Origin of the sequence: Microbispora sp. KK1-11 (assembly GCF_006874435.1) — a bacterium.
In the GTDB taxonomy this organism is placed as follows: Bacteria; Actinomycetota; Actinomycetes; order Streptosporangiales; family Streptosporangiaceae; genus Microbispora; species Microbispora catharanthi.
In genome coordinates, this window is record NZ_VIRJ01000024.1 from 55,614 (window position 1) to 111,054 (window position 55,441).

The window sequence follows — 55,441 nt, forward strand, 5'->3', positions numbered from 1 at the left end:
TCCTCGGGGTAGTGGACGCCCGAGACGCCGAGCGACAGCTCGAACCGCAGCGCGGCGTCGTCGCGCAGGTGCTGCATCACCTCGGGCAGCCGCTCGCGCCGCACGTGGAAGGTGATCTCGCCGCGGTCGACGACCACACGCTCGATGGCGTCGGCGAACGCCGGCTCCAGCGCGTCGGCCACCTCGTCGAAGTACGACCCGTACGGCCGGCTGCTGGACAGCTTCGGCGGCCGGCGGACGACCAGGCGGTTGTAGCCGGAGGTGTCGCCGCTGTCCTTGACGCCGAACATGCCCTTGCGGGCGACGGGCTCCTCGGGCAGCCCGGGCAGGTTCTCGGTGGTCACTTCCCGGCCCCCTGGTCGATCAGCGGCAGCGTGCGCAGCGCCTGGAGCTCCAGCTCTTCGATCTGCTTCTCGCGGTGCGCGCCGAACTTCATGTTCTGAATCTTGTCGTGCAGCTTCACGATGGCGTCGATCAGCATCTCCGGGCGCGGCGGGCAGCCGGGCAGGTAGATGTCGACCGGCACCACGTGGTCCACGCCCTGAACGATGGCGTAGTTGTTGAACATGCCGCCGCTGGACGCGCACACGCCCATCGCGATGACCCACTTGGGCTCGGCCATCTGGTCGTAGATCTGGCGGAGGACGGGCGCCATCTTCTGCGACAGCCGGCCGGCCACGATCATCAGGTCGGCCTGCCGCGGGGACGCGGAGGCGCGCTCCATGCCGAAGCGGGCCAGGTCGTGCTTCGGGCCGCCGGTGGCCATCAGCTCGATGGCGCAGCAGGCGAGACCGAAGGTCGCAGGCCAGACGGAGTTCTTCCGGGCCCAGCCGGCCACCTGCTCGACGGTGGTGAGGACGAACCCGCTCGGGAGTTTCTCTTCAAGACCCATGGCTAATCCCAATCGAGGCCGCGACGCCGCCAGACATAGGCGTACGCCACGAGAACGGTGACGATGAACAGCATCATCTCGACGAGCCCGAACACGCCGAGTTTGTCGAAGGCCACCGCCCACGGATAGAGGAAGATGATCTCAATGTCGAACACGATGAACAGCATCGCGGTGATCATGTACTTCAGCGGGAAGCGGCCGCCGCCGACCGGCTGCGGAGTGGGCTCGATGCCGCACTCGTAAGCGTCCAGTTTGGCGCGGTTCCAGCGCTTCGGCCCGGTGAAGGGCGCGATGCTCACGGAGAACACGGCGAATCCCGCCGCGAGGACCGCGAGCACCACGATCGGCACATACAGCTCCATGGCTACATGTCCTCGCTTACTCGGTGAATTTGGGCGATCACGAGAATGCCGGAGAGCGCGGCCGACCGGACGGCCGTCTGCGGGGCCGGCGGCGATGTGCGCGTCGTCTCGCGGGCTTCGGTCATACGGGTTCGCGTCATGCTGGCTTCGGTCATGATGGCGGAGCCACCTTCGACAGGGCGTTGATTATGCGGTCGGAGACGTCGCCCCGCCGGTCTGTGAGATTAGCGAGCAGCTTGAAGGCGAATCTCATCAGGGTGGGATGGGGCATCCCGTGCCGGGTGGCGAAGCTCATCACTCCCGGCCTCCCGATCGCCTCGACGAACAGGCGGCCGATGGTGAAGTATCCCCCATGGGCGTCTTTGAGGATACGCGGGTAGGCGAGTAACACGCGCTCACGCTGGGCGGGCGTCGGCCGGGACAGCGCCTGGACGATCACCTCGGCCGCGGTCCTGCCGGTCTCCATGGCGTACGCGATGCCCTCGCCGTTGAACGGGTTGATCGACCCGCCCGCGTCTCCCACGAGAACCAGCCCGCGGGTGTAGTGCGGCTGCCGGTTGAAGCCCATCGGCAGCGCGGCGCCCCTGATCGGGCCCGTCATGTTCTCTTCGGTGAAGCCCCACTCCGGCGGCGTGTTCTTCATCCAGCGCCGCAGCAGGTCGCGGTAGTCGATGTTCTTGAACGCCTCGCTGGTGTTCAGCAGGCCGAGGCCGACGTTGGAGGTGCCGTCGCCGACGGGGAAGATCCAGCCGTAGCCGGGGAGCAGGCGGTCGCCGTCCCACAGTTCGAGCCACGTCTCCAGGTAGTCGTCGTCGTGCCGGGGGCTCTTGTAGTAGGTGCGCACCGCCACGCCCATCGGGCGGTCCTCGCGCTTGTGCAGGCCCATCGCGAGCGACAGCCGGGTCGAGTTGCCGTCGGCCGCCACCACGAGCCGCGAGCGGTAGGACACCTCCTCGCCGTCCGCCTTGGCCGTCACGCCCACGACGTGACCGCTGCGCTCGTCGAGCACCGGGCCTGTAACGTTCACGCCCTCGCGCAGCCGGACGCCCGCGCGCTCGGCGTGCCTGGCGAGGATCTGGTCGAAGTCGGCGCGCGTGCGCACGAGACCGAAGTCGGGGTAGCTCGACAGCTCGGGCCAGTCGAGTTCGAGGCGCACGCCGCCGCCGTAGACGCGCAGCCCCTTGTTCCTGATCCAGCCGGGCGCGTCGATGTCGACGCCCATGGCGACGAGTTCCTTCACCGCGCGCGGGGTCAGCCCGTCACCGCAGACCTTCTCGCGTGGGAAGCGCGTCTTCTCCAGCAGCAGCACGTCGAGACCGGCGCGCGCGAGGTGGAAGGCCGTCGTCGCACCCGCGGGACCCGCACCGACGACGATGACGTCGGCGTCGACCTCTCTCCGCGTCACGCGGGCTTGCTCGCTCACGGGGGACCTATCCGTTCCAGGGAAGGAAGGCCTCGAATTGGTTTAGACCTTCGTGCCTTTGTGAACAACTTCACAAACTGTCGCGCCGCAGTCTAACCCCTATCCGGCGCGCAGTGTCAGAGGGGTATGGCCAAGCACGTCTCATCACGCTTTGACCGCCCGGTGCAGGGCCACGATGCCGAGTGTGAGGTTGCGCCAGGCCACCTTCCGCCAGCCGGCCTCCTGGATGATCCCCGCCAGCGCCTCCTGGTCGGGCCAGGCCCGGATCGACTCGGCGAGGTACTCGTAGGAGTCGGGGTTCGAGCTGACCATCCGGGCCACCGGCGGCAGCAGCTTCATCAGGTACTGCGAGTAGACGAGGTCGAACGACTTCGGCGTCGGCCGGGAGAACTCGCAGATCACCAGCTTCCCGCCCGAACGGGTCACCCGCAGCAACTCGCGCAGCGCCTGCCCGGTGTCGGCCACGTTGCGCAGGCCGAAGGAGATCGTCACCGCGTCGAACGTCCCGTCGCGGAACGGCAGGCGCAGCGCGTCGCCCGCGACGAACGTCACCCCGCGCACGCCCCCGCCGTACAGGCCGGAGCCGCCGCGCCGCTCGACGCCGGTGCGGAGCATGCCGAGTGAGAAGTCGCACGCGATCGCCCGGGCCCCGAACTCGGTGAACGCGTCGGTCGAGGTGCCGGTGCCCGCGGCGAGGTCGAGGACCAGCTCGCCGGGCCCCGCGTCGATCGCCGCCGCGGTGGCCTTGCGCCACAGGCGGTCCTGGCCGAGCGAGAGGACGTCGTTGACCAGGTCGTAGCGCCGGGCCGTGCGATCGAACATCGCGGCGACCTCGTGCGGCTGCTTGTCCAGCGATGCGCGCGTCATGCACGCAAGCCTAGGCCGCGACGGGCGTGCCCCCTCACCGCCGCCACCGGATGAGCGGAACGTAGTTCATCGATTACGCAGCGTCTGCTAGAAATTGGGGAATGCGCGTCACCACCGCACTGATCCCAGTCGCATCGCTCGTCACATGCGCCGCCGTCATCCCCGCCGTCCCGGCGTCCGCCGGGATGCCGCAGCCCCGCGTGGTCTCGGAGAACCCGGTGAACACCACTCCGCACGTGCTGGACGGCATCGTCACCGCGTTCGCGCTGGTCGGCCGCACCGTCGTCGTGGGCGGCGAGTTCAGCGCGGTCCGCGAGGCCCGGGGCGGGGAGGACCTGCCGCGGGCGAACGTCTTCGCCTTCGACCTCTACACCGGGCGCGTCCTGCGCGACTTCGCGCCGGACCTCGACGGGCCGGTGGCCGCGCTGGCCGCCGGTCCCGGCGGCACGGTCTACGTGGGCGGCGCGTTCGGCGCTCCCTATCGGGGCCTGGCCCGCCTCCGCGTGTCCGACGGCGCTCCCGTCGACGATTTCTCCGCCCCCGTCTACGGCGGGGAGGTCACCAGCCTGGTCCGGCTGGGCGGCGCGCTCTACGTCGGCGGCGACTTCAGCAGGATCGGCCGCAGCCCGCGCACCGCGCTGGCCCGCGTGGACGCCGAGACCGGCGCGGTGGACCCCCGGTTCACCGTCACGCCCGGCGACGGGCGGCGCGGCGATCCGCGGATCTACGCGATGGCGGCCGTCCGCGACCGCTTAGTCGTGGACGGCTCGTTCTCCACGCTCGACGGCCTGCGCCGCCCGCAGCTCGGTGTGATCGACCTGACGACCGGGCGGGTGGCCGACTGGCGCACCGAGGCGTACGCCCCGGCGTGCAAGCCGGACTTCCCGTCGTACGTGCGGGGGCTCGACCTGTCCCCCGACGGTCGCTACTTCGTGGTCGTCACGACCGGCGGGCCGGCGCCGCGCACGTCCAAGCTGTGCGACTCCGCCGCCAGGTTCGAGACGTACGCGAAGGGCGATGCGGTCCGTCCGACCTGGGTGAACCTGACCGGAGGCGACTCCCTGTACGCGGTCGCGGTCACGGGGTCCGCCGTCTACGTGGGCGGACACCAGCGCTGGCTGGACAACCCGCGGGGCGCCGACACGGCCGGTCCCGGAGCGGTCCGCCGGCCCGGCATCGGGGCGATCGACCCGGTCACGGGCAGGGCGTTGCGCTGGAACCCCACGCGGGAAAGGGGAATCGGGGTAAAGGCCTTCCTGACCGTAAAGACAGGTCTTTTGGTGGGAAGCGACACGACGGAGCTCGGGCATGAGTACCATGCCCGCGTCGGCATGTTCCCGACGACCTAGTTCTTCCCCGCCTCACGCCGTTTCCCGGCGATGCGCTCGCTCACCGCGTCGCGCTGTTTGGTCAGCAGTACGTAGCTGGCCAGGCCGCTGACCAGGACCGCGAGCAGGAGAAGCGGGAACGACCGCAGGCCGACGAGATACAGGACGCCGAGGGCCACGGCGAACAGACCGAGGCGCGAAAGGGTGTAAACGACAACCGGATGCACAGCGTCGAGGTTACGTCACTCTCCCGACGCGCCGGTCTCTCTTCGCATCTGCTGCGGGCACTGCTAGTGTTCACAACAAGGCGCTTTTGTAAAGAAACACCCATGAGCGCCCCAAAGAGGCTCTATCATATAACAATCGGGCACTGAGCCGGTAACAACCCGTGATCTTCTGCGAAAACCACGGATAAATCAGGCTTCGCTCGGCACACTGGTTACCTGTCCGCCCGCTGCAGGACGCGGGACGCGAGGGGGAGAGATTGTGGAGAGTAGCAGCGAGCGACTGCTGACTCCTGGAGAGGTTGCCGCTCTCTTCAGGGTCGACCCGAAGACCGTGACCCGTTGGGCCGCGGCCGGGCGTATCAGCAGCATCCGTACCCCCGGGGGGCACAGGCGGTTCCGTGAATCGGAAGTGCACGCCCTCCTTCGCGGTGAGGACGTCCTCACGGCCGAACGGCCGAACGGCGACTCCCCGCGAGTCTGACGCAGTACCAGCACCGGGTGATCCTGCGCGCTACCCGGACGCCGCAGGGTCACCGGAGTCAGCACCATGTTCGAGTCTGCGTCCCGGCCTGTCCTGCTCCCTTGCCGGGAACGTCAGTCCTGCTCCGCCTTGAAGGCCAAGAACGCCTGCTCCAGCGCGTCGTCGCCCTCACGCCAGCGGCGCCGCCGCTCGGCGTCCTCCTCCTCGGTGACCGACTCGGCCAGCCAGCGTTCGTAGTCGGGCTCGCCGGGCGCGACCTCCACGTACGCGTTGCCGATCAGGCGCCCGTCGTCCGTGGTGAGTGACCTGGGCACGCGCAGCGTGCCGTCGCCGAGCCGGATCACGTACATCCGAATCACCTAGATTCCGTAACGCCGGTTGAAGAAGAGCATGACGTTGAGGGCGGCCCGCGTGTCGCCGCCCAGCATGTCGACCAGGGCCGGACGCTGCCGGGACGCGATCGCCGCGAACGCGTCGGCGAAGAACTCCTTGCATCCCAGGCCGCCGGGCTGCCGGTGGAACGACGACGCGAACAGCGGCAGGCACTCCTCGTAGAGCGCCGCGAACTCGGGAGAGTCCGAGACCCACTCTCCCGGACCGGCGTCCACGTCGTCCAGCGCGTGTCCGACTTCGTGCATCATCACGTCGGGCGTGGGCGACGGCCGGTCCCCCACCACGATCTTGCGGTCGCCGTACGCGCCGGCGCAGATGTCCCAGGTGGCCCGTCCCGACGGCAGCGGCGCCCCGCGCAGGTAGCCCATGTCGTCCAGGTCGGGCACCCCGCCATGCCCGACGTAGATGCCTTCGAGCCCGATGGCGAGCTTGGTCTTGAGCTGCTCGGGCAGGCTCGCCAGGCTGTCCACCGCCCGTACGGCGTCGGCGGAGGGCGGCCCTTCCGCGGCGTCCCACTCGCGGTGCAGGATGCGCTCCAGCGGCCCGCAGTGCCGTCTGCCGTCCCGCAGGTCGGGCGCGTCGGGAGGGTGGGGCGCGGCCCGCGTCGGGAGGTCGTCGAGCTCGAAGTCCTGCCACGTGTAGTGCGGCCGGTCGTCCGCCACGGGCGCCGTCACGGTGTGGACCCGGTCCACCGGCTGCTCCGGCGGCCATCCGGTCCAGTCGGCGCCCCACTGCGCATCCCACTGTTGCGCATCCCACTGTGCGCGACGGCCCTGTGGCCGTTCCGCGGGCCGGTCCTGGGTCCGCTCCGCCGTACGGTCGGCGGCCCGGTCGGAAACACGGTCGATGGCACGATCGGGAGGGCGTTCGGGGAGGTCGCTACGGCGGTGGGAGGACCAGTAGGGCCCTCGCTGCCACCACCGCGACCCCCGCCGGTGGCGGCCCCTGTCGCCCGGCTCCGCCATCGCACCCCTCTGTCAGGCTCCGCGTTCCCGGCATGCCGTGTACCGGTCCACCGTACGATGCCGGGCTGCCTCCGTCACCCCGAAGGCCGACACGATCAGTCGCCGGTATGGCTTACCGTGTGGGCATGCCTAGCGTGATTATCGGCCTGGCGCTGCTTGCCCTCTGGCTTTACTGCCTGTTCGACGTGATCACGACCCCCGAGGAGGATGTGCGCAATCTCCCCAAGTTCATGTGGGTCCTCATCGTGATCTTCCTGGCGGACGTGGGCGCGCTGACCTGGCTCCTCGTGGGCCGCCCCCGTGCCCGGCACGCCATGTACGCGGCGGGCGGCGGCGGCCGCTTCGTCCAGAGCGCCGACGTGCCCCGCGGCCCCGACGACGACCCCGAGTTCCTGCGCAGCCTGGAGCGGCGCCTGCGCGACGAGGACTGATCCCCCCTCCGACGCCGCCCATCCCTCACCAGGCGCCCCTGTCCCCCAGGTGCCGCCCGTCTTACCGGGGCACGTCGGCGTAGGAGTGCAGTCCCGAGAAGAAGATGTTGACGCCGACGAGGTTGAACAGCAGGCAGGCGAAGGCGACCAGCGACACGATCATCGCGGCCTTTCCGCGCCATCCGGCCGTCGCCCGGGCGTGGAGATAGGCGGCGTAGACCACCCACGTGACGAACGCCCAGACCTCCTTGGGGTCCCAGCCCCAGTAGCGGCCCCACGCCCGGTCGGCCCACAGGGCGCCGGCGATGACGGCGAAGGTCCAGATCGGGAAGGAGATGACGATCGCGCGGTGCGCGACGCGCTCCAGGCTCTCCCTGCTCGGCAGCACCGACGGCCGTCCGTCCTTGCGGATCAGGTAGAGGATCGCGCAGACGCCCGCCAGGATGAACAGCCCGCTGGCCACGATCGCCGCCGTGACGTGGATCGCGATCCAGTACGAGTGCAGGGCGGGCATCACCGGGCCCGCCTGGACGTGCAGGAACAGCACGGCGAAGCCCAGCCCGAGCGCCGCGGTCACGGTCACGAACGCGCCGAGGAAACGGATCGGCTGGCGGATCAGCAGCGCGAGGAACGCGGTGACGGCGGCGAAGCAGATGGCCACCACGAACTCGTACATGTTGGCCCACGGCCACCGGTCGACGGCGATGCCGCGGGTGAGGATGCCGCCGAGGTTGCCGGCCCACGCGATCCAGGTGAGGACCACGCCGATCGTCCCCGCCCGGACCGCCCACGCGGCAGGCTGCGGGCCTGAATCCTCCGTCGTGTCCCCGGTCGTGTCCTCCGGCAGCGCGGGACCGCCCGCGCCGACCAGCTGCCGCCGGCGTACGGCCACGACCGTGCGAGCCCGGCCGAAGGCGAGATCCAGCGCGTAGCAGATCATCGCGGCGAGATACAGCAGGACGGTGGCCAGGATGAGCTGGTCGCTCAGCGTGGCGAGACTCTCATTGACCTCGGCGGGCATCACTCACTCCTCGTCCGGGCGGGCGCCCGGCGCAGCGTTTCCGGTGGGCGCGTCCGGCGCGACGTGCCCGGTCCTCCCGGGCTCGTCCGGCTCGCCGCCGCCCCGATCGCCACCCTGATCGCCGTCCTGGTCACCCGCGGGCGGGTCGCCGCGCAGGGCGGTGACGATCTGGGTGAACTCCTCGGCGAAGGCCGCGCCGCCGCCTTCGGTGCGGGTCAATCCTCCCACCGTGACCGTCCCGTCCTTCACCCGCACCCAAACGCGGCGGCGGCGGACCGTGAGGGACAGCACGAGCCCGATCACCGCGGCGGCCGCGGCCAGCAGGGCGGGCTCCCGGCCCGGGTCGTAGGTGATCTGGAGGCTGATCCACTCCTTGACGCCGGTGAACTGGATCTTCCCCGCGCCGTCGGCGAGCTCCTTGGTCCCGCCCACGTTGAGCGGGGTCGGCTGCGCCGACATCTTGCCGAGCGGCTTCAGGTTCGTGGTGTCGAGCTGGTACACCGACTGCGGCTGCCCCGACTTCAGGCCGAGGTCGCCGGCGAACGGGAAGACCTGCACGGTCGGGTTCGCGGCCCCCGGGAAGATCGAGACCCAGGCGTCGCCGTTCGGCACGGTGGTGGGCAGGAAGCGCGCCAGGAATCCGAGCTGGGTCGGCTGGGCGTCCGGCACCTTGATCACGCACTCGGACGTGTACGTGGCCTGGTCGTCGGCCAGGCACGGCACCGGGCCGTCGTAGGCCACCTGGCCCTTGCCGTCGGTCACCCGGAACGTGGGGGCGTAGCCGTGCCCGATCAGGTAGGTCAGCGTGCCGTTCACGTCCAGCGGGTCGTTGACCTTGAGGTCCACCTCGCGCGGCGCGGCCGTCGGCGAGTCCTGCACGGTCAGCTTGGCGAGGTAGTCGAGCGGCTGGCCCTGCTTCTCCCCCGCGGCGACGTAGCTGGCCTGGAAGTCCTTCAGGGTGAAGGAGAACGGCTCGAGCGACTCGGCGGTGACCCGGCTGCCGGGCATGAAGCGGTCGTATGCGGCCACGGCGTTGGAGAAGCCGTCGCCCTCCACCACCAGCACGTTGCCGCGGTAGCCGAACAGGCCCCCGGCGCCGACGGCGAACAGCAGCACGAGCAGCGCGACGTGGAACAGCAGGTTGCCCGTCTCGCGGAGGTAGCCCTTCTCGGCCGACACCCAGCCGTCGCCGGTGACCACCCGGAACCGCCTGCGCCTGAGCGTGGCGGCGGCCTGCTCCAGCGTGAGCCCGCCCTCGAACGCCTCGCTGTGCGGCAGGCGCAGGAGGTTGCGCGGCGCGGCCGGCGGGCGGCGCCGGATCTCCTTGACGTGCGTCAGCGCGCGCGGGAACACGCACCCGGCCAGCGAGATGAACAGCAGCAGGTAGATCGCGGCGAACCAGGGCGAGCTGAAGACGTCGAACAGCCAGAACCGGTCGAGCCACTTCGCCTGGGTCGGGTTGTCCTTGAAATACTGCGCGACCCTGCCCGGATCGACGCTCCGCTGCGGGTAGATGGACCCGGGGACCGAGCCGAGCGCGAACAGGAACAGCAGGATCAGGGCCGTGCGCATCGAGGTGAGCGTGCGCCAGGTCCAGCGCATCCATCCGACGGGGCCCAGGCCGACGGGCTTCGTCCGCTCCTGCGCCTGCCGCTCGGCCTGCTCCTGTGCCTGCTCCTCGGCCGCGGGCTCGTCGCGTACGGCGGAGGCGAGGTCGTCGGGGGCGCCCATCAGATCACCGGCCTGAAGCCGCCGACCCACACCTGCAGGTGGACGATGATCTCCGACCACTGCCCGGTCACGAGCAGCACGCCGACGGCCACGAGCATCGCGCCGCCGACCTTGGTGATCAGCGGGGTGTGGCGGCGCACGGCCTTGAACGTGTGGAGCGCCTTGCGGTAGGCCAGCCCCGCCAGCACGAACGGCAGGCCGAGGCCCAGCGCGTACGCGAAGGCGAGGGCGGCGCCGCGCAGCGCGCTGCCCTGGTTCACCGAGAGCGTCATCACCACCGCCAGCGTCGGGCCGATACAGGGCGTCCAGCCGAGGCCGAAGACGACCCCGAGCAGCGGGGCCGTCGCGATCCCGGCCGAGGGAAGCCGATGGATGCGCACGTCACGCTGGAGACCGGGGACGATCCCCACGAAGGCCAGCCCGAGCACGATCGTCACCACGCCGAGGACCCTGGTGATCACGTCGGCGTTGCCGTGCAGCGCCGCGCCGAGGCCGCCGAACAGCGCGCCCCCCAGCACGAACACGGCCGCGAACCCGAGCACGAAGAGCGCGCTCCCGAGCACCATCCGGCCCCGCTTCGGGTCGCCGCTCATGCCCGTGACGTACGACAGGTAGCCGGGGACCAGCGGCAGCACGCACGGCGAGACGAACGACACGAGCCCGGCGACCGCCGCGATCGGCGCGGCCAGCAGCAGCGACCCGGTCGCGACGGTGCTGCCGAGGTCACTCATCGGTCACCTTGGTGACGGCCGACAGCAGGTCGTCGTACTTGACCGCGCCGAGCGCGCGGGCGGCGATGCGGCCCTGGGCGTCGATGATCAGCGTGGAGGGGATGGCTGCGGGCGGCACCGTGCCCTGGAACTGCAGCAGCACCTTGCCGCTCTGGTCGTAGATGCTCGGGTAGCCGGGCTTGACCGCCCGGTCGTACGCCTGCGCGGACGCCTCGAGGTCCTTGAAGTTGACGCCGAGGAACTCCACGCCCTTGGACTTGGTGGTCGCCGCGATGTCCTTGAGCGTGGGCGCCTCTGCCCGGCAGGGCGCGCACCAGGAGGCCCAGAAGTTCAGCACGTGGACCTTGCCCGCGGTCAGCGAGGCCGTGCCGCCGTCGAGGGTCTGCCCCTCGATCGCGGGCGCCTTGTGACGCTGCGCGGCGGCGAAGAACTCGACCCGGCCGTCCCCCGCGACGAAGCGCGTGTCGCCGGAGCGGGGCTGGGCCGCCTGGCCGCCCGCGCAGCCGGCGAGGGCCGTCGCGGCCACGGCCGCGGCGACGAGCGCGGTCAGGCGCTTGGCGGTGGCGCGGTTGACGGTCACGCGGTTGGCGGACAGGCGCTTGGCGGACACGGGAGGAGGATCTCCTTGTACTACAACCGGTAGAGCTGTAAGCCTACCGACCGATGAGGGTGCCCCGTTCGCCGGGTCACATGCCGGAGACGGATCGCGGCCCGGGTGTCTCCTCGTCCTCCGAGCCCGCCCGAAGGGCCTCAGGGAGCGCCTCGTCGGCCTTGTCGAACAGCGCGGCCTCACCCTGGGGCGGCGTACCGGCCCTGAGCAGCGCCCCCGCGGGCTCGCTGTAGCCGACGCTGATGAGCCGATCGCCCTCGAAGGTCAGGCTGGTGAGGCTGGCGAGCGCGCACTGGCGGCGGCGCGGGTCGTGCCACAGCCGCCTGCCCTCGGCAGCCAGCCGGATGATCCAGATGGGCAGCTGGTGGCTGACGAGCAGCGCCTCGTGGCCGCGCGCCGCCGCCCGCGCGTCGTCCACGACCGCCTTCATGCGCGCCACGACCGCGGTGTACGGCTCGCCCCAGGAGGGACGGAACGGGTTCCTGAAGTGGCGGTAGGAGCGGGGGTCGCGGAAGACGTTGTCGCTCCCGGTCATCCGCAGGCCCTCGAAGACGTTGCCCGCCTCGGTCAGCCGTTCGTCGGTCGCCACGTCCAGGCCGAGGACCTGGGCGGCCGGCGCCGCGGTCTCCTGGGCGCGCTCCATGGGCGAGCTCCACAGCGCGACGATGTCCCTGCCCTCGACGGCCTTGGCGACCACCTCGGCCATGCGGCGGCCGGTCTCGGACAGGTGGTAGCCCGGCAGCCTGCCGTAGAGGACCCCACGGGGATTGTGAACCTCACCGTGCCGGAGCAGGTGAACGATGGTCATCTCTGTCATGACCTGGACAGCCTACCCGCCAGGCAGCTCTGAGCACGCGGTGCGCAGCGCGTCGGCAGCAGAGCGCAGCGCGTCGGCGGCGGCGCGGATCGCGGGGCGCCGGGCGGCGTCGGTCCGCCAGACCGCGTAGATGCGCCGCACCGGCGGCGGCTGGACGGCCAGGACGGCGACGCCCTCGGGCAGCGGTCCCCGGCCCAGCCGGGGGATGAGCGCGCAGCCGTGGCCCTCGGCGACCAGCGCGAGCTGGGTGGGGTACTCGTCGGCCATGCAGACGATCCGCGGCTCGCGCTCCTCGGAACGCAGCAGGAACACCAGGAAGTCGTGACACACCGTGCCGGGGGTCGAGCTGATCCAGTTGTCGCCGGCGAGGTCGCTCAGCCGCACCCTGTCGGCGTTCACCAGGGGGTGGTCGGCCGGCACGACGACGTCGGCCACGTCGTCGAGCAGCGCCGTGCGCGACAGGCCCTCGGGCAGCGCCATCGGCCGGTTGAGCCAGTCCTGCAGGACGGCGAGGTCGACGTCGCCGCGTGCCAGCTCGCGGATCTGCCGCTCCGGCTCCCTCTCGTAGACGAGCAGGTCGAGATCGGGATGCTGCCTCTTGAGCGTGGTCAGGGCGCGCGGCACGATGCCCCGGGCCGCGGTGGGGAAGGCGGCCATGGTCAGCTTGCCGACCACCGCCCCGCGCAACGCCTCGAAGTCGGCCTCCGCCGTCTCCACGAGCGCGAGGATGCGCTCGGCGTGCTCGGCGAGCAGCCCGGCGGCGTCGGTCAGCTTGACGCCACGCCCGTTGCGCTCGATCAGGACGGCGCCGGTCTCCCGTTCGAGCTTCGCGAGCTGCTGGGAGATCGCCGAAGGGGTGACCATCAGCGCCTCGGCCGCCGCGCCCACGGAGCCGTAGACCGATACGGCGTGCAAGGCCTTCAACCGGTTCAGGTCCAACATGTAGACAGTCTAAACCGTCCTCCTTAGAAAAACTTGTTTGCGCTCAACTGTTTAGCAATGCGACGATATAGCCATGCGAATCTTCAACAAGCTCTTCACGAAGCCCTCCCGTTCCGAGCAGACCTCCTATCTGGAGACCCTGGCGAGGCAGGCCAGGCAGACCCGCGAGCGCCGTCCCTCGCACTGATCTCCCGCTGATCCATGCGCCCCCGCCACCTGGCCCTCGCCGTCGCGCTCGCCGCCGTCTGGGGCTTCACCTTCGTCGTGATGCAGACGGGCCTGAAGCACTACCCGCCGCTGACGTACGCCGCACTCCGGTTCCTGCTGGCCGCCTTCCCCGCCGTACTGGTGATCGGAGGGCCGCGCGTGCCCTGGCGGTGGGTGCTGGCCACCGGCGCGTCGCTGGGCGTCGCCCAGTACGGCCTGCTCCTACTGGGAATGCGCGCCGGGATGCCCGCCGGGCTGACCTCTTTGGTCGTCCAGGTGCAGGCCGTGTTCACCACGCTGTTCGCGACCGCGCTGCTGGGCGAACGGCTCGGCCCTCGGCGGATCGCCGGGATGGCGGTGGCCTTCGGCGGCCTCGGCCTGATCGCGGCCGGCGTCGCCGCGAGGTCGGGGGCGATCCCCTTCGGGGCGTTCCTGCTGTGCGTCGGCGCGGCGGCCGGGTGGGGGCTCGGCAACGTCGCCACCCGCAAGGCCGCGCCGCCCGATTCCCTGCGCTTCATGGTCTGGGTCAGCGCGGTCTCGGCGCCGCCCCTCCTGGTGCTTTCCCTGGTGACCGAGGGATCGTCCTCGCTGACGTCGTTCACGGCGGAGGGCGTGGGGGCCGTGCTCTACACCGCGTTCCTGTCCACCCTCGGCGGCTTCGCCGTGTGGGGGTGGCTGCTGGCGCGCTACGACGCCTCGGTGGTCGCGCCGTACAGTCTGCTCGTGCCGTTCTTCGGCATCGCCTCCGCCGCGCTGTTCACCGGAGAGCCGATCTCCCCTCTCACGATCGCCGCGGGCGCCCTCATCCTCGCCGGCCTCCTGCTCGCCAACTCACGCCCCCGTACGGCTCCCGCGACGGTCATCCCAGGCGGGCCGGAGGTGGCGGCGTCCATCGGGCCGTCGCCGGGCCAATGCCGTACTGGGGCTTGAGTTCCTGCGGGACCGCGTAGTGCATGACGCGCCCGCGGGTCAGCGACGACAGCTCCAGCATCGTCACCAGATGCCCCAGCCGGTCGGCCAGCTGCGCCGCCCAGGGCCCGCGGTCCTCGAAGCTCTCCAACGCGCGCAGCAGCGCGGGCGCGACCTTGATGACGGAGTCCCAGCGGGAGCGGGGGACCTCCAGCCAGTCGGCCGCGGTGTCGCCGACAAGGAAGCGGATGAGAGCGGGCACCACCGGGTCCAGCAGCCTTCCCGGCACGACCTGCTCGTACATCTCGATCAACTGCCGGATCAGGTGCGCGCCTTCGGGTGACGGCCCCATGTGGCGCACCATGTACCGGTCGGAGAACTCCCGGGCCGCCGGCAGATCCGGGGGGATGTCCGCAGGATCGCAGCCGAGGATCGCCCCCACGACCCGCCAGGCGTAGTAGTACGCCTCGGCCCCGTCCGTCGTGATGTGGACGCCCATGCGGTGCAGCGCGTCCAGGACCTGCAGGCTGAACATCATCAGCCCGCCGAGCATGTCCTCCTGGCAGATCGGAACCGGCTCGGGCCACCTGTCCTCCCGCTTGAGGTGACGGCGGATGGAGGCGTGCAGCAGTCGCACCTTCTGTGCGGCGGGCAGGAACCTGCCGCCGGCCTCGAACGCCTCGGGCTGCATCAGATAGACGGTGAACTGACCGGTCTCGGCCATCCGCCGCGAGGGGTAGGCCAGCGAATGCGTCGCCGACAGCAGCCTGGCCACGTGCGGGACGACGTAGCACGCCGGCATGGCCGCGAACGACAGCGCGGTGGAGATGTGCACGTCGTTGTCGACGCCGCTCGGTTCACCAGACACCACAGAAAGTGATATCAGCCGAACCTTCGCCCCGTCCGGCGAATCCCCCACCGCTCGACACGGCCTCACACACCCACCGGCTCTCCCCTCGCCGTGCGGATCAGGAGACAATGTGCGTGGGCTACGAGATTGAGTGGAATGGCTACCGTGAGTGACGAGGATGACACTAAAGTGCACGACGTGAGCAGCGCACTCGAGTACTGGCCGGCGCCGCCTCCCTGGGGGTGGAGCGCGGACGACCTCGATCATCTGCCTTCGGAGGGCCCGAACGGCGAGCCCGACTTCTTCAAACGTGTCGAGCTGATCGATGGAGCACTTGTCTTCATGTCCCCCCAGCGGCGATTCCACCAGAGCCTCATCCGCGGCTTGAACGAACGTCTCAACGCTCAGTCCCCAGCGCACCTGACCGCCGTCGACCAGATGGACGTCAAGCTGGGCTCTCGGACGCGTCCGTGCCCGGATCTGATGGTCATCGACGCCGAGGCCGCAGCGGACATGAACCGTACCTACTACGAAGCGCGGGAGGTCCATCTCGTGATCGAGATCGTCTCCCCCGAGTCGGTGGAGCGCGACCGCAAACTCAAGCCGCTGCGGTATGCCGAGGCGGGCATCCCGCACTTCTGGCGGGTGGAGGAGAGCGACGGGCGTCCCGTCGTCTACGTGTACGAACGGGACCCCGCCACGGGCGCGTACACGCCGACCGGGATCCACCACGGGCACCTGGCGGTGCAGGTGCCCTTCCCGTTCGAGGTGGATCTCGACCAGCTGGTGAAGTGAGTCAGACCCCGGCGGCCTGGGCGGCGGCCTTGGCGGCCAGGGGCAGGGCCTCGGCGACCTGGGTGAGCGCCGCGTCGTCGTGGGCGGCCGACAGGAACCACGCCTCGTACGCCGACGGCGGCAGATAGACGCCCTGGTCGAGCATGCTGTGGAAGAACGCGCGGTACGCGTCGGTGTTCTGCGTCCTGGCCGAGTCGAAGTCGGTGACCGGGGCGTCGGTGAAGAAGATCGAGAACAGGTTCCCGGCCCGCTGGAGGCGGTGCGGGACCCCGGCGGCGGCCAGCGCGTCGGAGGCGGCCCTGCCGATGACCAGCGCGGACGCGTCGATCCTGTCGTAGACGTCGTCGTCGCAGGCGCGCAGCGTGGCCAGCCCGGCCGCGCAGGCGAGCGGGTTGCCCGACAGCGTGCCGGCCTGGTAGACGGGCCCCTCGGGGGCGAGGGCTGCCATGACCTCGGCCCGCCCACCGAACGCCGCGGCGGGCAGACCGCCGCCCATGACCTTGCCGAACGTCATGAGGTCGGCCTCGACGGGGTCGATGCCGTACCAGCCGGAGGCGGACACGCGGAACCCGGTCAGCACCTCGTCGATGATCAGCAGCGCGCCGTGCTCGGTGCACAGCTCGCGCAGGCGCCGGTTGAAGCCGTCGGCGGGCGGCACGACGCCCATGTTCGCCGGGCACGCCTCGGTGATCACGCAGGCGATCTCGAACGTGCGGAACGCCTCCTCGACCGCCTCGACCGAGTTGTACGGCAGGACGATCGTGTCGGCCGCCGAGGCACCGGTGACGCCGGGGGTGTCGGGCAGGCCGAAGGTGACGACCCCGGACCCGGCCGAGGCGAGCAGCGCGTCCACGTGCCCGTGGTAGCAGCCGGCGAACTTCACGACCTTCGCCCGCCCGGTGAAGCCGCGGGCCAGCCGTACGGCGGACATGGTGGCCTCGGTGCCGGAGCTGACCAGGCGGACCTTCTCGACGGGGGCCACCCGGGAGACGATCTCCTCGGCGAGCAGGACCTCGCCCTCGGTCGCGGTGCCGAACGAGAAGCCGCGCGCGACGGCCTCCTCCAGGGCCTCCACGACGGCGGGGTGGCGGTGGCCGAGGATCATCGGGCCCCAGGAGCACACCAGGTCGACGTAGCGGTTGCCGTCCACGTCGGTGATGTACGGCCCTTCACCGGAGGCCATGAAGCGGGGCGTGCCGCCCACGGCGCCGAAGGCGCGCACCGGCGAGTTGACGCCGCCAGGAACGATCCGGCGGGCGCGGTCGAACAGGTCCTCGGAGGTCTGCGTGCGAGTCACGCCCTCCAGATTACGGGCCCACCCACGCGGGGCCCCTACCGGGAACGGGGAGCGTCTCGTGATCTTTTGCCGTAGCGAGGATCGGCCAGATGGATGCATCGCAAGGCCGAGGAGGAGCCCATAGCGGAGCTATGGGCGACGACGAGAACGTGGCGAGGCGCCATCCGGGCGACCGCAGTAGGCGAGAAAGATCACGGGACGCGACCTACTCGCAGAAGTCGGCGAGCAGGTCGAGCACGCGCAGCGGGTCGGGCAGCGGACGCCCGTCGGGGGGCCTGATCCAGCTCACGACCCCGCCCGTGGGCGTGGTGGACGGCGGCGCGAGCACGTAGCTGTCCCGGCAGTGCCAGCGCAGCCCCGGCGTGCTGTCGATCGTCTCGGGCCCCGCGTCCAGGCTGCAGGACCACCACTCGTCCTCGTCCTCGGGCGCCCCACGCGTCGCCACGAAAAAAAGCACCCGGTCGCCGTTCTCGGCGACCGGGCCCGTGTCGAAGCCTGCGGCGTCCATGGCGGCCAGGGCGGGGCGGCCCGCCGAGGCCGGTACGTCGAACACGTCGAACACCCTGCCGGTGGGCAGGATCACGTTCGCGTCCGGATCCTGTTTCCACCACCGCGTGAGCAGCGCCGTGTCCGTCGTGGCCTGCATCTGCCACGCGGGCGACAGCGGGTGCATCCCGGGGTCGGGACAGCCGACCCGGTCACAGGAGCACGCCCTGCCTCCCTCGCTCAGCGGGTGGGCGCCCATACAGCTCGCCCAGCCCAACTGCGCGTACTCGAGCACCGACGTCATCTTGCGCGGCGCGTGATGCGCACGCCGTTTCGCACGTCGGGCCAGCGGTACCCCCACCATGGCGCTCCTCCCCACAAGCGTCACACCCGCTGCCCTCCTGCGATACGCAAGATGCTCGCGGTACGTACCTGATAATGCCTTCTGCCCGATCGCGGTGCGGCAGGACCCCCCTGATGAGGTGTCAGGATAGTCCGCGGGCGACCTCGGTGGCCCAGTAAGTGAGGATCATGTCGGCACCGGCGCGGCGGATCGCGATCAGCGACTCCATGATCACCCGCTCCCGGTCGATCCAGCCGTTGGCCGCCGCCGCCTCGACCATCGCGTACTCGCCGCTGACCTGGTAGGCCGCGACCGGAACCTCGACGGTGTCGCGCACCTGCCGGAGGATGTCGAGGTAGGCCAGGGCGGGCTTGACCATGACGGCGTCCGCGCCCTCGGCCAGGTCGAGGCGCACCTCGCGCAGCGCCTCGCCGATAGGACCGGCCGGGTCCTGCTGGTAGGCGCTGCGGTCGCCGAACTGCGGCGCGCACTCCGCGGCGTCGCGGAACGGCCCGTAGAACCCGGAGGCGTACTTGGCGGCGTACGCCAGGATCGGGATCTCGGCGAAGCCGTTGGCGTCGAGGGCCGCCCGGATGGCGCCCACCTGGCCGTCCATCATGCCGCTCGGCGCGATCATCCTGGATCCGGCCGCCGCCTGCGCGACCGCCGCCGACGCGTACCGCTCCAGCGTCGCGTCGTTGTCCACCTCGCCGTCGGCCGTCAGCAGGCCGCAGTGGCCGTGGTCGGTGTACTCGTCCAGGCAGGTGTCGGTCATCAGCACCAGCGCGTCGCCCAGGTCGGAGGCGAGGTCGCGCAGCGCCACCTGGACGATGCCGTCCGGGTCGTCGGCGCCCGAACCCCGGGCGTCCTTGTGCGCGGGGATCCCGAACAGGATGATCCCGCCCACGCCGGCCTCGGCCGCCTCGTGGGCCGCCTTGCGCAGCGACTCGCGCGTGTGCTGGACGACCCCGGGCATGGAGCCCACCGGCTGCGGCTCGGCGATGCCCTCCTTGACGAACACCGGCAGGATGAGCTCGGCCGGGTGCAGCCGCGTCCCCGCGACCATCCGGCGCATCGCGGCGGTACGGCGCAGCCGCCGGGGCCGCGCCACCGGGTATTGGGCGTTCACAATGGTCTCCCCGCTCCGGATCAACGCCGGCCCGCCGGATGTCTGTCCCCGGCGGGCCGTATGCGAATCAGTTCATTTCACGCGTCGCCGCGCGCCCCTGCGCATCTGGGACGGACGACGGGGCACCTCGCCCGCCGAGACGGCGGCGTGCCGCATCTTGGCACCATAGTCCGCCAGCGCTGCGGCGAGAGCCGAAGCGGACGGCTTGTCGGCCATCACGTCGACCCGCAGGCCGAACTCCTCGGCCGTCTTCGCCGTCTGCGGACCGATGACCGCGATCACCGTGACGTTGTGCGGCTTTCCTGCGATGCCGACGAGGTTCCGCACGGTCGAGGACGAGGTGAACAGCACGGCGTCGAACCCGCCGCCCTTGATCGCCTCGCGGATCGGGGCGGGCGGCGGCGCGGCCCGCACGGTCCTGTAGGCCGTCACGTCGTCGCACTCCCAGCCGAGCTGGGTCAGCCCCGCCACCAGCGTCTCGGTCGCGATGTCGGCCCGCGGCAGCAGCACCCGGTTGATCGGGTCGAGCATCGAGTCGTACGGCGGCCACTCGGCCAGCAGGCCCTCGGACGACTGCTCGCCCGTCGGCATGAGGTCGGGCTTCACGCCGAACTCCACCAGCGCACGCGAGGTGGCCTCGCCCACGGCGGCGACCTTGAGCCCGGCGAACGCGCGGGCGTCCAGGCCGTACTCCTCGAACTTCTCGCGCACCGCCTTGACCGCGTTGGCGCTGGTGAAGGCGACCCACTCGTAGCGGCCGGTCACCAGGCCCTTGATGGCGCGGTCCATCTGCTGCGGCGTGCGCGGCGGCTCGACGGAGATCGTCGGGACCTCCTCGGGCACCGCGCCGTACGAGCGCAGCTGCTCCGACAGCCCCTTGGACTGCTCCTTGGTGCGCGGCACGAGCACCCGCCAGCCGAACAGCGACTTGGTCTCGAACCACGACAGGCGGTCGCGCATGCCGACGGCGTCGCCCACCACGACCAGCGCGGGCTCGGTCATCCCGGCGTGCTTGAGGTCGGGACCGAGCCGCCCGAGCGTGGACACCACCGTGTACTGCTCGGTGGTCGTGCCGTCGCTGGTCACCGCCACCGGCGTCGAGTCGGGCTTGCCGCCCGCGATCAGCGCCTTGCTGATCGGGACCGCGTCCGCGACGCCGTTGTAGATCACCAGCGTGCCCTCGCACGCGGCGTGCTTGGCCCAGTCGTCCACCTGCGCGGCGTCCACGATGCGGAACTCCGGCACCGACGCCGCCGGCGGGATGCCGGCGTACGTCAGCACGGCCGTGGCCGGCGGCACGCCGGGCACGATCTCGAAGTCCACGTCCGCCTTGGCGCAGGCGGCCACCTCGTCGGTGACCGACGAGAAGAAGGACGGGTCGCCCGAGCACAGCCGCACGACCGTGCGGCCCGCCTTGGCGGCCTGGATGGTCTTCAGCGACACCGAGTTCTCCGCCGCGTCGGCGGAGATGTCCACGACTTCGGCGTCCTCGCGGCAGTGGCGCAGCAGCGAGCCGTACGCCTGCCGGTCGAGCACGACGACGTCCGCCCTGCCCAGCAGGTCGGCGCCGCGCAACGTGAGCAGGTTCTCGTCACCGGGGCCGGCGCCGACGAAGGCGACGAACCCGGACCGGGTCTGCGTGCTGTGATTCGCGGGGCTCAACGGGCCTGCTCCCCCATCAACGTGTCGGCCCCCTCGGCGATCATGGCTGCCGCGAGTTCGCGGCCCATCTCCACGGCCGTCGTAGAGGGTCCGGAGGCGGACTTGCGCACCGACCGTGCGCCGTCGACGGCGACGACGGTGGCGGTCAGATTGAGAATGTGCCCGTCACCGGAGGCGAAAGCACCTACCGGGGCCGCGCAACCGGCCTCGAGGGCGGCGAGCACCGAGCGCTCGGCGTCCACGGCGGCCCGCGTCGGCGGGTCGTCGACGGCGCGCAGCAGCTCGATGAGATCGTCACGGTCGGCCAGGCACTCGACGGCGAGGGCGCCCTGCCCGGGAGCGGGCAGCATCTCGTCGACCTCGAACACCTGGGCGATCTCCCCGTCCCGGCGGATCCTGACCAGCCCTGCGGCGGCCAGCACGATGGCGTCGAGCTCGCCCGACGTCACCTTGCCGATGCGGGTGTCCGCGTTTCCCCTGATGGGGACGTAGTCGAGATCCGGCCGGAGCAGGCGCAGCTGGGCCACCCGGCGCGGTGAGCCGGTGCCGATGCGGGCGCCGGCGGGCAGGTCGTGCAGCTTGACCGGGCCGACGAGCGCGTCGCGCGGGTCGTCCCGCCGCGTGATCGCGGCCATCGCGATCCGCTCGTCCGGCTTGGTCGGCAGGTCCTTCAGCGAGTGGACCGCGAAGTCGACCTCGCCGGCGAGCAGCCGGCCGCGCAGGTCGTTGACGAACACGCCGGTGCCGCCGAGCTGGGTCAGGTGGGCCCGGGACACGTCGCCGAACGTGGTGACGCCGACGAGCTCCACCTCCCGGCCGGTCAGGGCGGTCAGCCGGTCGGCGACGATCTGCGACTGCGAGGTCGCCATCAGGCTCTTGCGGGTGCCGAGCCGCAGGGGGACGGTCACTGTTCCACCTCCAGGCTCGCAACGACTTCGGGCGTCTTCGGGTCGAGGCCGAACAGCTCGCGCAGCGCCTCCGCGTACTGGTCGCCGCCCGGGGATGCGGCCAGTCGCTTGACCCGTACGGTCGGCTCGTGGAGCAGCTTGTCCACGACCCGCCGTACAGTCTGGGTGATCTCGTCGCGCATCCGCCCGTCGATATCCGGCAGACGGGATAGCAGCCGGCCCATCTCCGCCTCGACCACCCCGGCGGCCTTGCTGCGCAGGGCCACGACCGTGGGGGTGACGAGCGCGGCGCGCGCGGCGTCGAGGTAGGCGGCGACCTCCTCGGCCACGATGCGCCTGACCTCGCAGATCGCCTCGGCCCTGCCGCCGTCGGAGACGTCGTCGCCCACGCCGTCCTGCTGCATCGACTCCAGGTCGACCAGCGTCACGCCGGGCAGGTCCCGTACGCCGGGGTCCACGTCGTGGGGCAGCGCGATGTCGAGGACGAACAGCGGCCTGTCGCGGTCCCCGATCGTCTCCGCGGTGATCGTGCGGGTTCCCGCGCCGACGCAGGAGATGACGAGGTCGGCCTCCGCCAGCTCGGCGGGGACGTCGGCCAGGTCCGCGGCCCGCCCGCCGACCGTCTCCGCGAGCCGCTCCGCCCGCTCACGGGTGCGGTTGGCGATGACGATGTCGGTCACGCCGGCGCGGGACAGCGTCGCGGCGGACAGCGAGCTCATCGAGCCGGCGCCCACGACCAGGGCCCGCCTGCCGGTGATCGGGCCGAGCACCCGCTCTGCGAGCGTCAGCCCCACCCCGACCAGCGACGCGCCGGCCCGGTCGATGCCCGTGTCGGCGTGCGCGCGCTTGCCCACGCGCAGCGCGTGCTGGGCCAGCTCGTTGAGCGTGGTCCCGGCCGTGCCCTCCTCCTGCGCCAGGCGCAGCGCCGTCCGGATCTGGCCGAGGATCTGCCCCTCGCCGATCACCATGGAGTCGAGCCCGCAGGCGACGGTGAACAGGTGCTGGACCGCCCGGTCCTCGTAGTGCACGTACAGGTGCCGCGCGAGCATCTCCTGCGGCAGGCCCGAGTGCGCGGCGAGCATGTTCGTCACCGCGGTGACGCCGCCGTGGAACCGGTCGACCACGGCGTAGACCTCGACGCGGTTGCACGTCGAGACGACCAGCGCCTCGGACACGTTCTCGTCGGACTGCACGTCGTGCAGCAGCTTGACGAGGGCGTCCCCGCTGACCGTGACACGTTCGAGCAGCGCGACCGGTGTGGTCCGGTGGCTCAGGCCGACGACGAGGACACTCATGAGCTCGCTCCGATCGATGGCTCACTCACATGACCACCCCGTCCGGCCACTCCTCGGCCATGATGGGCCCTCCATTAGCCTTGCGCTGCTCGTGGAACGCAAGTATCTGCAGTTCGATGGATAAATCGACTTTACGGACATCCACGCCGTCAGGCACAGCCAAGACGACGGGGGCGAAATTCAAAATACTGGTGACACCGGCCGCGATGACACGGTCGCAGACCTGCTGCGCCGCCGTGGCGGGGGTGGCGATCACCACGATCGAGACTCCGCGCTTCTTGATCACCGACTCCAGCTCGTCGGCGTGCTCGACGACGAGACCCGCGATGCGGTCGCCCACGACGTGCGGATCCGCGTCCAGCAGGCCCGCGATCCGGAACCCGCGGGAGGCGAACCCGCCGTAGTTGGCCAGCGCCCGGCCGAGGTTTCCCACGCCGACGATGGCCACGGCCCAGTCCTGAGTGAGACCAAGCTCACGCGAGATCTGGTAGATGAGGTACTGCACGTCGTAGCCCACGCCCCGGGTGCCGTACGACCCCAGGTGGGACAGGTCCTTGCGGAGCTTCGCGGAGTTCACCCCGGCGGCGAGCGCGAGATCCTCCGAGCTCACCGTCGCCGTGCCCCGTTCGGCCATCCCGTTGAGTGCGCGCAGATAGAGCGGCAACCTCGCCACCGTGGCGTCGGGGATGCCGCGGTCGCGGGCCTGCGGGATTCGGCGGATCACTTGCCGGGGCTCCAGGGGGACGGACGGCCGGTTGCGCCCCCGGCCGCACAGCGGTTGCGACGGATGAGTACCAGGTTAGTGCCTTTGTGAAGCTATGCACAAAGTCGATCGTGCGCGGCTTCCCTCGTACCCAAGGGTCCCAGGAGGGGGCGGCGGTCTCCATTCCGGGCCGGAGGGATCGCGATAATCGAGAGCATGGCCCCTCGAGACCACCGGATCACGCTGCTCGGCAAGCCCGGCTGCCACCTCTGCGACGACGCCCGCGCCGTGATCGAGCGCGTTGCCGCGGAGCTGGGCGTCCCCTGGGAGGAACGCGACATCACCACGTCGCCGGAGGACCAGGCCGAGTACTGGGAGATGATCCCCGTCATCCTGATCGACGGCGTGCAGCACGACTACTGGCGGGTCAACGAGAACCGCCTCCGCGAGGCCCTGCAGCGCTGAAGCCGAGGCCGGAGTCGATGCGGCCACCCTGATCCGGCTGCGGTCTCGCTTCTGCCCCTGCCCGCGGCGGCGCCCGAGATCACCGTACGCCACCTGCTCCAGCACACGAGCGGCCCGCCCGGCTATCTGGCGCTGCTGAGCACGCCGCCGCCCTGCGGCGGGGTGCTCTGGGGCCACAGCGGCGACATGCTCGGCTTCAGGACCAGCGGCGGGGCGACCCTCGACGGCAGGCAGACAACGGTGATGACCAACCTCTACCGCATCGACGGCGTCCGCAACGCCGACCTCGACGCGGTGGTCACCACCGCCCTGTGGAGACCCCGTCATGATCGAGCGGGCCTGCGTCTAGAGGATCTGGCGGGTGGGCAGGGGGACCACCTTGGCGGCGTTGACGCTGAGCTCGATCACGTTGGCCGCCAGCACGTACCTCACCCGCTCGGTCGCGAACCGCTCCATGTGCGGCTGCCGCTGGTGCTCGCCGTAGCCGACCTCGTCCCGGTAGAGCTCGTAGACGATGCGCTGGAGCGGGGCCGACTTGACCGCGTGACAGACGAACAGCAGCGTGTCGGGCTCGTTGCGCTGGACGGCCTCGACCGTCTCCTCCGCCAGCTTGTCGAACGCCTCGCCCGAACCGTCGAGCAGCGTGAAGACGGTCAGCAGGCCATAGATGCCGGGGGCCGGTTTCACCGAGCCGCCCTGACCCGCGGGCCGGCCCGCCTGCTGCGGCGCCTGCCGGTCCTCCTGCCCGCCGCCCTGGCGGCTCACGGCCGGGCGGGACCTGCCGCCGAAGCCCACACCGAAGCTCGCCGCGAGATCGGCCGGGTCGGGGACCTCCGCCCCCGGATAGAGGGCCCCCGTGGCGGGCATCGCCCGGTCGGGCTCGGCCGGAGACGCCGCGGGCATGCCGTACTCGGGCCGGCGGGGCTGGCCGTACTGGTCCGCGGCGAGAAGCTGGCCGGTCGCGGGCCCGCCGAACTCGTCGCCGGGCGCGGGGCCGTCCGAGGGCCGCATGCGGGCGGCGTAGTCGACCTCGCCCTGCTCTCCCGCCCGGTATTCGGCCACCAGGTCGCCGAGCCCGGAACGGCGCGGCGCCCCCGGACCCCCAGCTCCCGGAACCCCGGCCGCTCCCGGCATCCCGGGGGGAACCGCGCCCGGTCCTGCGGGGCGGCCGCCCGGAGCTCCACGCGGCGGCCCGGGCGGCCCGGAGGGCGCAGAGGGCACGCGGGTCTCGGCCCGCAGGGCGCTGTCGGCGCGGCCGCCGCGGCGCCCCTGCCACTCCTCCTCCGGGGCCTCGTCGTCCTCGCTCTCGTCGTCGTACGGCGCGAGCGGCCGGGCCACGGCGTACCAGACGCCTCCGGCGGAGGCGGCCAGCACCGCGACGACGACCAGGCCCGGGAGCCCGAACTCGAGCACACCCGAGATCACCATTCCCGCCGGGGCGAGCACGACGGTCGCGTTCATGTTGTCGACGTCGTACTCGTCGCCGTCCCGCCAGGCCATCACCGCCATGGCGAGGCACAGCAGGAGCATGAAGACCACCAGGCCGTGGACGCCCCGCAGCAGCCACTCCGGCCAGAGATCCCAATGGGTCGGCCCGTCGGGCAGCGACTTGCCGAAGCCGGCGGTGACGACGGGGTCGAGCACCATGATCACCGTGCCCACGACCGTCAGCGCGGCGCCGAGGAGCCAGCCGGCGAAACGGGCGCCGCCCTTCTCCGCGAGGAGCTGGATGACGCCGATCGCCAGCCAGAGCGGCGCCAGCAGCGAGCCGGTGATCTGGTAGACCCGGAACGTCACGGGCCCGAATCCGGTGAGGTGGCCGACGGCTATGGCGCCGAGCGACAGCGCAAGCGCGCCCGTGGCGATGCTCCAGGCGATCAGCCAACCGGCCGGCTCGTCACGGAGACGCCCGACGAGGACGCCGGTGGTGATGCCGGCGAGCAGTGCGCCGGCGAACGCGAGGAGAGCGACGAGGACTTCCATGGTGGCACCCATGCTGCCGGACATCGGCTTCCCACCGGTAGCCGGTCACCCTGTCCGGGAATGTCACCACCCGCGTCTGCACTCCTGAAGTGGATTCCTCCACCCGAACGGATTGTGTTATCTCCCGTTGATTTCTAGAGTGTTCGAGCACGCCGACTCCCCTTCCCCCATGGGATAACGGATGCCGAACACGTGGCCGTTGACCGGGCTTTCCCCTCCGGTCGCAGCAGGAGCAGCGCAACCCGCGCGTTCCGCCGATCTCTCCGATCGGGAGCACGAGCACGACGAGATGCGAAGCCTCGTGCTGCGCGCCAAGACCGGCGACAGCGAGGCGTTCGGCGTGCTCTACGACCACTACCTGGAGCTGGTCTACCGGTACGTCTACTTCCGGGTCGGCAGCCACGCGCTGGCCGAGGACCTGACGAGCGAGACGTTCCTGCGGGCGCTGCGGGGCATCGCCGAGTTCACCTGGCAGGGCCGCGACTTCGGCGCCTGGCTCGTCACGATCGCCCGCAACCTCGTCACCGACCACTACAAGTCGGGCCGCAACCGCCTCGAGGTGACCACCGCCGAGATACTCGACACGCCTCTGGACGGCCCGCACATCCCCGAGAACGCGGTCGTCACGAACATGGTCAACGAGCGCGTGATGCAGGCGATCAAGCAACTCGGCGCGGAGCAGCAGGAATGCGTGATCCTGCGCTTCCTGCACGGGATGTCGCTCGCGGAGACGGCGGTGATCATGGGCAAGAAGGCCGGGGCGATCAAGGCGCTCCAATTCCGGGCGATCAGGGCGCTCGCCCGGGCGCTCCCCGACGATCTCGGCTGAGACCCCCCGTAACCATTACCCATACCCCATCGTTGGGCATGTGGCAGGTCGGATCTTCAGGCGGATTTCGCGGGCCGGCCGGGAGGTGACGAACGCTTCCCGAGGCCCCCGCGAGCAGATCTCCGCTGGGCGTCAAGCGGGGGATGGCGGGAGCGGTGATGGGCTGGTGGCGACCCTCGCGTCGCGCGGGCGGCCGATCGTCGGCCCGCACCCGCAAGGACGCCGGTCACCGCTTCCCGCTGCGCGGCCGGTCGTCGGCCCGCATCCGCGGGATCGCCGCACGCGTGGCCGGCCTCCGCTCCCTGCTGGGCGGCGGCCCGCGACCGGAGTTCCGCGAGAGGCTGCGGGCCGAGCTGATGCGGGCCCATGCCGCCGAGCGCGCCGCGGGCAGGCACACGGCGGGAAGGCACGCGGCGCCCCCCGCCACACCTCCGCGGCCCCGGCCCCGCCGGTCCCTGCTCGTACGGCTGCGCCCCCTGCTGGTGTTCTGCGTGCTGCTGGCGGGGATGTTCGGCACCGGTGTGCGCACCTACCACGCCGTGCCCGGAGAGGTGCTGTACCCGCTGAAGAGGATGGCCGAGTCGACGGTGCTCGACCTCGCGTACGACGAGGAGGAGCTGGCGCAGCGGCAGATGGTCGCGGCGCGGCAGCGGGCGGCCGAGACCGCCTCCCTGCTGGACACGTCGACCCCGGAGCGCCGCCGGCTCATCGGGCAGACGCTCGACGACATGGAGACGACCACCAGGGCCGCGCTGGGCCGGGTGGCGCGGCAGGGGCGCGCCGACGGCGAGGCGCGCGAGTTCGCCCGTGAGCAGCGCAATCTCGTGGAGCCGCTGCTGCCGAAGCTCGACCGGGAAAATCGCGACAAGGCCAACCAATACCTGAGTTATATCGAGTCGTTCACCGGTTCCGGACGTTGACACGTCATGTCCTGCTCCCGTTCCGTGCACTCTCCGGCGGTTAAGCTGATGAGTCATGAGGCGGCTATTGCGACGGCGGGAAGAGGCGGAGATCGCCGGCGAGGTGGCGGCCGCCGCGGCGGTGTCCGTCCCCGAGGTCGTCCCCGACCTCACGGCGGCGGCGTTCTTCGACGTCGACAACACCATGATGCGCGGCGCCTCGATCTACCACTTCGCCCGGGGACTCGCGGCGCGCGGCCTGTTCACCAGCCGTGACCTCATGAAGTTCGCCCTCGGCCAGGCGTGGTTTCGCGTGCGGGGCAACGAGAACCCCGAGCACATCGCCAAGGCCAAGGAGATGGCCCTCGCCTTCGTCGCCGGGCTGAAGGTGGACGAGGTCGTCCGGCTGGGCGAGGAGATCTACGACGACGTGATGGCCGACCGCGTGTGGCAGGGCACCCGCGCGCTGGCCCAGGCGCACCTGGACGCCGGGCAGCGGGTGTGGCTGGTCACCGCCACGCCGGTGGAGCTGGCCCGGGTCATCGCGCAGCGGCTCGGGCTCACCGGCGCGCTCGGCACGGTCGCCGAGACCGCCGACGGCGCCTACACCGGAAGGCTCGTCGGCGACCTGCTGCACGGCCCGGCCAAGGCCGAGGCCATCCGGGCGCTGGCGCGCCGCGAGGGCCTCGATCTGGCGCGCTGCTCGGCCTACAGCGACTCGGCCAACGACCTGCCGATGCTCTCCCTCGTCGGGAGCCCGCACGCCATCAACCCCGACAGCGAGCTGCGCGAGCACGCCAGGGAGAACGGCTGGGAGGTCCGCGACTTCCGCACGGGCAGGAAGGCGACGATGATCGGCCTGCCGATCGCCGCGACCGCGGGAGCCATCGCGGGCGGCGTCGCCGCCGGGATCGCCCTGCGCCGCCACTACCGCTCCGCTCTCTGACGTCATCGCCTGATCTGGCCACCCGGTTCAGTGGTGCGCGGGCTCCGCGGCGGAATTAAGGCGGCCGGGCACCTCACCCCCGTGGCCGCGCGGCCGGGGTTCCGCCCGGCACGCACCTGAACGGCGGTCAGGCCACGGACCGTCCCGGCGCAGGGCCTGGTGGGGAGCCCGGTGCGGCCCGCTGGATCAGGCCGGCCAGCTCCCGGTTCACCAGCGCGGGGCGCTCGAAGCCGATCATGTGCCCGGCGGCGGGGATCCGGACGAACCGGGCCTCGGGCAGCGCCTCGGCGATCCGGCGGCTGTGGGCGAGCGGGGTGAGCCGGTCTCGCTCCCCCACCATGACCAGCGTCCGCGTCCGCTGGAGCGCCTTCAGCGCGGCGAACTTGTCGTGCACGCGGAAGTCGCGGAAGAACCCGACCATGACCTCCGTGGGCGTCGCCGCGGCCATCGCGTTGACCAGCCGGATGTGCCGGCGGCTCGCCCCCTTGCCGAAGGCGACGTACCGGGTCACCGGCAGGTTCGTCCAGTCCTTCACACGCGGCCGCGCGTCGATGACCGCGGCGCGGGCCAGCATGTTCTCGAACAGCAAGGGCGTGACGCGGGGAGCCAGCCGTCCGAGCGGCCCGGGGAGGCCGAAGGTGCTGGCATCGAGCCCGCCGGACGAGGTGCTGAGCAGCGCCGCACCGGCCACCCGAGACTCGACCAGGTCGGGGTGCCGGTCCGCGAGCGCCATGATCGTCATGCCGCCCATCGAGTGGCCGACGAGGACGACGGGCAGCCCCTCCGGCACGGCGGCCTCGATGACGGCGGCCAGGTCGTCGCCCAGCCGGTCGATCGTGCACGCCTCCAGCGCCCCTGCCGAGGAGTCGCCGTGCCCGCGCTGGTCGTAGAAGACGAGCGCGCCCAGGCCTGCCAGGGCCTCGCGCTGGAGCTGCCAGCACTGCCGGTTCATCAGCCAGCCGTGCGCGAAGACGACGGCGCAGCGGGGATCGGGGTGGTCGTCGATCTCCACGGCCAGACGGACCCCGTCGTCGGTCGTGACCGTCGCCCGGCGCCCGGACGGACCGTTCTGAGCCGCTGCGGCCTTCGCTCGCCCGATCTGGACGCGTCGCGCGGTGCCGATCGCCAGGCCGAGGGCGAGCCCGGCGAGGGCGGCGTTCCGCCCCTTGCTCATGGTGCTCCTCCGGGGGTGAGAGTGAGCACACCATACCGACCAGTAGGTCGCTTTGTTAGACCCAGCCCCCAATAATTCTCAGGCGCCCTTACGCGGCAACGCAGCGGCCGCGCTGTAGGACATCACGCCGCCGGAGCCGTTCGGGAAATAGGTCAGCAGCAACTTGCCGTCGCCCACTCGTCCCGATCTACGCGACCACAGCAGCAGGAGCCCCGGTTGTCACATCACGATCGGGGGAAACGCCGGGCCCCGGCGCAGGCGCAGCGCGTCGAGCTGCCGTTGCATGGTCTCCCTGACGTGGTCGGTCAGGTCGAAGACCAGCATGGGGTCGTCGGCCTCCTCCGGGGCGTACTCGTCGGTCCGGATCGGCTCGCCGAACTCGATCAGCCACTTGGACGGCAGCGGAAGCAGGCCGAGCGGCCCGAGCCAGGGGAACAGCGGCGTGATCGGCAGGTAGGGCAGGCCGAGCAGCCGGGCGAGCGACGGAATGTCGCCGATCTTGGGATAGATCTCCTCCGCCCCCACGATGGCGCACGGGACGATCGGCACGCCGGCTCTGATCGCCGACGCGACGAACCCGCCCCGGCCGAACCGCTGGAGCCGGTAACGCTCGGAAAACGGCTTGCCGATGCCCTTGAAGCCCTCGGGGAAGACGCCGACGACCTCGCCCTTGCGCAGCAGCCGGTCGGCGTCCTCCGGGCAGGCGAGCGTGTGCCCGGACTTGCGGGCCAGGTGCCCGAGCACGGGAAGCTGATAGACCAGGTGCGCCCCGAGCAGGCGCAGCGGCCTGCCCAGCTCGTCGTGCACCGCGACCTGCAGCATGAGCGCGTCCACGGGCAGCGTGCCGGAGTGGTTGGCCACGATCAGCGCGCCCCTGTCGGCCGGCACGTTGCCGAGCCCGAGGGCCTCGGCCCTGAACCAGCGCCGGTAGAGCGGGCGCAGCACCTCCAGCAGCACCTTCTCGTTGAGTTCGGGATCGAAGCCGAACTCGTCGATCTCGTACTCGCCGGTGACCCTGCGCCGCAGGAACGCGAACAGCTCGGCGAGCCGCTCGTCGGCCGTGCTCCCGTCCGCGCTTTCGCCCGTGCTTTCGTCCCTGCGCCGGCCCTGGAAGTCGTCCATCAACGTCCTGTCACGAAATCGGCCAGCCAGTCCACCATGGCGCGCGGCAGGTCGCCGGGACCGCCGCGCGACCTGAGGAAGTCGTCGAACGCCGCCGCCGTGCTGTACTTCGGCCGCCAGCCGAGCTCGGCGGCGAGCCTGGTGGTGTCCACCGCCCGGCCGTGGCTCATGAGCGCGAGCTGCTCGGGCGAGAAGTCCACTAGCCGCGCGCCCCGGGCGAGCCCGCTGACGAAGCGGAAGGCGGGGGACGGCATCGGGATCACCGGCCGGCCCGTGCGGCGCGCGCACTGCGACAGCAGCAGGACGCCGTCGCCCGCGACGTTGAACACGCCCGGGTGGTCGGCCCGTGCCGTACGGCACAGCACCTCGACGGCGTCGTCCTCGTGGACGAACTGCAGCCGGGGATCGAAGCCGAGCACGGTGGGCAGCACCGGCTGCGAGAAGTAACTCGTCAGCGGTGAGTCGACGCCCGGCCCCATCAGGTTGGCGAACCGCAGCGTCGTCGTCGTCACGTCGGGCCGTCGCCGGGCGAAGCCCCGCACGTACGTCTCGACCTCGGTGGCGTCCCTCGCGTACCCGGAGTGCGACACCTCGACCGGCTCGGTGTCCTCCGTGAACACGGCGGGAGCGTGCGGCGAGGAGCCGTACACGGCCGTGGTCGACCGCACGACCACCCGGCACACCGTGGCGGAGCGCTGACACGCCGCGAGCAGCTGCATCGTCCCGATGACGTTGTGCTCCTTCATGGCCGGCCGGCCGCCGCCGGTGCCACTCACCCGGCCGCCGCCGGGGCCGCTGACCAGGCTGAGGTGCACGACGGTGTCGACGTCGGCGTCCCTGATGACCTTGACCAGGTCGGGACTGCGCAACGCGACCCGGACGAACTCGGTGCGGCCGAGCACCGCGCCGTCCTCCCCGGCAGGGGATGGCGGCGGCGCCGTGTCCACGCCGATGACCCGGTCGATCTCCGGGTCGGCCGCGAGCGCGATCGCCACACGAGCGCCGATGTGACCGGAGACACCGGTGACCAGCACAGTACGAGTCATCGACGCCTCGCCGGGGGTGTGCGTGTTCACGGTCGCCCGGTCCCTGAGGACCGGTGCGCGCTCCGTCTCGGCTACTTCTTGTTACGCCGCTGGATGCGGGTCTTCTTCAGCAGCTTGCGGTGCTTCTTCTTGGCCATGCGCTTGCGGCGCTTCTTGATCACAGAGCCCACGGGACCCCCAGGTGAAGGTGTGTCTGTCAAACCGGCGCGCGAGCGCACACCGGCACAACAGACTACCGGCGATCCGTGGTAGATCGCTCCCCCGGGGGACCCCGCGTCGGCCGGGAGTCGGCCACGCCGCCGTCAAGCGTGGTCGCCTGCGCGGTTCACCCTGCTTCGATGAACGCGTCCCGTAAGTAGTCGTGGACCGCCTGCTCGGGCACTCTGAAGGACCGGCCGACACGGATGGCCGGTAACTCCCCGGAGTGCACGAGCCGGTACACGGTCATCTTGGACACCCGCATGACGGTCGCCACCTCGGCCACCGTCAGGAACTTCACCTCGCTGAGAGGTCTTTCGCCTGCACCCATCGGACGCCTCTTCCGCACGTGTTTCCGGGTTATCCCCACTGGTGCCATTGCTCACGCACGTGTACTGCCGTCAGCGTAAGTCCGGACTCCGAGTAGGCAAACCCCTCATTCCATCAGTCACCGGAGCCGTGTGCCGTCAAAATCGGGAAAGTAGCTGGCAGCAGCCGGGCCGTGCCCCTCGCCTCAATCTTGGAACGGACCAACTTCTCTCACATTAGAGTCGCCCAGGCACACAAAAAAGTTGGCAAACGGTCGACACACAGGCGCAAAAACGGGCGCGAAATGCCCGGTTTGGGAGGTCCGGAAGGGGAGTCAGAGGCTGCGGGCGACCCGGGCGAGCAGGTACGCCGTCAACGGAGCGTAGAAGCGGGGAAGCACATTGTCATCCAGGGGCACGGTGACGGCGATCTTCCCCTCGGCCTCGCCCACGAACAGCGCGGGGTCGTTGCTGTCGGCGAAGCCCACGGTCTCGACCCCGGCCTCGCCCGCGGCCCCCGCCCAGCCGTGATCGGCGATCACGAAGTCGGGCCGCTCCTCGGCGAGCATCGCCTCCATCGGCGCCGCCTCGTGGGTGTGCACGAACGTGCCCCGGTCCTCCAGCATCGCCACGCCGTCGAGGTAGCGGATCCGCCTGCGGCGGCCGAGACCGCCGACGTACGTCCACCCCTCGGCCGGGAAGAGCAGGGTCGCCCCGTTCTCCGCGAGGAACCGCGCCAGCGCGAGGTGGACGGTGAGCAGGCCGGTCGGGTGCCCGGTGGCCAGCACGATCCGGGGCGCGGCGCGCCGCAGCACCTTGGCGATCCGCTCGCCCATCTCTTCGACGGCGTCGATGGTCCGCTCGGGGTCGATGGTGTCGGGGCCCTCGCGGTGGCCGGGATCGGCCGCCACCCCCGCCTTGTCGGCCATGAGCGCCAGCACCTCGCGGTAGGACCACTCGCCTGCGAAGGTGAGCCCGAAGAGGTAGTGCGGGTCGCGCAGCGCGAGCGACCGGTAGTGGTCGAGGTTGTTCTCGCGGCTGGTCGCCACGTCACCCGCGATGGCGGTCCGGACGAGGTGGTCGCGCAACTCGGCTCGGGTGGGAGGGGTCACGACAGGTACAGCGCTCCTCGGCTCGGCGTGATTCCGTACTTCTCAGGGCATGGGGTCCAGGCCGTGGAAGGGGAACACCGCCTTCCTGGTCGCGATGACGGCCCGGTCGACGGCGTCGGCTGGATCGTACCCTTCCGAAATGTCCCGCCATTGCGGGTGCCGCCCGTCCGTCATGGTCAGGGGTGGTATCTCCCCGGTGCGCGTCTCCACGTACGTCCGCCAGCTATCCGGTGTGGCGGTCGACGGCTCGACGGGATGCCCGAGCGCCTCGGCGATCAGATGCGTCCACGCCCGCGGCACGACCTGGACCAGCTCGTATCCCCCGCCGCCCACCGCGATCCACCGGCCGCCGGCGGTCTCGTGGGCCAGCCGGTGCAGCGCGGCGTACGCCGTGCGCTGCCCGTCCAGGCTCAGCATGAGATGGGCCAGCGGGTCGAGGGCGTGGCTGTCGCAGCCCTGCTGGGTGACCAGGATCTGCGGCGCGAAGGCGCGCAGCAGCGGCGGGACCACCGCGTGGAAGGCGCGCAGCCAGCCGGTGTCGCCACATCCGGCCGGCAGCGCCACATTGACCGCGGTGCCCTCCGCGCCGGTCTCCTGGGGGAAACCGGTGCCGGGGAACAGCGTGCGCGGGCTCTCGTGCAGGCTGATCGTGAGCACCCTCGGGTCGTCGTAGAACGCCGTCTGCACACCGTCGCCGTGGTGCACGTCCACGTCCACGTACGCGATCCTCGTCGCGCCCTGCGACAGCAGCCACGCGATGGCGACCGCCGGGTCGTTGTAGACGCAGAAGCCGCTGGCGGCGCCGGGCATGGCGTGGTGCAGCCCGCCCGCGACGTTGACCGCGTGCTCGGCCTCGCCCGTCCACACCGCCCTGGCGGCGGCCAGTGACGCGCCGGTGACCAGGGCGGACGCCTCGTGAACGCCCGCGAAGGCGGGGTTGTCCTCGGTGCCGAGCCCGTAGCGCAGGTCGGGGCGGCCGTCCTTGGAGACGTTCTTGACCGCCTCGATGTAGTCCCGGTTGTGCACCAGCGCGATCTCGTCCTCGGTGGCGGGGACGCACCCGCTCATCTCGGCGCCGTCGAGCACGCCCAGGTCGCGGGCGAGCGCCATGGTGAGCTCCACGCGTACGGGCGCGAGCGGATGGCCGGGCCCGAAGTCGTAAGAAACCAGAGCGTCGTCCCAGACGACCCGCACCGCCTGACTCATGCCGTGACGGTACCGCACGGGCCGTGACCGGCGTTCACTCGGGCGTTCAGTCCGTACGGAGGGCGACGACGGGATCGAGCCCGGCCGCCCGCCGGGCGGGGGCGACGCCGAAGAAGACGCCGACGGCCGCGGAGACCCCGAAGGCGAGCACGATCGACCACCAGGTGATCGACGCGGGCACCGGCGAGACCGCCTGGATCAGCAGCGCCCCGCCGACTCCGGTCAGGATGCCGATCACACCGCCGATCGTGGTCAGCAGCACGGCCTCGATGAGGAACTGGCCGAGGATGTCGCGGCCCCTGGCGCCGAGTGCCTTGCGCAGGCCGATCTCCTTCGTGCGCTCCCTGACGCCGACCAGCATGATGTTGGACACCCCGACGCCGCCGACCAGCAGGGAGATCCCGGCGATGGCGGCCAGCACGCCGGTCAGCATGCCGAGGACCGTGCCGATCGTGCCGAGGAGCTGGGTCTGCGTGACGGCCGAGAACGTCTCGCCCGGGTAGCGGGCGTCCAGGGCGGCCACCACCCGCCGCCGCAGCGGTTCGATCTCGTCAGGGCCGGAGGCGCCGACGGCGATGCCGTTGATCCTCGGCAGCCCGATCAGCCGCTGGGCGGTGGTGACCGGCAGGTGCACCTCCTGATCCCGCGCCACCCCGAACGTGGATCCGACGGTCTCGTAGACGCCGATCACCCGGAACCGCACCCCCGCGATCGTCACCTGGCGGCCGATCGGATCCACATCCCCGAACAGCTTGGCCGCGACCTCCGAGCCGAGGATCACCACGCGCCGCCGCGTGTCCACGTCGGTCTCGGTGAGATAGCGGCCCCGGCGCAGCGGCCGGTCGAAGACGTGCGGCATGTTCTCGTCGGTCCCGGTGAGCGTGGCGAACACCTCCACCCGGCCCACCCGGACCGGCTCGCCGGAGTTCACCGCGACCGTCACCTTCGACGGGTCGCCGACCACGCGCCGCACGTACGCGACGTCCGACAGGTCGAGGCGGCTCTGTGTGGGGGCCGCGCCCAGCCCCACCTGGCCGGGGACGACGAGGATGATGTTGCTGCCGAGCCCCGAGATCTCCTTTTCGACGGCGTTCTTGGCCCCGGTGCCGATGGCGACGAGGATCACGACCGAGAGCACACCGATGATCACCCCGAGCATGGTCAGCGTGCTGCGCAGCCGGTTGACCCGCAGCGCCTCCACCGCCATCCGCAGCGCCTCGGCGGTCCTCATGCGTCGCGCTCGATCCGGCCGTCGCGTACGTGGATCTGGCGGCGGGCCCGGGCGGCGACCTCGGCGTCGTGGGTGACGAGGACGACGGCGACGCCGCCCTCGTTGAGCCGTTCGAGCAGGCCCATCACCTCCTCGCCGTTGCGGGTGTCGAGGTTGCCGGTGGGCTCGTCGGCCAGCAGCACCCGGGGATCGCCCACCAGCGCCCGGGCGATCGCCACCCGCTGCTGCTCGCCGCCGGACATCTGGGACGGCCGGTGCGTGAGCCGGTGGCCGAGCCCGACCGCCTCCAGCGCCGCCCTGGCCCGCTCCCTGCGCTCGGCGCGGGACACGCCCCGGTAGACCAGCGGCAGCGCCACGTTGTCGAGCGCGGACGTGCGGGCCAGCAGGTGGAAGGACTGGAACACGAAGCCGATCGTGCGGTTGCGCAGATCGGCCAGTCCCGCGTCGTCGAGCGTCGCGACGTCCACGCCGTTCACCCGCAGGGTGCCGGAGGTCGGCCGGTCGAGGCAGCCGAGCAGGTGCATCAGGGTGGACTTGCCCGAGCCCGACGGGCCCACGATCGCCGCGAACTCCCCCTGGTCGACGCGCAGGCTCACCCCGCGCAGCGCGTCGACCAGCACCCCGCCGTCCAGGCGGTAGGAGCGGGTGAGGCCGATCGCCTCGAACGCCGGGACGGATGCGCCGGTCGGTGCCGTGGCGGGTTCGCCGGCACGCTCGTCGTGGCTCACGACAGCGACTGGCCGGGGCGTACGGCGTCGGCGCCCTTGACGACCACCCGCTCACCTGGGGACACCCCGCTGAGGATCTCCACGACCGCGTCGCCCTGCGCGCCGAGCCGGACGACCCGCCGCTCGGCCCTGCCGCCGCGCACCGCCCACACGATCGTCTCCCGGCCGCTCGTCACGATCGCCGACGCGGGCACGGCGGTGGCGTTCTCCGAGCGGCGTACGGCCAGCCGCACCACGGCGCTCATCCCCGGCTTGGGCGCGGGGGCCGCGCTGCCGTCGTCGTAGGCGCCCCGGCCCAGGCGCAGCCGTACGGGATAGCTGCCCCCGCCGGTCGCGCCCTCCTTGGGGGTGACCCCCACGCCCGTCACGCTGCCGGTGTACGTCGCGCCGGTCACCGCGTCGAACTCGACCTCGGCCGGCGTGCCCCTGCGCACCAGCAGCACGTCGGTCTCGTCCACGTCCGCGGACAACGTGAGCACCGACACGTCGGTCACCGTGACGATCGGGTCCCCGGCGGCCACCGGGACACCCGTGGCGATCGTCCCCCCGGAACGGCCCGCGGGAGCGGCCGCCGCGGCTCCCGCCTGGCCCGCCAGCCCGGCCGGCAGCTGCGAGACCAGCGCGCCGAGGCCGGCGGCGCCCGCGGCCGGGGACGCGCCGCCGAGCGTGACCACGCCGCCGAACGGCGCCCTGACGACCAGGGCGTCCACGGTCTGCTCGGCCGCGTGCACGGCCGCCCTGGTCTGCGACCTCGACGCGGCCCGCAGGGACGCCATCGACGCGCTCAGCCCGCTCATCCCCGCACTCACCTGGCCGCTCACCTGCGAAAGCGTCTGGTCGAGCGAGCGGGTCAGCCCGTCGAGCACCTCGCCGAGCGCCCGCCGCTGGGCCCGCTGACGCTTGTCCGCGGCGTCGATGGCGGCCAGCAGCCGGGCCCTGGCCGCGCGGTCGCCGATCGACCTGGCGGCTTTCCTGGCCTGGGCGAACGACCGGGCGACGTGCGCGTCGAGCGAGCTCGGCAGCCGCGGGCGCGGCAGCCGTACGCTGACCGGACCACCGCTGAAGGACACCGGGCGGGCGGCCTGCCTGTCGGCCTTCCGCGCGGCCGAAAGCTGCTGCCTGGCCTGGGGGGAGCTGATCCTGGCCAGGATCTGGCCCTTCTTCACGGTGTCGCCGTCCTGGACGTACAGGCGGGCGACCGTGCCGGAGGCGGGGGCGGTCAGAGTCGCCGTCGCACGCGCGCCCACCGTCGCCGGGGCCTCGACGACCTCGCTGACGGTGGTTCTGGTGACCACGGCCACCGGGGCCTTCTGCGGTTCTGAGGACGTGCACCCGGCGGCGAGCAGGACGGCGAGAAGCGGGACGATCCCGCGACGAGACGTCACCCGCCAATCGTAAAGCGATGGTCAACCGCCGTCCCGGGAACGCCGGTCAGCGCAGGGCATAGTGCGGCAACCGGGGCAACCTCAGGAGGAAGCGCCGTAGGTCAGCCGGCGGCGAGGCGTCGGCTGCGCTCGCAGGCCGCCTCGATCGCGTCGAGGAACGCGGCCCGCACCTTGTGGCGCTCCAGCTCGGCGATGGCGGAGATCGTGGTGCCTCCCGGCGAGGTCACGGCCTCGCGCAGGATCACCGGGTGCTCCCCGGAGTCGCGCAGCATGATCGCGGCGCCGACGATCGACTGGGTGACCATGTCGAGGGCGGCGGCGCGCGGCATGCCCAGCAGGATCCCGGCGTCGACCATGGCCTCGACCAGGTAGAAGAAGTACGCCGGGCCGCTGCCGGACAGGGCGGTGGCGGCGTCCTGCTGCGACTCGGGGATGCGCAGCACCTTGCCCACCGGGCTGAGCAGTTCCTCGGTGCGCTTGAGGTGCTCCTCGGAGGCGTGCGCCCCGGCCGAGATGACGCTCATGGCCTCGTCCACCAGGACCGGCGTGTTGGACATGACGCGGACGACCGCCACACCGTCCCCGAGCCTCGCCTCCACGAACGCGGTCGTGATGCCGGCGGCCACCGAGATCACCAGCCGGTCGGCGGCCACATGCGGGGAGATCTCGGTCAGCAGCGCGCCCATGTCCTGCGGCTTGACCGCGAGGATCACAGTGTCGGCCAGCTTGGCGGCCTCGGCGTTGCTCGCGACCCGCACGCCGTACCGCTCGCGCAGCGCCTCCGCCCGCTCGGGCCTGCGGGCCGTGGCCACGATCTCTTCCGGCCGCAGACCGGCGCGTACCAGCCCGGAGAGCAGGGCCTCGCCCATCTTTCCGGTCCCGAGAATCGCGATCATTCCTGCACCTCTTCTGGGCTTCGCCGGGATCTCCCCGCAGCCTACCGACCCTGCCGGACGGAGCCGAATGCGCTGCGCCACGCGCCGGCCGGAAGGGTCAGTTCCAGTGGCCCGCGGCGGCGGTCTCCGCGACGTAGTCCTCGAACCGCCTGGGCGGCCGGCCGAGGGCGTGTTCCACGCCGTCGGAGGGCGTGGCGCCCCGCCCGTCGCGGATGTCCACGAGGAGGCCGGTGAGCAGCCGCGCGACGCCGGAGGGGACGCCGTTCGCGACCTGACGCTCCACGAAGACCTCGGGATCGACGTCGACGTGCCGGATCGTGCGCCCCGTGGCCCTGCCGACGAGGCCGGCCGCCTCTCCGAAGGAGATGGCCCGCGGGCCGGTCAGACGGTAGATCCGGCCGCTGTGGCGCTCGTGCGTCAGCGCCGCCGCCGCGACCTCGGCGATGTCCTCGGCGTCGACGAACGGGGTGCGCCCGTCGCCGGTGGGCAGGGCCAGGGTCCCGGCGAGGATCCCCTGCCGCCAGAAGGCCTCGCTGAAGTTCTGCGAGAACCAGTCGGGCCGCAGGATGGTCCAGCCGGCGCCCGAGTCGCGCACGGCCTGCTCCGCGGACTTCAAAGGGTGATCGTCACCGGCCTCGCCCACGCCGTAGGCGGACAGCAGCACCAGCCGCCGCGCGCCCGCGGCCACCGCCTCGGCCACGAGAGCGGGGACGCGCGCCCGGCGGTCCAGGCCCGGCCGCAGGTCGGGCTCGACGATGTAGACGGCGGCGGCCCCGTCGAGCGCGGGAGCCCAGGTCTCCGGCCTGCCCAGATCGAAGGGGACGTCCCCGCCGGTCCGGGACGCCGTACGGGCCTGCACACCGGCGGCCTTCAGCCGCCGGACGACGCGACGACCGGTCTTGCCGGTGCCGCCGATAACGAGGATCTTCTCCATGGCTCAAGCAAACCGGGGGAAGCGAAGACGATCCATGGGAGAACGTCGCCCATCCATTTGTGATCGTCTACCGTGACGACATGGACGTGCTGAGCGATCTGCTCCACCGGGCTCACGCCAGGAACGCCCTGGTCCGGCAGTTGATCCAGCGGCCGCCGTGGGCGCTGGCCTTCACCGGTGCCCCTCCTCTCACCGTCGTGGCCGCGCTCGGCGGCCACGCGTCGGTCCGGCTCGACGACGCCGGCGTCGCCCCGGTGCGCCTGGCCCCGGGTGACATCGCCCTCATCGGCGGTGCCCACGCGCACACGATCGCCGACGATCCGTCCACCCCGCCGCAGGCCGTGATCCACGGCGACAGGAAACACGTCGTCGGCGGCGAGGGGGCGGCCGGGGCGCGGCGGAGTCTGGGCCCGCGCACCTACGGCGACGGCCTGCCCGGAGCCACGATCATGCTCAGGGGCGCCTGCGAACTGCGCGGCGAGGCCGGCGTCCGGCTGCTGCGCATGCTGCCGCCGCTGGCGGTCGTGCCGTCCGGGCCGCGCACCCGGGCGGCCCTGGATCTGCTCGCCACCGAGGTCGCCCGCGACGAACCGGGCCAGGACGCCGTGCTCCACCGGCTGCTCGACCTCGTGCTCGTGCTGGCGCTGCGGGCCTGGTGCGCCGGGCCGGAGGCTCCGCTCCCCTCCTGGCACCGGGCGCTGGCCGATCCCTCCGTCGGCGAGGCGCTGCGCCTGCTGCACGACCGTCCCGCTCATCGGTGGACGGTCGCCGAGCTGGCGGCCGGGGTGGGCATGTCCCGCGCCGCTTTCGCCGCGCGCTTCAGGAGCATGGTGGGCGAGCCCCCGCTCACCTACCTCACCGGCTGGCGGATGACCCTGGGAGCCGATCTGCTCGGCGACACCGATGCCACCGTCGCCGCCGTGGCCCGCGAGGTCGGCTACGAGGACGCGTTCGCCTTCAGCGTGGCGTTCAAGCGCGCCCACGGCGTCAGTCCCTCGGCCTGGCGCCGCCGGACGCGCTGAGCCCATGCCCGGGGCGTACGGCGGCACTCAGGGGATTCGGTCAGGAGGTACGGCGGCGCAGCGTGGCGGCGCCGAGCAGAAGGGCCAGCACGGCCGACCCCGCCACCACGACGACGTCGCGCCAGAACTCGCCGCCCGGGTCGGCGTCCGCGACCGCGTGCGCCATCGCCTCGATCGCGTACGACATGGGCAGCACGTCCGAGATCCATTCCAGCACGGTCGCCATCTGCCCACGCGGCACGAGGATCCCGCCGAGCAGGATCTGGGGGATCATCACGAGCGGCATGAACTGCACGGCCTGGAACTCCGTACGGGCGAACGCGCTGCACAGCAGGCCGAGCGCGGTGCCGAGCAGGGCGTTGAGCAGGGCGACGAGCACCAGCGGCCACAGCGGGCCCGGCAGGTCCAGGCCCAGCCAGGTGAGGGAGACGGCCAGCGCCAGCGCCACCTGGACACACGCCGCCAGCCCGAACGCGAGGCCATACCCGAGGAGGAGGTCGAGCCGGCCGAGCGGCATCGCCATGAGCCGCTCCAGCGTGCCCGACGTGCGCTCGCGCAGGGTCGCGATCGAGGTGATGAGGAACATCACCAGGAAGGGGAAGACGCACAGCAGGATCGGCGCCCAGTGACCGAACGACCGCTCGTCGTCCATCACGTAGTAGAGCAGGATCATCACCAGCGTCGGCACCAGGACCATCAGCGCGACCGTCCGCCGGTCGTGGCGGAGCTGCGTCATGATCCGTCTCGCGGTGGCGAGGGTGATCGCGAGACTCATGCCGCCGCCCTCTCCTCGATCAGGCGCAGGAACGCCTCCTCCAGGTCGGCCGTGCCCGTGTGCGCGCGCAGGGCGCCGGGGGTGTCGTCGGCGAGGATCTCCCCCTGGCGCAGCACGATCAGCCGCTCGCACCGCGCGGCCTCGTCCATGACATGGCTGGACACCAGGATCGTGGCGCCGCCCTCGGCCAGGCGGTTGAAGAGCGTCCACAGCTCCTGCCGCAGCACGGGGTCGAGCCCGACCGTCGGCTCGTCCAGCACGAGCAGTTCCGGACGGCCGAGCAGGGCCACGGCGAGCCCGGCGCGGCCCAGCTGGCCGCCGGAGAGCGTGGACCCGAGCTGGTGGGCGGCGTCGGCGAGGCCCACCTCGGCCAGCACCCGCTCGGGGTCGTCCTTCGGCGCGCCGAGCACGGCGGCGAAGTAGCGCAGGTTCTCCAGCACGGTCAGGTCCCGGTAGACCGCCGGACTCTGCGTCGAGTAGCCGATCCTGCGGCGCAGGCCCGCGCTCCCGGCCGGCTCGCCGAGCACCCTCACCTCGCCGCCGGACACGGTCTGGACGCCCACGATCGCCCGCATGAGCGTCGTCTTTCCGCAGCCGCTCGGCCCCAGCAGGCCGGTGACCTGCCCTCGCGGCACCTCGAAGGTGAGGCCGTGCAGGACCTCCGCCCCACCCCTGACCACCCGCAGATCCCGTACGGCGATCGCGGGATCCGATAAATTCATCATGTGATGAAATTAGCCTCGCGACAGAGGCGCGTCAATGTATGAGCGCCTGCTCGGTCACCGCCGCGGCGCGGCGGCGGATCGGGCCACAGTGCCGCGAGCGGGGTCCGCCGGATCCGGCACCTCGCACCAGGCCGGAGGCCAGACGCGCACGGTCGCGGTGGTGCGCGGAAAGGTGACGCCGGACAGCTCGCCGCCGCCGATGTCGGCGCCGCCGAAGTCCACGGAGCCCTTGAAGTGCGTGTCCGCCAGGTCCAGACGCTGGAGGCCGCGCGGCTCGCCTCCCTGAACCCTGACCGTGAACGCTCTGATGCTCCGCTGGACGACCGATAGGCCCTTGTGCTCCGCTTCGAATCGCACGGCGGCCGCCTCGGGGTCGGTCTTGTACGCGATGCCGCGCGACGCCGCGCCGGCGAAGGACGCGTCGTCGAGGAACGCGCAGTGCCGGAAACCGGCCCGGCCGAAGAACGTCCCCGCGAAGGAGGTGGGGCCGGCGAAGTCCGAATAGCGGAAACGAACACCGCAGCGGAAGATCGCGGAGCCGAAGTCCAGGCCGCCGTCGAAGGTCACGCCCTCGAAGTGGCCCGCGAAGAACTCGCTGTTCTCGAAGCTCGTGAGGCCGTCGAAGCTCGCCCCGGCGAACCTCGCCGTGCCGAATCGGGCCCCGCCGAAGTCGGCGTCCGTGAACGTCGCTCCGCCGAAGTCGGTGTCGAACCTGAACAGCGCGTACGCGAAGCTCACCCCGCCCCGGAATCCGGCTCCCGCGAAGTCCGCTCCGAAGAACGTCGCGGTGCCGAAGTCGGCGAAGCCCCGGAACTCGGCGCCGGTGAAGTCCGCCCTGCCGCGGAAGCGGCAGTCGGTGAAGGCCGTCCTGCCGGAGAAGACCGCCTGCGCGAAGCTCGCCGCCTCGACCTCGCTGCCGCTCACGTCGAAGTCGACCAGGGATGCCCTCGTGAGGTCGACGGCGACGCCCGGCCAGTGATCGCCGTCGTCGCCGTACGTGCCACCGGAGGACTTCAGATGACGGACGACGATCCGCTGTGCGGTCAGGCGGGCCTCCAGGTCCGGTGAGTGCTCCCGGCCCGGGGCGTGGTCCCCGGCACCGGCCGCGTCCCCGGCCGGCTCGCGTGCCCGGTCCACCGGGTCATCCACCGCGCCTGTCGGCAGCGGGGCCCGCAGGTACGCGCAGAGCACATCCATGACGGCCTGGCGGTGCTCGGGGTTGTTCCGGCCCAGCCGCTCCAGGGCGTACATGGCCGCGATGCGCACGCCAGGGTTGCCGGAGCCGAGCTGGTCCACGGCCTTCGAGTAGAGCTCCGTAACCCGCTTCTCCGTCGCGTCGTACTCCTGGTAGACCTGCGTGCGCTCCCCCAGCCACTGGCGGCGGACACCGAGCAGGAGCGCCACGCCTCCGGCGGCTCCCGCGCCCACCGTCAGGCCGCTCTTGATCGCGTCCAGCCGAAGGGCGGGATCCGCTCCCGCGATCGCCGTGAGGGCCGCTGTGGCGATCCAGGTCGAGACCGCGACGCCCATGAGGCCGCCGACGATCCACCAGACCGACAGCACCCGCATCGGGGAGGGCGACGTACGCACGGACCTGGAGTTCGTGGCCAGCAGCACGAGTCCGGCCATCAGCAGCACCAGCCCGCCGAGGACGAGCACGCCGCCGAGCGGTACGCGCGCGAGGAGGCCGGCGATGTCCGTCGAGCGCGCCGCGAGGACGACGGCGGCCAGCCCGGCGAGCAGAGCCGCGGCTCCCGTGGCCTTGCGCATCCGCGTCCCCTCTCGAATCCGCCGTCGCAGGCGGCCCGTCCGGCGGCTCCCGACATGATCACGTACCCGTCCCGGCCGCGCAAAGGGCCTTCGGTGCGGGGCGCGGGAGCGGCGCCCCGGGCGGTCGCGGCGGGTGAACCTGCGGCTCTTTACAGCCGTGTAAGGGGCATGAGAAAGCTCTGGCTCGTGGCCCTCCTCTTCCTGGCGGTCGCCTGCGGAGGGACCTCCTCCACCTCGGCATCACCCGAGCAGCCCGAGGGCTCCCCCTCCGGCGCCGGGGCCGATCACAGCACACCCGCACCGGCCTCGCCGCCCGGCACGGCACCATCTGGCGCGCCGTCTCCCGTGACCCCGGCCGGCCCCACCCTGAATCCGCGCAAGGTGCCGTGGGAGAGCGCCACCCCCACCGGCGACGGCAGGTCCCTCGACGTCGTGTGGTGGTCCGGGGTGGAGCCCTGCACCGTGCTCGACCGCGTCGAGGTGACCGAGACCGCACGCGAGGTCACCGTCACCCTGTACGAGGGACAGGACCGGCGTTCACCCGACGCCGTCTGCATCGCGATCGCGATCATGAAGACCACGAAGGTGCACCTCAAGGCCCCGCTCGATGGCCGGAAGGTCGTGGACGGCGCGAAGTAGACGATGCCCCCCGTCCGGAGTCCTCCACCCCGGACGGGGCAGACAGGACAGGCCACACAGGTTCGCGATGACGGGATGAAATCCGCGCGCTCCAGGGTTGAGCCCCATAGACTCAAGCTGTTTGACAGACCCCTCGGCGGGGCTAGTATTTGAGTCTGACCGACTCAACTTTGACTACAAGGACGTACTCATGGCACGTGCGGTAGGTATCGACCTGGGGACGACCAACTCCGTCGTCTCGATTCTCGAGGGCGGCGAGCCCACGGTCATCGCGAACGCTCAGGGCTCGCGGACCACGCCGTCCGTGGTCGCGTTCGCGAAGAACGGTGAGGTTCTCGTCGGCGAGGTCGCCAAGCGGCAGGCGGTGACCAACGTCGACAGGACCATCCGCTCGGTCAAGCGCCACATGGGCACGAACTGGTCGATCGAGATCGACGGCAAGAAGTTCACGCCCCAGCAGATCAGCGCGTTCGTCCTGCAGAAGCTCAAGCAGGACGCGGAGGCGTACCTGGGTGAGAAGATCACCGACGCGGTGATCACCGTCCCTGCGTACTTCAACGACGCCCAGCGGCAGGCCACCAAGGAGGCCGGCCAGATCGCGGGCCTCAACGTGCTGCGCATCATCAACGAGCCCACCTCCGCGGCCCTGGCCTACGGCCTCGACAAGGAGAAGGACCAGACCATCCTGGTCTTCGACCTCGGCGGCGGCACCTTCGACGTGTCCCTGCTCGACGTCGGCCAGGAGGACGGGCACGGGTTCGTCGAGGTCAAGGCCACCAGCGGTGACAACCACCTCGGCGGCGACGACTGGGACCAGCGGGTCGTCGACGAGCTGGTGACCCGCTTCAAGAACGCGCACGGCGTGGACCTGTCCAAGGACAAGATGGCCCTCCAGCGCCTGCGCGAGGCGGCCGAGAAGGCCAAGATCGAGCTGTCGGCCCAGACCGAGACCACGATCAACCTGCCCTACATCACCGCCTCCTCCGAGGGCCCGCTGCACCTGGAGGAGAAGCTGACCCGGGCGGAGTTCCAGCGGATCACCGCCGACCTGCTCGAGCGCTGCAAGGGCCCCTTCCACCAGGTCATCAAGGACGCGGGGATCAAGGTCTCCGACATCGCCCACGTGGTCATGGTCGGCGGCTCCACCCGCATGCCCGCCGTGTCCGACCTGGTCAAGGAGCTGACCGGCGGCAAGGAGCCCAACAAGGGCGTGAACCCGGACGAGGTCGTGGCGATCGGCGCCGCGCTCCAGGCCGGTGTCCTGAAGGGCGAGGTCAAGGACGTCCTGCTGCTCGACGTCACCCCGCTCAGCCTGGGCATCGAGACCAAGGGCGGGATCTTCACCAAGATCATCGAGCGCAACACGACGATCCCGACCAAGCGCTCCGAGGTCTTCACCACGGCCGAGGACAACCAGCCGTCGGTGCAGATCCAGGTCTACCAGGGCGAGCGCGAGATCGCGGCGTACAACAAGAAGCTGGCCACCTTCGAGCTGACCGGCATCGCCCCTGCCCCGCGCGGCATCCCGCAGATCGAGGTCACCTTCGACATCGACGCCAACGGCATCGTGAACGTGTCGGCGAAGGACCTCGGCACGGGCAAGGAGCAGTCGATGACCATCACCGGCGGCTCGGCCCTGGGCAAGGACGACATCGAGCGCATGATGCGCGAGGCGGAGTCCTATGCCGAGGACGACAAGCGGCGCCGCGAGGAGGCCGAGGTCCGCAACAACGCGGACGCGCTGGCCTACCAGACGGAGAAGTTCCTCCGCGAGAACGACGAGAAGGTCCCGGCCGACGTGAAGACCGAGGTCAACGACTCGCTCGCCGAGCTGAAGAAGGCGCTGGAGGGGACCGACATCCCGGTCATCCGCACCGCGGCCGAGAAGCTCGCCACGGTCAGCCAGAAGATGGGCTCGGCCATCTACGCCCAGTCGCAGCCCGGCGCCGAGGGCGCCGCACCCGGCGCGGACGCGGAGGGCGCCCAGGCGAAGGCCGACGAGGACGTGGTCGAGGCTGAGATCGTCGACGACGAGCGGGAGGGCGGCCGCAAGTGAGCCCGCGTGAGAACGGCTCCGAGGAGGAGCCGGTGATCCGCGACAACCGCAAGATCGACCCGGAGACCGGCAAGGCCCGTGAGTCCGCCGGGGACGCGCCCGAGGGCGCCCCCGCGGACCAGGGCACGGAGACGGCGGCGGCGCCCGCCGAGGGGTCCGCGACGGACCTGCTCGCCGAGCGCACCGCCGATCTGCAGCGGCTCCAGGCGGAGTTCAGCAACTACCGCAAGCGGGTCGAGCGCGACCGGATCACCGTCAGGGAGCAGGCCGTCGCGAGCGTGCTCACGGAGCTGCTGCCGGTGCTCGACGACATCGGCCGCGCCCGCGACCACGGCGAGCTCACCGGCGGCTTCGCGAAGGTGAGCGAGTCGCTGGAGGCGGCCGTCGGCAAGCTGGGCCTGACCGCGTACGGCGCGAAGGGCGAGCCCTTCGACCCGACCGTGCACGAGGCCCTGCTGCACAGCTACTCGGCGGAGGTGACCGAGCCGACGTGCGTCGAGATCCTCCAGCCGGGCTACCGGATCAACGAGCGGATCCTGCGCGTCGCCCGCGTGGCCGTCGCCGAGCCGAGCGAGGAGACGGCGGAGGAGACGGCGGCCGGCTCCGGCGAGTCCGGCGGACCGGACGAGAACTGAAACCGCGGAGGTCTCTCCCGATCGGCGAAGATCGGGAGAGACCCGCGAGGGCACCCGCGACGACAGCCGCGGGAACACCGAATCACTCCCCTTTCGTGCGAAGGAAGCAATAGATGAGCACCAAGGACTACTTGGAAAAGGACTACTACGCCGTCCTTGGTGTGCCCAAGACCGCGAGCGCCGAGGAGATCAAGAAGGCGTACCGCAAGCTCGCCCGCCAGTACCACCCGGACGCCAACCCGGGGAACAAGGAGACCGAGGATAAGTTCAAGGAGGTCTCCGAGGCCTACGACGTGCTCTCCGACGTCAAGCGGCGCAAGGAGTACGACGAGGCGCGCACGCTCTTCGGGTCGGGGCTCGGCGGCTACGCGGGCGCGGGCGGGACCCGGGCCGGCGGCGGCTTCAACTTCGACCTCGGCGACCTGTTCGGCGGCTCGGGGTCGAGCGAGCGGATCGGGGACCTGTTCGGGGGGTTGTTCAACCGGGGCGGAGCGGGCACGCGCACGACGACTGCCCGGCCACGGCGCGGCCAGGACGTCGAGTCGGAGGTGACGCTCGCCTTCGGCGAGGCGGTGGACGGCACCACCGTGTCCCTCCGGCTCACCAGTTCTGCCGCCTGCACCGCCTGCGGCGGCACGGGGGCGAAGGCGGGCACCACCCCACGGGTCTGCCCGACCTGCGAGGGAACCGGGGCGGCCAGCCGCAACCTCGGCAACTTCGCCTTTTCCGAGCCGTGCCGCGACTGCCGCGGCCGGGGCCTGGTGGTCGACGACCCCTGCCCCGTCTGCGAGGGCAGCGGGCGCGGCAAGAGCACCCGTACGATCCAGGCCCGCATCCCGGCCGGGGTCGGCGACGGCCAGCGCATCAGGATCAAGGGCAAGGGCGCGCCCGGTGAGAACGGCGGCCCGGCCGGCGACCTCTACGTGCTGGTCCACGTCAAGCCGCACCCCGTGTTCGGGCGCAGCGGGGAGAACCTGACCGTCACGGTCCCCGTCACCTTCCCCGAGGCCGCGCTCGGCGCCGAGATCAAGGTGCCGACGCTCCGGGGGATGCCGGTGACCCTGCGCATCCCGGAGGGAACGCCCAACGGACGGACGTTCCGGGTGCGCGGCCGGGGGGCCTCCCGCAAGGACGGCACGAAGGGCGACCTGCTGGTCACCGTCCAGGTCACGGTGCCCCAGAACCTCGACGACAAGGCCCGCGCGGCCCTCGAGGAGTTCAGGAACGCCACGGAGGGCCAGGACCTTCGCGAAGAGCTGATCAAGCAGGCCAGAAGCGAGTGAGCCGATGGATGCCAGGTTTTTCGACATCTCCGACGACACCCCCGTCTATGTGATCTCCGTAGCCGCCCAGCTGTCCGGGCTGCACCCGCAGACGCTCCGCCAGTACGACCGGCTCGGGCTCGTCAGCCCCGGCCGTACGGCGGGGCGGGGGCGGCTGTACTCGACAAGGGACATCGTGCTTCTGCGCGAGGTCCAGCGGCTCTCCCAGGAGCACGGCATCAACCTCGCCGGCATCAAGCGCATCCTCGAACTCGAAACCGAGAACATGCGCCTGCGCGAGGAGGTCACCCGGCTCAGGGGTGAGCTCACGATGTTGCGGGCACTGGTCCGCTACGAACTGCCACCTGCCTGATCGGCGAAACGAGGCATTCACATATGGACTACAAGTTCACCCAGAAGAGCCAGGAGGCCCTGTCCGCGGCCGTCCGGCGCGCCGCGGCCGACGGCAACCCCGAGGTCGCGCCCGCGCACCTGCTGACGACCCTGCTGGCGCAGAACGGCGGCATCGCCGGGTCGCTGCTGCAGGCCGTCGGCGCGGACCCCCGGCAACTGCGCGCCCAGGCCGAGGAGCTGCTCGAACGGCTGCCGAAGGCGCAGGGCTCCACCGTGAGCGCGCCGTCCAGCTCACGCCAGCTGCTGACCGTGCTCAACACCGCGGCGCAGCGGGCCAAGCAGCTCGAGGACGAGTACGTCTCGACCGAGCACCTGCTCGTCGGGCTCGCCACCGACGGCGGGCAGGTCGCCGACCTGCTGAAGGCCGCGGGCGCCACCCCCAACGCGCTGCTCGAGGCGTTCGAGAAGGTCCGCGGGCACGCCAGGGTGACCAGCGAGACGCCCGAGGACACCTACCAGGCGCTGGAGAAGTACGGCGTCGACCTCACCGAGCGGGCGCGTTCCGGCAAGCTCGACCCGGTGATCGGCCGCGACGGCGAGATCCGCCGGGTCGTCCAGGTGCTGTCGCGCCGCACCAAGAACAACCCCGTGCTGATCGGCGAGCCCGGCGTCGGCAAGACCGCCGTGGTCGAGGGCCTCGCCCAGCGGATCGTCGCGGGCGACGTGCCCGAGAGCCTGCGCAACAAGCGCCTGGTCGCGCTCGACCTCGGCGCGATGGTCGCGGGCGCGAAATACCGCGGCGAGTTCGAGGAACGCCTCAAGGCCGTGCTCAACGAGATCAAGGAGAGCAACGGCCAGATCGTGACGTTCATCGACGAGCTGCACACGATGGTCGGCGCGGGCGCCGCCGAGGGCGCGATGGACGCGGGCAACATGCTCAAGCCCATGCTGGCCCGCGGCGAGCTGCGCATGATCGGTGCCACCACGCTCGACGAGTACCGCGAGCGCATCGAGAAGGACCCGGCCCTGGAGCGGCGGTTCCAGCAGGTCTACGTCGGCGAGCCCACCGTCGAGGACACGATCGCGATCCTGCGCGGGCTCAAGGGCCGATACGAGGCGCACCACCAGGTGCAGATCTCCGACAGCGCCCTGGTCGCCGCCGCGACGCTCTCCGACCGCTACATCACGGCGCGCTTCCTTCCCGACAAGGCGATCGACCTGGTGGACGAGTCGATGTCGCGGCTGCGCATGGAGATCGACTCGCGGCCGGTGGAGATCGACCAGCTCCAGCGGAGCGTGGACCGCCTGAAGATGGAGGAGCTCGCGCTCGCCAAGGAGACCGACGAGGCCAGCCGGCAGCGCCTGGAGAAGCTCCGCGAGGAGCTGGCCAACCGCCAGGAGGACCTCAACGCCCTGGTCAGCCGGTGGGAGCGGGAGAAGGCCGGCCTCAACAAGGTCGGCGAGCTGAAGAAGCAGCTCGACGAGGCGCGCGGCGCGGCCGAGCGGGCCCAGCGCGACGGCGACTTCGAGGCGGCGTCGCGGCTCATGTACGGCGACGTCCCCCGCCTGGAGAAGGAGCTCGCCGAGGCCACCAAGGCCGCCGAGACGGCGGAGGCCGAGGCCGAGCCCATGGTGAAGGAGGAGGTCGGCCCCGACGACATCGCCGAGGTCATCTCCTCGTGGACCGGCATCCCCGCCGGGCGGCTGCTGGAGGGCGAGACCGCCAAGCTGCTGCGGATGGAGGACGAGCTGGGCGAGCGCCTGATCGGCCAGCGCCAGGCCGTCCAGGCCGTCTCCGACGCCGTACGGCGTGCCCGGGCCGGCATCGCCGACCCCGACCGGCCGACCGGCTCGTTCCTCTTCCTCGGCCCGACCGGCGTCGGCAAGACCGAGCTGGCCAAGGCGCTCGCCGAGTTCCTGTTCGACGACGAGCGGGCCATGACCCGCATCGACATGAGCGAGTACGGCGAGAAGCACAGCGTGGCCCGTCTGGTCGGCGCGCCGCCCGGCTACGTCGGCTACGAGGAGGGCGGCCAGCTCACCGAGGCCGTGCGGCGCAGGCCGTACACCGTGGTGCTGCTCGACGAGATCGAGAAGGCCCATCCCGAGGTCTTCGACATCCTGCTGCAGGTGCTCGACGACGGCCGGCTCACCGACGGGCAGGGCCGCACGGTCGACTTCCGCAACACGATCCTGATTCTCACCTCGAACATCGGCTCGCAGTTCCTCGTGGACCCCACCATGGAGGGCGAGGTCAAGCGCGAGGCGGTGATGAACGCGGTGCGGGCGTCGTTCAAGCCCGAGTTCCTCAACCGGCTCGACGACATCATCGTGTTCGACGCGCTGGGCACCGAGGAGCTGTCGCAGATCGTGGACCTGCAGGTCGCCCGGCTCGCGCGGCGCCTGTCGGACCGGCGGCTGAAGCTGACCGTCACGCCCGCCGCCCGCGACTGGCTCGCGCTGACCGGCTACGACCCGTTGTACGGCGCGCGCCCGCTGCGCCGCCTGATCCAGTCGGCCATCGGCGACAAGCTCGCCAAGGAGCTGCTGTCGGGGACCATCAGGGACGGCGACGAGGTAATCGTCGACTTTGACGCAGCAGGTGACACGCTGACGATCCGGCCCGCTCGGTAAGGTCTTCCCCACCATTGAGGCAAGCGCGCCCCGCCCTTTCCCCTCGCTGCTACGTTCGGCGTTCGTCGGACTACCGTACGCGATCAGGGGGACGTGGATGTCCAGGACTTCACGAAGTATTCGAGGGCGGTGCGTCGCGCTTGCTGCGGTCACTGCCGGAGTGAGCTGGCTGACCGGGGGCCCGGCGATGGCGAAGGACGGCGCGCTCGCCGACGCCTGCCGGGCCCAGAGCCACGACGCCACCGGCCGCGACGTCACCAGCCATGACGTCGCCGGCCGCGACCTGACGGGAGGACTGACCACCCTTCCGGCGGCGGGCGTGCTGAGCATCGCCGACGCGGCCGGAGCGGCCGCCGGGCAGGGGCGCAACTCGCTTCCCACCGGTTCGTCCACGGTCGCCAGGACCGTCCCGGGGCCCGCGGCGCTGCCGGCCGTGCCGGGCCCCCGTACGCTGCCGGGCGCGATGCCCGGTGCGGCACCCGGCGCGGCCAAGGCCGCTCCCGCCGTTCCCGGCGGCACGACGGCACTGCCCGCACCGGCGGACGCGAAGACGCTTCCCGCCGACGCCACGACCCTCTCGGCTCCCGCGAAGGCGGTCTCCGCTCCGGTGCACAACGCCGTGGCCGGCGCCACGACCGTCTCCGAACCGCGCCGCGCGCCCGCCGTTCCCGCCGCGGACGCCAAGACCCTGTTCCCGGCCAGGAGCACCGTGCCCCTCCTCGCCGTCGCACCCGCCAAGCCCAGCACCGCGAACACCTGCGCGCCGCAGGCGCTGCGGACCGCGCCGGCCGCGCACGAGCGGGAGCATCCCCTCGCGCAGGGGCATCAGAAGAAGACCCACCGGCATCCCAAGCCGCAGGACGAGCCGGCGGGCTCGGCCTCCCGGGGCGATTCCGCCCAGGCTTCCGTACCGCAGAAGCCGGGAGCGCAGAAGCCGGCAGCGCAGAAGCCGGGGGCACAGAAGCCGGGAGCGCAGAACTCGGGAGCGCAGAGGCCGGAGGCGCGGAACCAGGGCGCACAGGGTGCTCTCGCGTCCCAGGGCGAGTCGCACAGCACCAGTTCGCAGAGCGCCGCGTCGGGCCAGGAGCAGAGCACGCAGACCTTCCCGGTGAAGGACCGCCGCCACCGCAAGGCGCACCACCCCCGCAAGCAGCCCGGGGCCATGGCGCCTGCCCAGGCCGCCAACCAGGCCGCCGACCAGAGCGCCAACCAGCCGGCCCCGCGGGCCGGTCAGGCCGGCCGGCCCGTGACCGGCACGCGCAACGCCTCCCTGCCGGAGGGTGAGCGCAAGAAGGAGGCCAAGGACAAGCGTCATCGGAACGACGACGCGCGCGGGCGGAGCGCCGCCGCGGGCGTGCAGCCCGACGCGGCGGACGGCCGGCACGTGCCGCGGCTGCGCGAGTACCCCAAGGCGGCCTCGCGTCAGCAGAACGGTGACATCACCGCCCCGGCCGCTCTCACCAAGGCGACGGGCACGCGCGCGGTGACCGATTTCGCCACCGCGACCGGCAAGAAACTCCTGCCGTAACCCTCAATCCGCCGTACGACGCGCGAGAACGGCGGCCTCGCGGCCGACGGCCCGGGTTCGGCGACCGGGCCGCACGAGGAGCGAGTTCGCCGGGCGGGGAGAGAGGCGAGCACCGGCCGGCCGGGGTGATCGGCGTCGCCCCGGCTCCCCCGCGGCTCCCATCCGGCCTCGTCCGCCGAAATACCGAAGACGGCGAAGACGGCGAAACCGAAGACAACGTGACCAAGGGGCCGTGATCCACGGCCCCTTTTCCATGCCCTCACACCACCTGACCGGGTGGAGGCCCGCAGCCGTATCCGGGGTGCCGAGAGGGCTCAGCGGGAAACGTCGAGGAGGGCGTCGAGGTCGTCCTCCGGCAGGCCGAGATCGACCCGGATGCGGTAGCGAGTGCGCAGCAGCGAGTCGCGGATGCCCGACCCCGTCGCGCCGCAGGCGCGGATGCCGTCGGTGGCCCACTCGTGCGCCGCGTCGAGGTCGCCGTACGCCACGAGCGTCTCGGCGACGGTCAGCGCGGTGGCCGGGTTCCAGTCCCCTGACCTCACCGCGGCGATCAGCGCCCTGGCCTCCTCGGGCCGGTCGAGTTCGAACAGCGTGTCGGCGATGCCCGCACGCGGGTCCACCGGCACCTCGCCGCCGTCCTCCAGAGCGCTCTGGTAACGGTCGAGGGCGGCCGCGGGCTGACCGGCCTGGCGCCACTCCTCCGCGGCGAGCATGAGGATCGCCGCCCTGGACATCTCTCCCGACTCGTACCCCTGGGCCAGCGCGTCGAGGCGGCGGGCGAGGGCACCGTGGTCATCGAGCAGCAGGGCCTGTTCGAGCAGTCGGTCCACCTGCTCATTTGTCACATGTGCCACAGAGCCGAGGCTACCGATCCCGGCCTGTTTTCGCAGGACAACACCAGGCATTGCCGAAGCAACAGTTAGTACACGTTTGGCTACCATGCGCTTTTCTCGGCAGATAGTCGGGCATATCGCACCATGCCTGTGCCAATCGGAGCTCGGCGAGGAGCGTTACAGCATGTCCAAGCGGGTGATACTGACTCTCGCCTCCACAACGGTGCTCGCCGCCGTGGTTCCGGGTTTCGCCGGCTTCGTCACGGCCCAGTACGAGGCGCTCGACCAGGCCCGCGCCGAACTGGCCCGGCTGCAGGCCAAGCTGCAGATGATGGAGCTGAGGGTCGAGCCTGCGGCGACCCTGAGATGCCACGCCGGCGCGAGCGGGAAGAGACAGCCGAGCCTGACGGACGAGGACGACACGCGGGAGCTGACGATACCGCCGCGCACCCGCACCAGGTCCTGGCAGAACACCGCCTACATCCAGGGCACCGCACCGAATCTGTGGCCCTCGATCGGCGTCCCCCGGGCCGTACCCGGCCCGCAGGCGCCGGACGATCCCCGCCGCCCCCGCGAGTGAGCCGCCCGCACCACGAGGACGCGGACCGTCACGCGCGTCGCGAGACGGCGGAGGCGAGCTGGCGGGACAGATATCCGCGGACGAGCTGTTTGGCCTCGGCCACGATTCCGGGGTCGCCGTTCGGGTCGTGCCGGAAGGCGAGCTTCAGCACCGCGTCCCCCGCCTCGACGGCGACGAGAATGGCACGGTCCAAATCCTCGCTGTCCGCCAGTCCGAATTCGGCGAGCAGCAACGCGCGCAGCCGTCCGGCGATCACGGTGTTGTTGTCGGCCACGGAGTCGAGGAGGTCGAGGTCGAAGACCTCGCCGAAGTGCAGCGAGCGGAACCCGGGCACACTGCGGTGCATCTCGACGTACTCGTC

General features: G+C 71.5%; 58 protein-coding genes and 1 pseudogene (2 of these 59 only partly in view). 18 read left to right on the top strand and 41 right to left on the bottom strand.

Annotated elements, in window-relative coordinates; translation table 11 throughout:
- The 6 genes from FLW16_RS29050 to FLW16_RS29070 all read right to left on the bottom strand — a co-directional run.
- Positions 1-344, bottom strand: partial view of an NADH-quinone oxidoreductase subunit C gene (locus FLW16_RS29050; protein WP_142563324.1) — the 5' portion only. 322 nt of this gene lie to the left of the window's left edge; 344 of the gene's 666 nt are visible here — the first part of the coding sequence; the start codon lies at positions 342-344; the stop codon falls past the left edge of the window.
- A complete protein-coding gene (locus FLW16_RS29055) occupies positions 341-892 on the bottom strand; it encodes an NADH-quinone oxidoreductase subunit B family protein (protein ID WP_079315518.1) in 552 nt (183 codons plus the stop codon). Before FLW16_RS29055 ends, FLW16_RS29050 begins: the two co-directional genes overlap by 4 nt.
- A 2-nt stretch (positions 893-894) precedes the next feature.
- The gene (locus tag FLW16_RS29060) at positions 895-1,254 is read right to left on the bottom strand and encodes an NADH-quinone oxidoreductase subunit A (protein ID WP_142563325.1); all 360 of its coding nucleotides are present in this window, start codon (positions 1,252-1,254) and stop codon (positions 895-897) included.
- 2 nt (positions 1,255-1,256) lie between these two features.
- Complete coding sequence (locus tag FLW16_RS43960; protein WP_185949637.1) at positions 1,257-1,409, bottom strand: hypothetical protein; 153 nt, start codon at positions 1,407-1,409, stop codon at positions 1,257-1,259.
- Positions 1,406-2,677: a geranylgeranyl reductase family protein gene (locus FLW16_RS29065; protein ID WP_142563326.1), complete on the bottom strand. Its 1,272-nt coding sequence runs from the start codon at positions 2,675-2,677 to the stop codon at positions 1,406-1,408. Before FLW16_RS29065 ends, FLW16_RS43960 begins: the two co-directional genes overlap by 4 nt.
- A gap of 144 nt (positions 2,678-2,821) precedes the next feature.
- Positions 2,822-3,544, bottom strand: a complete 723-nt coding sequence (locus FLW16_RS29070) for a demethylmenaquinone methyltransferase (RefSeq protein ID WP_142563327.1) — start codon at positions 3,542-3,544, stop codon at positions 2,822-2,824.
- A gap of 101 nt (positions 3,545-3,645) precedes the next feature.
- Here FLW16_RS29070 and FLW16_RS29075 point away from each other — a divergent pair, with 101 nt between their 5' ends.
- Positions 3,646-4,893: a hypothetical protein gene (locus tag FLW16_RS29075; protein ID WP_221891339.1), complete on the top strand. Its 1,248-nt coding sequence runs from the start codon at positions 3,646-3,648 to the stop codon at positions 4,891-4,893.
- On the opposite strand, the gene FLW16_RS29080 is transcribed toward FLW16_RS29075, so the two are convergent.
- Complete coding sequence (locus tag FLW16_RS29080; RefSeq protein ID WP_079315523.1) at positions 4,890-5,099, bottom strand: DUF4229 domain-containing protein; 210 nt, start codon at positions 5,097-5,099, stop codon at positions 4,890-4,892. The genes FLW16_RS29075 and FLW16_RS29080 overlap by 4 nt on opposite strands.
- A 259-nt stretch (positions 5,100-5,358) precedes the next feature.
- Here FLW16_RS29080 and FLW16_RS29085 point away from each other — a divergent pair, with 259 nt between their 5' ends.
- Entirely contained in the window at positions 5,359-5,580 is a 222-nt protein-coding gene (locus FLW16_RS29085; protein ID WP_079315524.1) for a BldC family transcriptional regulator, read from the top strand.
- A 113-nt stretch (positions 5,581-5,693) separates the two neighbouring features.
- Here the strand turns inward: FLW16_RS29085 and FLW16_RS29090 are convergent, their stop codons facing one another.
- Both FLW16_RS29090 and FLW16_RS29095 read right to left on the bottom strand, forming a co-directional pair.
- Positions 5,694-5,930: a hypothetical protein gene (locus FLW16_RS29090; RefSeq protein ID WP_142563328.1), complete on the bottom strand. Its 237-nt coding sequence runs from the start codon at positions 5,928-5,930 to the stop codon at positions 5,694-5,696.
- A 9-nt stretch (positions 5,931-5,939) separates the two neighbouring features.
- Complete coding sequence (locus FLW16_RS29095) at positions 5,940-6,938, bottom strand: hypothetical protein (protein ID WP_260615677.1); 999 nt, start codon at positions 6,936-6,938, stop codon at positions 5,940-5,942.
- A 125-nt stretch (positions 6,939-7,063) separates the two neighbouring features.
- On the opposite strand from FLW16_RS29095, the gene FLW16_RS29100 reads away from it, so the two are divergent.
- A complete protein-coding gene (locus FLW16_RS29100) occupies positions 7,064-7,369 on the top strand; it encodes a PLD nuclease N-terminal domain-containing protein (RefSeq protein ID WP_185949638.1) in 306 nt (101 codons plus the stop codon).
- Positions 7,370-7,430: 61 nt separating this feature from the next.
- On the opposite strand, the gene ccsB is transcribed toward FLW16_RS29100, so the two are convergent.
- The 6 genes and pseudogenes from ccsB to FLW16_RS29130 all read right to left on the bottom strand — a co-directional run bounded on the left by ccsB (position 7,431) and on the right by FLW16_RS29130 (position 13,221).
- Positions 7,431-8,390: a c-type cytochrome biogenesis protein CcsB gene (gene ccsB / locus FLW16_RS29105; RefSeq protein ID WP_142563330.1), complete on the bottom strand. Its 960-nt coding sequence runs from the start codon at positions 8,388-8,390 to the stop codon at positions 7,431-7,433.
- Positions 8,391-8,393: 3 nt separating this feature from the next.
- The gene (locus FLW16_RS29110; protein ID WP_142563331.1) at positions 8,394-10,121 is read right to left on the bottom strand and encodes a cytochrome c biogenesis protein ResB; all 1,728 of its coding nucleotides are present in this window, start codon (positions 10,119-10,121) and stop codon (positions 8,394-8,396) included.
- Positions 10,121-10,852: a cytochrome c biogenesis CcdA family protein gene (locus FLW16_RS29115; protein WP_142563332.1), complete on the bottom strand. Its 732-nt coding sequence runs from the start codon at positions 10,850-10,852 to the stop codon at positions 10,121-10,123. Before FLW16_RS29115 ends, FLW16_RS29110 begins: the two co-directional genes overlap by 1 nt.
- Positions 10,845-11,462 (bottom strand): TlpA disulfide reductase family protein, encoded by a 618-nt coding sequence (locus FLW16_RS29120; RefSeq protein WP_260615679.1) that lies wholly within the window; start codon positions 11,460-11,462, stop codon positions 10,845-10,847. Before FLW16_RS29120 ends, FLW16_RS29115 begins: the two co-directional genes overlap by 8 nt.
- Positions 11,463-11,676: 214 nt before the next feature.
- Positions 11,677-12,279 (bottom strand): annotated as a pseudogene (locus tag FLW16_RS29125) (histidine phosphatase family protein); the annotation flags it as partial.
- Between the two features lie 12 nt (positions 12,280-12,291).
- Positions 12,292-13,221 (bottom strand): LysR family transcriptional regulator, encoded by a 930-nt coding sequence (locus tag FLW16_RS29130; RefSeq protein WP_142563334.1) that lies wholly within the window; start codon positions 13,219-13,221, stop codon positions 12,292-12,294.
- A gap of 201 nt (positions 13,222-13,422) precedes the next feature.
- On the opposite strand from FLW16_RS29130, the gene FLW16_RS29135 reads away from it, so the two are divergent.
- Positions 13,423-14,358, top strand: a complete 936-nt coding sequence (locus FLW16_RS29135; protein WP_142563335.1) for an EamA family transporter — start codon at positions 13,423-13,425, stop codon at positions 14,356-14,358.
- Here FLW16_RS29135 and FLW16_RS29140 read toward each other — a convergent pair.
- Positions 14,288-15,205 (bottom strand): oxygenase MpaB family protein, encoded by a 918-nt coding sequence (locus FLW16_RS29140; RefSeq protein ID WP_260615681.1) that lies wholly within the window; start codon positions 15,203-15,205, stop codon positions 14,288-14,290. The two genes, FLW16_RS29135 and FLW16_RS29140, sit on opposite strands and share 71 nt — an antisense overlap.
- Positions 15,206-15,385: 180 nt before the next feature.
- Between FLW16_RS29140 and FLW16_RS29145 the strand changes: the two genes are divergently transcribed.
- A complete protein-coding gene (locus FLW16_RS29145) occupies positions 15,386-15,982 on the top strand; it encodes a Uma2 family endonuclease (protein ID WP_260615682.1) in 597 nt (198 codons plus the stop codon).
- A 1-nt stretch (position 15,983) separates the two neighbouring features.
- On the opposite strand, the gene hemL is transcribed toward FLW16_RS29145, so the two are convergent.
- The 7 genes from hemL to FLW16_RS29180 form a co-directional block, all read right to left on the bottom strand.
- On the bottom strand, positions 15,984-17,279 hold the full coding sequence (gene hemL / locus FLW16_RS29150; protein WP_260615683.1) for a glutamate-1-semialdehyde 2,1-aminomutase: 1,296 nt from the start codon (positions 17,277-17,279) through the stop codon (positions 15,984-15,986).
- A 205-nt stretch (positions 17,280-17,484) separates the two neighbouring features.
- A complete protein-coding gene (locus FLW16_RS29155; protein WP_142563339.1) occupies positions 17,485-18,129 on the bottom strand; it encodes a bifunctional DNA primase/polymerase in 645 nt (214 codons plus the stop codon).
- Positions 18,130-18,250: 121 nt separating this feature from the next.
- The gene (gene hemB, locus FLW16_RS29160) at positions 18,251-19,237 is read right to left on the bottom strand and encodes a porphobilinogen synthase (RefSeq protein ID WP_142563340.1); all 987 of its coding nucleotides are present in this window, start codon (positions 19,235-19,237) and stop codon (positions 18,251-18,253) included.
- Positions 19,238-19,309: 72 nt separating this feature from the next.
- Positions 19,310-20,899, bottom strand: a complete 1,590-nt coding sequence (locus FLW16_RS29165) for a uroporphyrinogen-III synthase (protein WP_142563341.1) — start codon at positions 20,897-20,899, stop codon at positions 19,310-19,312.
- Complete coding sequence (hemC, locus tag FLW16_RS29170) at positions 20,896-21,768, bottom strand: hydroxymethylbilane synthase (protein WP_396686830.1); 873 nt, start codon at positions 21,766-21,768, stop codon at positions 20,896-20,898. The genes FLW16_RS29165 and hemC overlap by 4 nt, the downstream gene beginning before the upstream one ends.
- Positions 21,769-21,803: 35 nt before the next feature.
- Positions 21,804-23,102: a glutamyl-tRNA reductase gene (locus FLW16_RS29175; protein WP_142563343.1), complete on the bottom strand. Its 1,299-nt coding sequence runs from the start codon at positions 23,100-23,102 to the stop codon at positions 21,804-21,806.
- 25 nt (positions 23,103-23,127) lie between these two features.
- The gene (locus tag FLW16_RS29180; protein WP_079315542.1) at positions 23,128-23,826 is read right to left on the bottom strand and encodes a redox-sensing transcriptional repressor Rex; all 699 of its coding nucleotides are present in this window, start codon (positions 23,824-23,826) and stop codon (positions 23,128-23,130) included.
- Between the two features lie 195 nt (positions 23,827-24,021).
- Here FLW16_RS29180 and FLW16_RS29185 point away from each other — a divergent pair, with 195 nt between their 5' ends.
- The gene (locus FLW16_RS29185) at positions 24,022-24,270 is read left to right on the top strand and encodes a glutaredoxin family protein (protein WP_142563344.1); all 249 of its coding nucleotides are present in this window, start codon (positions 24,022-24,024) and stop codon (positions 24,268-24,270) included.
- 345 nt (positions 24,271-24,615) lie between these two features.
- Here the strand turns inward: FLW16_RS29185 and FLW16_RS29190 are convergent, their stop codons facing one another.
- Complete coding sequence (locus FLW16_RS29190) at positions 24,616-26,253, bottom strand: hypothetical protein (RefSeq protein ID WP_142563345.1); 1,638 nt, start codon at positions 26,251-26,253, stop codon at positions 24,616-24,618.
- A gap of 289 nt (positions 26,254-26,542) precedes the next feature.
- Between FLW16_RS29190 and FLW16_RS29195 the strand changes: the two genes are divergently transcribed.
- The 3 genes from FLW16_RS29195 (at position 26,543) to FLW16_RS29205 (ending at position 28,927) form a co-directional block, all read left to right on the top strand.
- A complete protein-coding gene (locus tag FLW16_RS29195) occupies positions 26,543-27,082 on the top strand; it encodes a sigma-70 family RNA polymerase sigma factor (protein WP_260615685.1) in 540 nt (179 codons plus the stop codon).
- Between the two features lie 158 nt (positions 27,083-27,240).
- A complete protein-coding gene (locus FLW16_RS29200) occupies positions 27,241-28,002 on the top strand; it encodes a DUF5667 domain-containing protein (RefSeq protein ID WP_142563347.1) in 762 nt (253 codons plus the stop codon).
- A gap of 55 nt (positions 28,003-28,057) precedes the next feature.
- Positions 28,058-28,927, top strand: a complete 870-nt coding sequence (locus tag FLW16_RS29205; protein ID WP_142563348.1) for an HAD family phosphatase — start codon at positions 28,058-28,060, stop codon at positions 28,925-28,927.
- 127 nt (positions 28,928-29,054) lie between these two features.
- On the opposite strand, the gene FLW16_RS29210 is transcribed toward FLW16_RS29205, so the two are convergent.
- The 12 genes from FLW16_RS29210 to FLW16_RS29265 all read right to left on the bottom strand — a co-directional run bounded on the left by FLW16_RS29210 (position 29,055) and on the right by FLW16_RS29265 (position 40,267).
- On the bottom strand, positions 29,055-30,101 hold the full coding sequence (locus FLW16_RS29210; protein ID WP_142563349.1) for an alpha/beta fold hydrolase: 1,047 nt from the start codon (positions 30,099-30,101) through the stop codon (positions 29,055-29,057).
- Between the two features lie 219 nt (positions 30,102-30,320).
- Entirely contained in the window at positions 30,321-31,223 is a 903-nt protein-coding gene (locus tag FLW16_RS29215; protein WP_142563350.1) for a lysophospholipid acyltransferase family protein, read from the bottom strand.
- A complete protein-coding gene (locus FLW16_RS29220; protein WP_142563351.1) occupies positions 31,223-32,269 on the bottom strand; it encodes an NAD-dependent epimerase/dehydratase family protein in 1,047 nt (348 codons plus the stop codon). Before FLW16_RS29220 ends, FLW16_RS29215 begins: the two co-directional genes overlap by 1 nt.
- Positions 32,270-32,340: 71 nt before the next feature.
- Positions 32,341-32,439 (bottom strand): 30S ribosomal protein bS22, encoded by a 99-nt coding sequence (locus tag FLW16_RS29225; protein WP_018654693.1) that lies wholly within the window; start codon positions 32,437-32,439, stop codon positions 32,341-32,343.
- Between the two features lie 155 nt (positions 32,440-32,594).
- Positions 32,595-32,798: a helix-turn-helix domain-containing protein gene (locus FLW16_RS29230; protein WP_030456159.1), complete on the bottom strand. Its 204-nt coding sequence runs from the start codon at positions 32,796-32,798 to the stop codon at positions 32,595-32,597.
- Positions 32,799-33,110: 312 nt separating this feature from the next.
- Complete coding sequence (locus tag FLW16_RS29235; protein WP_142563352.1) at positions 33,111-33,887, bottom strand: phosphatase; 777 nt, start codon at positions 33,885-33,887, stop codon at positions 33,111-33,113.
- A gap of 42 nt (positions 33,888-33,929) precedes the next feature.
- Positions 33,930-35,093: an acetoin utilization protein AcuC gene (locus FLW16_RS29240; RefSeq protein WP_142563353.1), complete on the bottom strand. Its 1,164-nt coding sequence runs from the start codon at positions 35,091-35,093 to the stop codon at positions 33,930-33,932.
- Between the two features lie 46 nt (positions 35,094-35,139).
- Entirely contained in the window at positions 35,140-36,324 is a 1,185-nt protein-coding gene (locus FLW16_RS29245) for an ABC transporter permease (RefSeq protein WP_142563354.1), read from the bottom strand.
- Positions 36,321-37,052, bottom strand: coding sequence for an ABC transporter ATP-binding protein (locus tag FLW16_RS29250; protein WP_142563355.1), 732 nt, complete (start codon positions 37,050-37,052; stop codon positions 36,321-36,323). The genes FLW16_RS29245 and FLW16_RS29250 overlap by 4 nt, the downstream gene beginning before the upstream one ends.
- The gene (locus tag FLW16_RS29255; protein ID WP_142563356.1) at positions 37,049-38,437 is read right to left on the bottom strand and encodes an efflux RND transporter periplasmic adaptor subunit; all 1,389 of its coding nucleotides are present in this window, start codon (positions 38,435-38,437) and stop codon (positions 37,049-37,051) included. The genes FLW16_RS29250 and FLW16_RS29255 overlap by 4 nt, the downstream gene beginning before the upstream one ends.
- 101 nt (positions 38,438-38,538) lie before the next feature.
- The gene (proC, locus tag FLW16_RS29260) at positions 38,539-39,333 is read right to left on the bottom strand and encodes a pyrroline-5-carboxylate reductase (protein WP_142563357.1); all 795 of its coding nucleotides are present in this window, start codon (positions 39,331-39,333) and stop codon (positions 38,539-38,541) included.
- A gap of 97 nt (positions 39,334-39,430) precedes the next feature.
- Complete coding sequence (locus FLW16_RS29265) at positions 39,431-40,267, bottom strand: NAD(P)H-binding protein (RefSeq protein WP_142563358.1); 837 nt, start codon at positions 40,265-40,267, stop codon at positions 39,431-39,433.
- An 80-nt stretch (positions 40,268-40,347) separates the two neighbouring features.
- Between FLW16_RS29265 and FLW16_RS29270 the strand changes: the two genes are divergently transcribed.
- Entirely contained in the window at positions 40,348-41,289 is a 942-nt protein-coding gene (locus FLW16_RS29270; protein WP_142563359.1) for an AraC family transcriptional regulator, read from the top strand.
- Between the two features lie 40 nt (positions 41,290-41,329).
- Here the strand turns inward: FLW16_RS29270 and FLW16_RS29275 are convergent, their stop codons facing one another.
- From FLW16_RS29275 to FLW16_RS29285, 3 genes are read right to left on the bottom strand one after another with little or no spacing between them, the layout of a single operon-like run.
- The gene (locus tag FLW16_RS29275; protein WP_142563360.1) at positions 41,330-42,064 is read right to left on the bottom strand and encodes an ABC transporter permease; all 735 of its coding nucleotides are present in this window, start codon (positions 42,062-42,064) and stop codon (positions 41,330-41,332) included.
- Positions 42,061-42,789, bottom strand: coding sequence for an ABC transporter ATP-binding protein (locus FLW16_RS29280; protein ID WP_260615695.1), 729 nt, complete (start codon positions 42,787-42,789; stop codon positions 42,061-42,063). Before FLW16_RS29280 ends, FLW16_RS29275 begins: the two co-directional genes overlap by 4 nt.
- Before the next feature lie 54 nt (positions 42,790-42,843).
- Positions 42,844-44,559: a pentapeptide repeat-containing protein gene (locus FLW16_RS29285; protein WP_142563361.1), complete on the bottom strand. Its 1,716-nt coding sequence runs from the start codon at positions 44,557-44,559 to the stop codon at positions 42,844-42,846.
- 168 nt (positions 44,560-44,727) lie between these two features.
- Between FLW16_RS29285 and FLW16_RS29290 the strand changes: the two genes are divergently transcribed.
- The 7 genes from FLW16_RS29290 to FLW16_RS29320 all read left to right on the top strand — a co-directional run bounded on the left by FLW16_RS29290 (position 44,728) and on the right by FLW16_RS29320 (position 53,667).
- Positions 44,728-45,198: a hypothetical protein gene (locus tag FLW16_RS29290; RefSeq protein WP_185949639.1), complete on the top strand. Its 471-nt coding sequence runs from the start codon at positions 44,728-44,730 to the stop codon at positions 45,196-45,198.
- A gap of 190 nt (positions 45,199-45,388) precedes the next feature.
- Positions 45,389-47,254: a molecular chaperone DnaK gene (gene dnaK, locus FLW16_RS29295; protein WP_142563362.1), complete on the top strand. Its 1,866-nt coding sequence runs from the start codon at positions 45,389-45,391 to the stop codon at positions 47,252-47,254.
- A complete protein-coding gene (grpE, locus tag FLW16_RS29300; protein ID WP_142563363.1) occupies positions 47,251-47,889 on the top strand; it encodes a nucleotide exchange factor GrpE in 639 nt (212 codons plus the stop codon). The genes dnaK and grpE overlap by 4 nt, the downstream gene beginning before the upstream one ends.
- Before the next feature lie 113 nt (positions 47,890-48,002).
- Positions 48,003-49,172 (top strand): molecular chaperone DnaJ, encoded by a 1,170-nt coding sequence (gene dnaJ / locus FLW16_RS29305; RefSeq protein ID WP_142563364.1) that lies wholly within the window; start codon positions 48,003-48,005, stop codon positions 49,170-49,172.
- Positions 49,173-49,176: 4 nt separating this feature from the next.
- Entirely contained in the window at positions 49,177-49,524 is a 348-nt protein-coding gene (locus tag FLW16_RS29310; protein ID WP_142563365.1) for a heat shock protein transcriptional repressor HspR, read from the top strand.
- 23 nt (positions 49,525-49,547) lie between these two features.
- Positions 49,548-52,139 carry an ATP-dependent chaperone ClpB gene (clpB, locus tag FLW16_RS29315; protein ID WP_142563366.1) on the top strand — a complete coding sequence of 864 codons (2,592 nt, stop codon included), beginning with the start codon at positions 49,548-49,550 and terminating at the stop codon, positions 52,137-52,139.
- Between the two features lie 160 nt (positions 52,140-52,299).
- A complete protein-coding gene (locus FLW16_RS29320) occupies positions 52,300-53,667 on the top strand; it encodes a hypothetical protein (RefSeq protein WP_142563367.1) in 1,368 nt (455 codons plus the stop codon).
- A gap of 314 nt (positions 53,668-53,981) precedes the next feature.
- Here FLW16_RS29320 and FLW16_RS29325 read toward each other — a convergent pair whose 3' ends face one another.
- Positions 53,982-54,521, bottom strand: coding sequence for a tetratricopeptide repeat protein (locus FLW16_RS29325; RefSeq protein WP_260615696.1), 540 nt, complete (start codon positions 54,519-54,521; stop codon positions 53,982-53,984).
- A gap of 163 nt (positions 54,522-54,684) precedes the next feature.
- On the opposite strand from FLW16_RS29325, the gene FLW16_RS29330 reads away from it, so the two are divergent.
- Entirely contained in the window at positions 54,685-55,080 is a 396-nt protein-coding gene (locus FLW16_RS29330; protein ID WP_142563368.1) for a hypothetical protein, read from the top strand.
- A gap of 28 nt (positions 55,081-55,108) precedes the next feature.
- Here FLW16_RS29330 and FLW16_RS29335 read toward each other — a convergent pair whose 3' ends face one another.
- On the bottom strand, positions 55,109-55,441 hold the 3' portion of the coding sequence (locus FLW16_RS29335) for a TetR family transcriptional regulator (RefSeq protein WP_312847162.1). 237 nt of this gene lie beyond the right edge of the window; 333 of the gene's 570 nt are visible here — the last part of the coding sequence; its start codon lies off the right edge, out of view; its stop codon occupies positions 55,109-55,111.

Excerpts from the sequence above, each read along its gene's own strand:
- dnaJ (WP_142563364.1), top strand. The coding sequence starts at position 48,003 with ATGAGCACCAAGGACTACTTGGAAAAGGACTACTACGCCGTCCTTGGT.
- FLW16_RS29190 (WP_142563345.1), bottom strand. The coding sequence starts at position 26,253 with ATGGAAGTCCTCGTCGCTCTCCTCGCGTTCGCCGGCGCACTGCTCGCC.
- FLW16_RS29275 (WP_142563360.1), bottom strand. The coding sequence starts at position 42,064 with ATGAGTCTCGCGATCACCCTCGCCACCGCGAGACGGATCATGACGCAG.
- FLW16_RS29175 (WP_142563343.1), bottom strand. The coding sequence starts at position 23,102 with ATGAGTGTCCTCGTCGTCGGCCTGAGCCACCGGACCACACCGGTCGCG.
- FLW16_RS29330 (WP_142563368.1), top strand. The coding sequence starts at position 54,685 with ATGTCCAAGCGGGTGATACTGACTCTCGCCTCCACAACGGTGCTCGCC.
- hemC (WP_396686830.1), bottom strand. The coding sequence starts at position 21,768 with ATGGCGACCTCGCAGTCGCAGATCGTCGCCGACCGGCTGACCGCCCTG.
- FLW16_RS29205 (WP_142563348.1), top strand. The coding sequence starts at position 28,058 with ATGAGGCGGCTATTGCGACGGCGGGAAGAGGCGGAGATCGCCGGCGAG.
- FLW16_RS29075 (WP_221891339.1), top strand. The coding sequence starts at position 3,646 with ATGCGCGTCACCACCGCACTGATCCCAGTCGCATCGCTCGTCACATGC.
- FLW16_RS43960 (WP_185949637.1), bottom strand. The coding sequence starts at position 1,409 with ATGACCGAAGCCAGCATGACGCGAACCCGTATGACCGAAGCCCGCGAG.
- FLW16_RS29090 (WP_142563328.1), bottom strand. The coding sequence starts at position 5,930 with ATGTACGTGATCCGGCTCGGCGACGGCACGCTGCGCGTGCCCAGGTCA.
- FLW16_RS29270 (WP_142563359.1), top strand. The coding sequence starts at position 40,348 with ATGGACGTGCTGAGCGATCTGCTCCACCGGGCTCACGCCAGGAACGCC.
- proC (WP_142563357.1), bottom strand. The coding sequence starts at position 39,333 with ATGATCGCGATTCTCGGGACCGGAAAGATGGGCGAGGCCCTGCTCTCC.
- clpB (WP_142563366.1), top strand. The coding sequence starts at position 49,548 with ATGGACTACAAGTTCACCCAGAAGAGCCAGGAGGCCCTGTCCGCGGCC.
- FLW16_RS29265 (WP_142563358.1), bottom strand. The coding sequence starts at position 40,267 with ATGGAGAAGATCCTCGTTATCGGCGGCACCGGCAAGACCGGTCGTCGC.
- FLW16_RS29095 (WP_260615677.1), bottom strand. The coding sequence starts at position 6,938 with ATGGCGGAGCCGGGCGACAGGGGCCGCCACCGGCGGGGGTCGCGGTGG.
- FLW16_RS29290 (WP_185949639.1), top strand. The coding sequence starts at position 44,728 with ATGAGAAAGCTCTGGCTCGTGGCCCTCCTCTTCCTGGCGGTCGCCTGC.
- FLW16_RS29245 (WP_142563354.1), bottom strand. The coding sequence starts at position 36,324 with ATGAGGACCGCCGAGGCGCTGCGGATGGCGGTGGAGGCGCTGCGGGTC.
- FLW16_RS29280 (WP_260615695.1), bottom strand. The coding sequence starts at position 42,789 with ATGATGAATTTATCGGATCCCGCGATCGCCGTACGGGATCTGCGGGTG.
- FLW16_RS29220 (WP_142563351.1), bottom strand. The coding sequence starts at position 32,269 with ATGACTCGTACTGTGCTGGTCACCGGTGTCTCCGGTCACATCGGCGCT.
- FLW16_RS29100 (WP_185949638.1), top strand. The coding sequence starts at position 7,064 with ATGCCTAGCGTGATTATCGGCCTGGCGCTGCTTGCCCTCTGGCTTTAC.
- FLW16_RS29240 (WP_142563353.1), bottom strand. The coding sequence starts at position 35,093 with ATGAGTCAGGCGGTGCGGGTCGTCTGGGACGACGCTCTGGTTTCTTAC.
- FLW16_RS29130 (WP_142563334.1), bottom strand. The coding sequence starts at position 13,221 with ATGTTGGACCTGAACCGGTTGAAGGCCTTGCACGCCGTATCGGTCTAC.
- FLW16_RS29060 (WP_142563325.1), bottom strand. The coding sequence starts at position 1,254 with ATGGAGCTGTATGTGCCGATCGTGGTGCTCGCGGTCCTCGCGGCGGGA.
- FLW16_RS29215 (WP_142563350.1), bottom strand. The coding sequence starts at position 31,223 with ATGGACGACTTCCAGGGCCGGCGCAGGGACGAAAGCACGGGCGAAAGC.
- FLW16_RS29210 (WP_142563349.1), bottom strand. The coding sequence starts at position 30,101 with ATGAGCAAGGGGCGGAACGCCGCCCTCGCCGGGCTCGCCCTCGGCCTG.
- FLW16_RS29230 (WP_030456159.1), bottom strand. The coding sequence starts at position 32,798 with ATGGGTGCAGGCGAAAGACCTCTCAGCGAGGTGAAGTTCCTGACGGTG.
- FLW16_RS29115 (WP_142563332.1), bottom strand. The coding sequence starts at position 10,852 with ATGAGTGACCTCGGCAGCACCGTCGCGACCGGGTCGCTGCTGCTGGCC.
- FLW16_RS29110 (WP_142563331.1), bottom strand. The coding sequence starts at position 10,121 with ATGGGCGCCCCCGACGACCTCGCCTCCGCCGTACGCGACGAGCCCGCG.
- FLW16_RS29070 (WP_142563327.1), bottom strand. The coding sequence starts at position 3,544 with ATGACGCGCGCATCGCTGGACAAGCAGCCGCACGAGGTCGCCGCGATG.
- ccsB (WP_142563330.1), bottom strand. The coding sequence starts at position 8,390 with ATGCCCGCCGAGGTCAATGAGAGTCTCGCCACGCTGAGCGACCAGCTC.
- FLW16_RS29185 (WP_142563344.1), top strand. The coding sequence starts at position 24,022 with ATGGCCCCTCGAGACCACCGGATCACGCTGCTCGGCAAGCCCGGCTGC.
- FLW16_RS29310 (WP_142563365.1), top strand. The coding sequence starts at position 49,177 with ATGGATGCCAGGTTTTTCGACATCTCCGACGACACCCCCGTCTATGTG.
- FLW16_RS29200 (WP_142563347.1), top strand. The coding sequence starts at position 27,241 with ATGGGCTGGTGGCGACCCTCGCGTCGCGCGGGCGGCCGATCGTCGGCC.
- dnaK (WP_142563362.1), top strand. The coding sequence starts at position 45,389 with ATGGCACGTGCGGTAGGTATCGACCTGGGGACGACCAACTCCGTCGTC.
- FLW16_RS29285 (WP_142563361.1), bottom strand. The coding sequence starts at position 44,559 with ATGCGCAAGGCCACGGGAGCCGCGGCTCTGCTCGCCGGGCTGGCCGCC.
- FLW16_RS29155 (WP_142563339.1), bottom strand. The coding sequence starts at position 18,129 with ATGGTGGGGGTACCGCTGGCCCGACGTGCGAAACGGCGTGCGCATCAC.
- FLW16_RS29195 (WP_260615685.1), top strand. The coding sequence starts at position 26,543 with ATGCGAAGCCTCGTGCTGCGCGCCAAGACCGGCGACAGCGAGGCGTTC.
- FLW16_RS29135 (WP_142563335.1), top strand. The coding sequence starts at position 13,423 with ATGCGCCCCCGCCACCTGGCCCTCGCCGTCGCGCTCGCCGCCGTCTGG.
- FLW16_RS29055 (WP_079315518.1), bottom strand. The coding sequence starts at position 892 with ATGGGTCTTGAAGAGAAACTCCCGAGCGGGTTCGTCCTCACCACCGTC.